55 protein-coding genes (1 of these 55 running past the window's edge) are annotated in these 57146 nt (G+C 65.6%); 28 read left to right on the forward strand and 27 right to left on the reverse strand.

Annotation, left to right across the window (positions count from 1 at the left end; translation table 11 throughout):
- Positions 1-50: 50 nt before the first annotated feature.
- From AC3WJD_RS03865 to AC3WJD_RS03885, 5 genes are all read right to left on the reverse strand, one after another.
- On the reverse strand, positions 51-1088 hold the full coding sequence (locus tag AC3WJD_RS03865) for a sigma-70 family RNA polymerase sigma factor (protein WP_492744690.1): 1038 nt from the start codon (positions 1086-1088) through the stop codon (positions 51-53).
- A 189-nt stretch (positions 1089-1277) separates the two neighbouring features.
- A complete protein-coding gene (locus tag AC3WJD_RS03870) occupies positions 1278-2273 on the reverse strand; it encodes a peptidoglycan-binding protein (RefSeq protein WP_492744692.1) in 996 nt (331 codons plus the stop codon).
- The gene (locus AC3WJD_RS03875) at positions 2270-2707 is read right to left on the reverse strand and encodes a hypothetical protein (RefSeq protein ID WP_492744694.1); all 438 of its coding nucleotides are present in this window, start codon (positions 2705-2707) and stop codon (positions 2270-2272) included. The genes AC3WJD_RS03870 and AC3WJD_RS03875 overlap by 4 nt, the downstream gene beginning before the upstream one ends.
- Positions 2691-4028, reverse strand: coding sequence for a flagellar protein export ATPase FliI (fliI, locus tag AC3WJD_RS03880; protein WP_492744696.1), 1338 nt, complete (start codon positions 4026-4028; stop codon positions 2691-2693). The genes AC3WJD_RS03875 and fliI overlap by 17 nt, the downstream gene beginning before the upstream one ends.
- Before the next feature lie 10 nt (positions 4029-4038).
- Positions 4039-4443, reverse strand: a complete 405-nt coding sequence (locus AC3WJD_RS03885; protein WP_492744698.1) for a flagellar biosynthesis repressor FlbT — start codon at positions 4441-4443, stop codon at positions 4039-4041.
- A 159-nt stretch (positions 4444-4602) separates the two neighbouring features.
- On the opposite strand from AC3WJD_RS03885, the gene flgE reads away from it, so the two are divergent.
- Genes flgE through AC3WJD_RS03900 form a run of 3 tightly spaced genes read left to right on the forward strand, consistent with a single transcriptional unit; the run spans position 4603 to position 8965 of the window.
- Entirely contained in the window at positions 4603-5904 is a 1302-nt protein-coding gene (gene flgE, locus AC3WJD_RS03890; RefSeq protein ID WP_492744700.1) for a flagellar hook protein FlgE, read from the forward strand.
- Positions 5905-5947: 43 nt separating this feature from the next.
- On the forward strand, positions 5948-8044 hold the full coding sequence (locus tag AC3WJD_RS03895) for a flagellar hook-associated protein FlgK (protein WP_492744701.1): 2097 nt from the start codon (positions 5948-5950) through the stop codon (positions 8042-8044).
- A 12-nt stretch (positions 8045-8056) separates the two neighbouring features.
- Positions 8057-8965, forward strand: a complete 909-nt coding sequence (locus AC3WJD_RS03900; protein ID WP_492744703.1) for a flagellin family protein — start codon at positions 8057-8059, stop codon at positions 8963-8965.
- Between the two features lie 66 nt (positions 8966-9031).
- On the opposite strand, the gene AC3WJD_RS03905 is transcribed toward AC3WJD_RS03900, so the two are convergent.
- Both AC3WJD_RS03905 and AC3WJD_RS03910 read right to left on the reverse strand, forming a co-directional pair.
- Complete coding sequence (locus AC3WJD_RS03905) at positions 9032-10852, reverse strand: hypothetical protein (protein WP_492744705.1); 1821 nt, start codon at positions 10850-10852, stop codon at positions 9032-9034.
- Positions 10852-11115 (reverse strand): hypothetical protein, encoded by a 264-nt coding sequence (locus tag AC3WJD_RS03910; protein ID WP_492744706.1) that lies wholly within the window; start codon positions 11113-11115, stop codon positions 10852-10854. The genes AC3WJD_RS03905 and AC3WJD_RS03910 overlap by 1 nt, the downstream gene beginning before the upstream one ends.
- 110 nt (positions 11116-11225) lie before the next feature.
- On the opposite strand from AC3WJD_RS03910, the gene AC3WJD_RS03915 reads away from it, so the two are divergent.
- Complete coding sequence (locus tag AC3WJD_RS03915; RefSeq protein WP_492744708.1) at positions 11226-11633, forward strand: hypothetical protein; 408 nt, start codon at positions 11226-11228, stop codon at positions 11631-11633.
- A gap of 44 nt (positions 11634-11677) precedes the next feature.
- On the opposite strand, the gene AC3WJD_RS03920 is transcribed toward AC3WJD_RS03915, so the two are convergent.
- The 4 genes from AC3WJD_RS03920 to AC3WJD_RS03935 are packed head-to-tail and all read right to left on the reverse strand — an operon-like array spanning position 11678 to position 14302.
- Complete coding sequence (locus AC3WJD_RS03920; RefSeq protein WP_492744710.1) at positions 11678-12376, reverse strand: MotE family protein; 699 nt, start codon at positions 12374-12376, stop codon at positions 11678-11680.
- A complete protein-coding gene (locus tag AC3WJD_RS03925; protein WP_492744712.1) occupies positions 12373-12804 on the reverse strand; it encodes a DUF6468 domain-containing protein in 432 nt (143 codons plus the stop codon). Before AC3WJD_RS03925 ends, AC3WJD_RS03920 begins: the two co-directional genes overlap by 4 nt.
- Positions 12801-13820, reverse strand: coding sequence for a flagellar motor switch protein FliM (gene fliM / locus AC3WJD_RS03930; RefSeq protein ID WP_492744714.1), 1020 nt, complete (start codon positions 13818-13820; stop codon positions 12801-12803). Before fliM ends, AC3WJD_RS03925 begins: the two co-directional genes overlap by 4 nt.
- Positions 13817-14302: a flagellar basal body-associated FliL family protein gene (locus AC3WJD_RS03935; RefSeq protein WP_492744716.1), complete on the reverse strand. Its 486-nt coding sequence runs from the start codon at positions 14300-14302 to the stop codon at positions 13817-13819. The genes fliM and AC3WJD_RS03935 overlap by 4 nt, the downstream gene beginning before the upstream one ends.
- Before the next feature lie 144 nt (positions 14303-14446).
- Between AC3WJD_RS03935 and AC3WJD_RS03940 the strand changes: the two genes are divergently transcribed.
- The 6 genes from AC3WJD_RS03940 to AC3WJD_RS03965 all read left to right on the forward strand — a co-directional run bounded on the left by AC3WJD_RS03940 (position 14447) and on the right by AC3WJD_RS03965 (position 19021).
- Positions 14447-15190 (forward strand): flagellar hook-basal body complex protein, encoded by a 744-nt coding sequence (locus AC3WJD_RS03940; RefSeq protein WP_492744718.1) that lies wholly within the window; start codon positions 14447-14449, stop codon positions 15188-15190.
- Between the two features lie 37 nt (positions 15191-15227).
- The gene (gene flgG / locus AC3WJD_RS03945; RefSeq protein WP_492744720.1) at positions 15228-16013 is read left to right on the forward strand and encodes a flagellar basal-body rod protein FlgG; all 786 of its coding nucleotides are present in this window, start codon (positions 15228-15230) and stop codon (positions 16011-16013) included.
- A 5-nt stretch (positions 16014-16018) separates the two neighbouring features.
- The gene (gene flgA, locus AC3WJD_RS03950; RefSeq protein WP_492744722.1) at positions 16019-16468 is read left to right on the forward strand and encodes a flagellar basal body P-ring formation chaperone FlgA; all 450 of its coding nucleotides are present in this window, start codon (positions 16019-16021) and stop codon (positions 16466-16468) included.
- A 10-nt stretch (positions 16469-16478) separates the two neighbouring features.
- The gene (flgH, locus tag AC3WJD_RS03955; RefSeq protein WP_492744724.1) at positions 16479-17231 is read left to right on the forward strand and encodes a flagellar basal body L-ring protein FlgH; all 753 of its coding nucleotides are present in this window, start codon (positions 16479-16481) and stop codon (positions 17229-17231) included.
- A 232-nt stretch (positions 17232-17463) separates the two neighbouring features.
- Entirely contained in the window at positions 17464-18309 is an 846-nt protein-coding gene (locus AC3WJD_RS03960; RefSeq protein WP_492744726.1) for a flagellin, read from the forward strand.
- Positions 18310-18598: 289 nt separating this feature from the next.
- Positions 18599-19021, forward strand: a complete 423-nt coding sequence (locus AC3WJD_RS03965; RefSeq protein ID WP_492744728.1) for a hypothetical protein — start codon at positions 18599-18601, stop codon at positions 19019-19021.
- 76 nt (positions 19022-19097) lie between these two features.
- Here AC3WJD_RS03965 and AC3WJD_RS03970 read toward each other — a convergent pair whose 3' ends face one another.
- From AC3WJD_RS03970 to fliG, 8 genes are all read right to left on the reverse strand, one after another.
- Entirely contained in the window at positions 19098-19760 is a 663-nt protein-coding gene (locus AC3WJD_RS03970) for a flagellar hook assembly protein FlgD (RefSeq protein ID WP_492744730.1), read from the reverse strand.
- Positions 19761-19772: 12 nt separating this feature from the next.
- Positions 19773-21152, reverse strand: coding sequence for a flagellar hook-length control protein FliK (locus tag AC3WJD_RS03975; protein ID WP_492744731.1), 1380 nt, complete (start codon positions 21150-21152; stop codon positions 19773-19775).
- Positions 21153-21228: 76 nt separating this feature from the next.
- Entirely contained in the window at positions 21229-23310 is a 2082-nt protein-coding gene (flhA, locus tag AC3WJD_RS03980) for a flagellar biosynthesis protein FlhA (RefSeq protein ID WP_492744733.1), read from the reverse strand.
- A 22-nt stretch (positions 23311-23332) separates the two neighbouring features.
- A complete protein-coding gene (locus AC3WJD_RS03985; RefSeq protein ID WP_492744735.1) occupies positions 23333-23602 on the reverse strand; it encodes a helix-turn-helix domain-containing protein in 270 nt (89 codons plus the stop codon).
- Positions 23603-23607: 5 nt separating this feature from the next.
- Positions 23608-23973, reverse strand: coding sequence for a flagellar motor switch protein FliN (gene fliN, locus AC3WJD_RS03990; RefSeq protein WP_492744846.1), 366 nt, complete (start codon positions 23971-23973; stop codon positions 23608-23610).
- Between the two features lie 11 nt (positions 23974-23984).
- Complete coding sequence (fliF, locus tag AC3WJD_RS03995; RefSeq protein WP_492744737.1) at positions 23985-25580, reverse strand: flagellar basal-body MS-ring/collar protein FliF; 1596 nt, start codon at positions 25578-25580, stop codon at positions 23985-23987.
- 115 nt (positions 25581-25695) lie between these two features.
- Positions 25696-26367: a FliH/SctL family protein gene (locus AC3WJD_RS04000; RefSeq protein ID WP_492744739.1), complete on the reverse strand. Its 672-nt coding sequence runs from the start codon at positions 26365-26367 to the stop codon at positions 25696-25698.
- 95 nt (positions 26368-26462) lie between these two features.
- Positions 26463-27497 carry a flagellar motor switch protein FliG gene (gene fliG / locus AC3WJD_RS04005; protein ID WP_492744741.1) on the reverse strand — a complete coding sequence of 345 codons (1035 nt, stop codon included), beginning with the start codon at positions 27495-27497 and terminating at the stop codon, positions 26463-26465.
- A gap of 102 nt (positions 27498-27599) precedes the next feature.
- Between fliG and AC3WJD_RS04010 the strand changes: the two genes are divergently transcribed.
- Positions 27600-30296 carry an NHL repeat-containing protein gene (locus tag AC3WJD_RS04010; RefSeq protein ID WP_492744743.1) on the forward strand — a complete coding sequence of 899 codons (2697 nt, stop codon included), beginning with the start codon at positions 27600-27602 and terminating at the stop codon, positions 30294-30296.
- An 11-nt stretch (positions 30297-30307) separates the two neighbouring features.
- Positions 30308-30736, forward strand: a complete 429-nt coding sequence (locus AC3WJD_RS04015) for a flagellar biosynthesis protein FlgB (protein ID WP_492744745.1) — start codon at positions 30308-30310, stop codon at positions 30734-30736.
- 3 nt (positions 30737-30739) lie between these two features.
- On the opposite strand, the gene AC3WJD_RS04020 is transcribed toward AC3WJD_RS04015, so the two are convergent.
- Positions 30740-31921 (reverse strand): amino acid aminotransferase, encoded by a 1182-nt coding sequence (locus AC3WJD_RS04020; RefSeq protein ID WP_492744746.1) that lies wholly within the window; start codon positions 31919-31921, stop codon positions 30740-30742.
- A 227-nt stretch (positions 31922-32148) separates the two neighbouring features.
- On the opposite strand from AC3WJD_RS04020, the gene AC3WJD_RS04025 reads away from it, so the two are divergent.
- Positions 32149-32712, forward strand: a complete 564-nt coding sequence (locus AC3WJD_RS04025) for a polysaccharide biosynthesis/export family protein (protein WP_492744748.1) — start codon at positions 32149-32151, stop codon at positions 32710-32712.
- On the opposite strand, the gene AC3WJD_RS04030 is transcribed toward AC3WJD_RS04025, so the two are convergent.
- On the reverse strand, positions 32709-33353 hold the full coding sequence (locus tag AC3WJD_RS04030; RefSeq protein ID WP_492744750.1) for a serine O-acetyltransferase: 645 nt from the start codon (positions 33351-33353) through the stop codon (positions 32709-32711). The genes AC3WJD_RS04025 and AC3WJD_RS04030 overlap by 4 nt on opposite strands.
- A gap of 365 nt (positions 33354-33718) precedes the next feature.
- Here AC3WJD_RS04030 and AC3WJD_RS04035 point away from each other — a divergent pair, with 365 nt between their 5' ends.
- The gene (locus AC3WJD_RS04035) at positions 33719-35110 is read left to right on the forward strand and encodes a sugar transferase (protein ID WP_492744752.1); all 1392 of its coding nucleotides are present in this window, start codon (positions 33719-33721) and stop codon (positions 35108-35110) included.
- 195 nt (positions 35111-35305) lie between these two features.
- Here AC3WJD_RS04035 and AC3WJD_RS04040 read toward each other — a convergent pair whose 3' ends face one another.
- Genes AC3WJD_RS04040 through AC3WJD_RS04055 form a run of 4 tightly spaced genes read right to left on the reverse strand, consistent with a single transcriptional unit; the run spans position 35306 to position 39668 of the window.
- Positions 35306-36394 (reverse strand): glycosyltransferase family 4 protein, encoded by a 1089-nt coding sequence (locus AC3WJD_RS04040; RefSeq protein ID WP_492744754.1) that lies wholly within the window; start codon positions 36392-36394, stop codon positions 35306-35308.
- Complete coding sequence (locus AC3WJD_RS04045; protein ID WP_492744756.1) at positions 36391-37404, reverse strand: polysaccharide pyruvyl transferase family protein; 1014 nt, start codon at positions 37402-37404, stop codon at positions 36391-36393. The genes AC3WJD_RS04040 and AC3WJD_RS04045 overlap by 4 nt, the downstream gene beginning before the upstream one ends.
- Positions 37401-38897 carry a lipopolysaccharide biosynthesis protein gene (locus AC3WJD_RS04050; protein ID WP_492744758.1) on the reverse strand — a complete coding sequence of 499 codons (1497 nt, stop codon included), beginning with the start codon at positions 38895-38897 and terminating at the stop codon, positions 37401-37403. The genes AC3WJD_RS04045 and AC3WJD_RS04050 overlap by 4 nt, the downstream gene beginning before the upstream one ends.
- A 15-nt stretch (positions 38898-38912) precedes the next feature.
- Positions 38913-39668 (reverse strand): glycosyltransferase family 25 protein, encoded by a 756-nt coding sequence (locus AC3WJD_RS04055; protein ID WP_492744760.1) that lies wholly within the window; start codon positions 39666-39668, stop codon positions 38913-38915.
- Positions 39669-39720: 52 nt separating this feature from the next.
- On the opposite strand from AC3WJD_RS04055, the gene AC3WJD_RS04060 reads away from it, so the two are divergent.
- From AC3WJD_RS04060 to AC3WJD_RS04100, 9 genes are all read left to right on the forward strand, one after another.
- Positions 39721-39903 (forward strand): hypothetical protein, encoded by a 183-nt coding sequence (locus tag AC3WJD_RS04060; protein ID WP_492744762.1) that lies wholly within the window; start codon positions 39721-39723, stop codon positions 39901-39903.
- Complete coding sequence (locus AC3WJD_RS04065; RefSeq protein WP_492744764.1) at positions 39900-40847, forward strand: glycosyltransferase family 2 protein; 948 nt, start codon at positions 39900-39902, stop codon at positions 40845-40847. The genes AC3WJD_RS04060 and AC3WJD_RS04065 overlap by 4 nt, the downstream gene beginning before the upstream one ends.
- 63 nt (positions 40848-40910) lie before the next feature.
- Positions 40911-43076 carry a GumC family protein gene (locus AC3WJD_RS04070; protein WP_492744766.1) on the forward strand — a complete coding sequence of 722 codons (2166 nt, stop codon included), beginning with the start codon at positions 40911-40913 and terminating at the stop codon, positions 43074-43076.
- Positions 43077-43101: 25 nt separating this feature from the next.
- A complete protein-coding gene (locus tag AC3WJD_RS04075) occupies positions 43102-44430 on the forward strand; it encodes a hypothetical protein (protein ID WP_492744768.1) in 1329 nt (442 codons plus the stop codon).
- A gap of 64 nt (positions 44431-44494) precedes the next feature.
- Positions 44495-44746, forward strand: coding sequence for a hypothetical protein (locus tag AC3WJD_RS04080; protein ID WP_492744769.1), 252 nt, complete (start codon positions 44495-44497; stop codon positions 44744-44746).
- A 117-nt stretch (positions 44747-44863) separates the two neighbouring features.
- Positions 44864-46012, forward strand: coding sequence for a glycosyltransferase (locus AC3WJD_RS04085; RefSeq protein WP_492744771.1), 1149 nt, complete (start codon positions 44864-44866; stop codon positions 46010-46012).
- 24 nt (positions 46013-46036) lie between these two features.
- Entirely contained in the window at positions 46037-47338 is a 1302-nt protein-coding gene (locus AC3WJD_RS04090) for a UDP-glucose dehydrogenase family protein (RefSeq protein ID WP_492744773.1), read from the forward strand.
- Between the two features lie 95 nt (positions 47339-47433).
- Positions 47434-48732: an outer membrane beta-barrel protein gene (locus AC3WJD_RS04095; RefSeq protein WP_492744775.1), complete on the forward strand. Its 1299-nt coding sequence runs from the start codon at positions 47434-47436 to the stop codon at positions 48730-48732.
- A gap of 2 nt (positions 48733-48734) precedes the next feature.
- The gene (locus AC3WJD_RS04100; RefSeq protein WP_492744777.1) at positions 48735-49706 is read left to right on the forward strand and encodes a hypothetical protein; all 972 of its coding nucleotides are present in this window, start codon (positions 48735-48737) and stop codon (positions 49704-49706) included.
- Between the two features lie 20 nt (positions 49707-49726).
- Here the strand turns inward: AC3WJD_RS04100 and AC3WJD_RS04105 are convergent, their stop codons facing one another.
- Positions 49727-51280 (reverse strand): M20/M25/M40 family metallo-hydrolase, encoded by a 1554-nt coding sequence (locus tag AC3WJD_RS04105; protein ID WP_492744779.1) that lies wholly within the window; start codon positions 51278-51280, stop codon positions 49727-49729.
- 165 nt (positions 51281-51445) lie between these two features.
- Positions 51446-52324, reverse strand: coding sequence for a UTP--glucose-1-phosphate uridylyltransferase GalU (gene galU / locus AC3WJD_RS04110; protein WP_492744781.1), 879 nt, complete (start codon positions 52322-52324; stop codon positions 51446-51448).
- Positions 52325-52654: 330 nt separating this feature from the next.
- Here galU and AC3WJD_RS04115 point away from each other — a divergent pair, with 330 nt between their 5' ends.
- The 5 genes from AC3WJD_RS04115 to AC3WJD_RS04135 all read left to right on the forward strand — a co-directional run.
- Complete coding sequence (locus AC3WJD_RS04115; protein ID WP_492744783.1) at positions 52655-53143, forward strand: MarR family winged helix-turn-helix transcriptional regulator; 489 nt, start codon at positions 52655-52657, stop codon at positions 53141-53143.
- A gap of 78 nt (positions 53144-53221) precedes the next feature.
- Positions 53222-53884, forward strand: coding sequence for a CerR family C-terminal domain-containing protein (locus AC3WJD_RS04120; RefSeq protein ID WP_492744785.1), 663 nt, complete (start codon positions 53222-53224; stop codon positions 53882-53884).
- Complete coding sequence (gene hlyD / locus AC3WJD_RS04125; protein WP_492744787.1) at positions 53881-54882, forward strand: secretion protein HlyD; 1002 nt, start codon at positions 53881-53883, stop codon at positions 54880-54882. Before AC3WJD_RS04120 ends, hlyD begins: the two co-directional genes overlap by 4 nt.
- Positions 54883-54886: 4 nt before the next feature.
- A complete protein-coding gene (locus AC3WJD_RS04130) occupies positions 54887-56614 on the forward strand; it encodes an ATP-binding cassette domain-containing protein (protein ID WP_492744788.1) in 1728 nt (575 codons plus the stop codon).
- 196 nt (positions 56615-56810) lie between these two features.
- Positions 56811-57146, forward strand: partial view of an ABC transporter permease gene (locus AC3WJD_RS04135; RefSeq protein WP_492744790.1) — the 5' portion only. It continues 786 nt past the right edge of the window; 336 of the gene's 1122 nt are visible here — the first part of the coding sequence; it begins with the start codon at positions 56811-56813; its stop codon lies beyond the right edge, outside the window.

Genomic DNA, 57146 nt, shown 5'->3' on the forward strand with positions numbered 1-57146 from the left:
CCCCCCCCCCCCCCCCCCCCGGGCCTGTATCCTTCCCATTATTCGGATGTTCAGTGCCGGCTCACCGAAAGCGCATCCAGCGCCACAGCATCGAGCATGAGGTGCTCGAGACCATCGGTTGCCGCCGCCGAGAGCTGCGGCAGTTCGCTATGCGGCTGGCTGGCTTCGGGGAGAATGGCGATGGGGGGGCACATCCGCGCCACTGCGCGATCAACCTTCGGCGTGGCCGCCTTTGCATGTACCCCATAGTCCGCCATCATCATGAACCGCGGGTCGCTGCCTGCCAATTCGGCGATAGTCTTGGCCGCACGCTTGGTGATCTGGCGTACGCGCTCCTTGGTCACACCCGCTTCGTCGGCGATCGCTTCGCCAGCGCCCATCCCGAACAAGCGATGCACGACGATCTCGCGGTTGCGCGTCAGCCGCTGCTCAAGCTTCTCGAGTTCTTCGGGGTCGATGCCATGCGTCCTGGAGCGGAGCATCGCACCGCCATCGGCGGCCCGCGCCAGCGCCCGCTTCTTGGGGCGTGCGCGGCGGCGGAGCTGATCGATCGCAGTGGTACGGAGATGATCGATATAGCTCTCGACCAGCGAGGCGGTCGCGGCCTCGGCGAGATAATCCGATGCGGCGGCTTCGGTGAGAGCAAGCGCATTCTCGTCCTCGATCACCGATTCCAGCGTGTTCTCTTCGCCCTCGGCGCCCTGCGCGATCGCATTAAGTGACACGGTAGTCGCTTCGACCTTCTTCGCCGAGGGGCGCTGATCAGCCATCAGCCGGAAGCGCAGGCTCTGCAATTCGCCGCGGATCTGCCAGTTCACGAAGGTCGTGAACTGCGCCTTTTCCGGAACATAGGCCTGGATCGCGCGATGCACCGCGATTGCACAGGCCTGCTCGGCATCGTCCCAGTGCGCCACCAGGCCATATTGGCGGATGAAATGACGGATGCGCGGCGCGATCAGCTTGAGGATGCGCGCAAATGCCTTGTCGACTTCGGCGCGCTGACGCGCCGTCGGCCTCGCATCGCCTTCGGGCGTACTTGCGATAACTGCGGCAACCGCCGCCTCCAGTGCAATCGTGGTTTTCGACATTTTGCCCTCCCGAGTGGGATGGACAACGCGCCAATCGCGTGCCCCCCCGGCCCGATCGGTTCTCGCGCAAAAAGGTTAACGACATATTAGTCCCATATTTATCGAGACCAATATTCCCATAATATAGCACCGAAATCGTCGGAAATGCGTTATTGATACGTATAAATACGGAATATAGGAATAAACGCCTTAGCTCGTCGCCAGGACGCGCCCGAAACGCTCGGGCCGCACATTGCGGTCGACATAGTCGAGCAGCCAGGCGCGATGCGCGCCCGTCGCACTTCCCGCGGCGGCGATTCGCTCGCTGGCGCGGGCAGTGCCCACCTGTGCGGCGAGCAGCGTGCGCGCCCGGCCGGAATCCAGCCCCCCTTTGAGGAACTTGACCGCGTCGCCCATGCCGAGATGGTGCCCCAGATAGGCGGCCTGCGCGATGCTTTCGACATCGTCTTCGATCCGGACGCCTTTGCGCGCGAGCATGTCGAGATTGGCACGCGCATAGTCGGCGATCGCCTGAATCGATGCATGAGGATCGTAGCGGAGCGCGAGCAGGTCGGCGCGCGCCTCTCCCTTCACCCGGCCCCGTTCGGTAAGCCAGCCCCGGTCACGCGCGAGCGCGTTGAGCCAGCTCCCGTCACGCTCGGCCTCCGCCTTCCACGTTCCGCTCAGGAACTGGCCAAGACCGGCGGCACTCGAGCGCGGATTGCGCGAATAGGCAAGCCAGCGCCCGTCAGGCGCCTTTGCTGCCTCGGCATTGACGATAGCGGCGAGCGCGGTGGCAGGTATTCCCGTGCGCGCGGCGGCGGCATTCAGCGCGGGCTGATATTGTGCATTGGCACCGAGACCCGGCGCAACGGAAGCATCCAGCGACGCTCCCCCCCGCTTGCCGCGCCCGTCACGCGCAGCGCGATCGTCGACCAGCGGCGCGGACGGCGGCGGGATCGACTGAAGCGGCCGTGCGGGAGCGATCGACGGCGGCGGGTGATCACTGGCGAGTGTCGCGAGCAACGCATCGAGGCTGAGTTCGGGGGCGCGCGTGGCCGAGCGCAACTCGCTGCCGCCATCGCCATCGCCCGTGCCCAGCGCCGCCTGCCACAGGCGGTTCGACAGGTCCGAACGTGCCTGCGCATAGATCAGCGCGGCACGCTGCTGCGCACCCAGCCGCGAAGGCTCGATCCGCGCGGTCATCGCAGCTGGGCACGCCGTGCCGCCTGGCGGACCTGAACCAAGCTTGCGGCCGAGAAATCATCGATCCCCGCCTGCTCGGCATTGGCCTGCATGCGCTCCGCATCTTCGCGGAAGCTGTCGGCAGCCGACTCGATCGCCTTGAACGCGCTGTACGCGCTCACGGCGCGGCTGCGAAGCTGGGTCAGTTGTGCATCCACGACCGACTGGTCGCCGGCAAGCCGCGCACGCTCGGCACGCATCCGCACGACATAGGCATGCGACGAAAAGCGCAGGTCGTCCGCCGCCGCCGCGGTCTCGCGCTCGATCGCGGCATTTACCGCGCCTTGCGCATTCTCGATCTGGATCAGCTGGTTGACCTGAATGTTGATCGCGACGCGGACATCGTCGATCTCCGACTGCTGGATGCGCATCGCTCCGTCATAGGGCGTCTTCATGCGTGTCCTCCAAAATCGCGGCGAGCGCAGCAAAGCTTTCGGCCGCATAGCCGCGCTCGCTCTTGCCCTGCTTGAGCAGCGCCTCGATCTGCGGCGCGAGCGCGACCGCGCGATCGACCTCGGCATTGGATCCGGTGCGATAGGCGCCCAGCCGCACCATCTCTTCCATGTCGCCATAGGTCGAAAGCACGCGCCGTCCGGCGAGCCGGACAAGGTTCTCCTCGTCGCTATGCGCATGGGGCAGCGTGCGGGACACCGATCTGAGGATGTCGATCGCGGGATAGCGCCCACGCTCGGCAATGCGCCGGGTGATGACGATATGGCCATCGAGGATGCCGCGCACCGCATCGGCGACGGGTTCGTTATGATCGTCGCCGTCGACCAGCACGGTGAAAAGGCCGGTGATCGTCCCCTGCCCGGGGAGGCCGGGACCCGCGCGTTCGAGCAGGCGCGGCAGTTCTGCAAAGACGGTAGGCGTATAGCCTTTGGTCGCGGGTGGCTCGCCGCTCGCCAGCCCGATCTCGCGCTGCGCCATCGCGAAGCGCGTCACCGAATCCATCAGGCACAGCACGTTCAGTCCCTGATCGCGGAAATGTTCTGCGACGGCGAGCGTTGTCCACGCCGCCTGGCGCCGCATCAGTGCGGGTTCGTCCGACGTGGCGACTACGACAACGCTGCGCGCGAGGCCCTCGGCACCCAGATCGTCCTCGACGAACTCCTGCACCTCGCGCCCGCGCTCGCCGATCAGGCCGATCACCGCCACGTCGCATTCGGTCCAGCGCGCGAGCATTGAGAGCAGCACCGACTTGCCAACACCCGAACCCGCGAACAGGCCCAGCCGCTGGCCACGACACAGTGGCGCGAAGATGTCGAGCGCACGGACGCCGGTCTCGACTTTGGCGCCAACGCGCGCGCGCGCCGAAGCCTGGGGCGGCATTGCCTTGATCGGACGTGAGGCTGCTCCGAAAAGCAGCGGCCCCTTGCCGTCGACGGGTCTGCCCAGGCCGTCGATCATCCGCCCCAGCCATGCCTCGGACGGCCGCAGCGAAAGCTGCCCTGCGGCGAGGTCTGCGCGGGCGCCCGATGCAATCCCCTGCGGATCGCTGAAGGGCAGGCAGTGTGCGATGCTGCGATCGAGCCCGGTGACCTCGGCATCGACCATGCAGCCGGGCGCGGCAATGCTGACGCGGGAGCCGATCTGCGCGGCGCCGACGAGCCCTTCGACCTCGATCAGCGCGCCGCGCACCGCGACGACGCGCCCATAGCGCCGGTCGGGCGAAAGCGCGCGCAGACCGGCCGCGGCAGATGCGAGCGTGAGCACATCCGACCTCTTATTCGGCCGCCACGGGCAGGCGCGCCATCGCTTCGGCCTCATAATTGATCAGCCAGCGGCAATCCGAAAGCGCGCGATAGAATTGTGCCGCCGCCGCCTTTTGTGCGAATTCGACGCATACCGCCTTGGCTTCGGGCGACTGCAGCGCGCCCATGAGCTCGCCGACCAGCGCGACGATCGCATTCTGGTGCCGGGGCAGATTGTCGGGGTCGATATAGGCCATCATGCACGCGAAATAGAGCCGCCGCGCGGGCGTGTTGGCCTCTTCAGGGCTCATCACATCGCGGCCCCGCAGGATCGCGGCGGTGTTTTCGACATGCAGCTGTGTGCGTCCCGTTGCGCGGAGTACCGCGCCGTTCACGATTACCTTCTCGCCATCACGCAGCGAAATGCGGAGCGTCATCTGATCCCCCTGGGCTGTTTCCGGTATTATAGGATGCAGCGATGCAAGCCGCGATTTTTGCTAGGAAAATTTTGCCTATATTTGTTCGGCCTCCGCATCATCCTAAAATGCATATGGACCTGGCCCAAACACGCCGGTCACCATGCATGGGAGAAGTTTGTGAGCCTCTATTCCGCTCTTTATGCCGGCGTTTCGGGCCTGAGTGCCCAGGCGAGCGCGATGGCGACCGTCGCCGACAACATCACCAACGTGAACACCGTCGGATACAAGGGCGTGTCGGCGGAATTCCGCACGCTCGTCACCGACGGCCGCGTGCGAAGCAGCTATTCGGCAGGTGGCGTCACGGCAGCGCCCCAGGCCATGATCTCCAAGCAGGGGCTGCTCCAGGCATCGAGCAGCCTGACGGATATCGGCATTGATGGCGCCGGCTTCTTCGTCGTGCGCTCGAGCGCCGATCCCAATGCCGAGGTTGCCTACACCCGCGCCGGTTCGTTCAAGACCGACCCCGCGGGCTATCTGCGCAACACCAGTGGCTATTATCTCCAAGGCTGGCCGCTCGATTCCCAGGGCAACTATGTCAACACGGGCAACCTCAACGCGCTTGAACCCATACGCCCCGGTGCGCTGACGGGCGCCGCGCTGCCGACCACCGAGATCGAGCTGCGCGCCAATCTCCAGTCGACCACCACGCCGATCGCTGGCCCCTATGTTGCTGGGCAGATGGCCTCGGGTGCCGTCACGCCGCAATTCTCGCGCTCGGTCGACGTCTATGACGGGCAGGGCAATGCGCACCGCGTCACCTTCGGCTTCGTCAAGACCGCCGCCAACACCTGGGTCGGTGAGGTTTATGCCGTGCCCGCGGGCGACGTCACCGCGCCCGGCGGCGTGCTCGCCAGCGGCACGATCGCGTTCAACGGCGACGGCAGCCTGAATGTCGCGGGGTCCAGCCCCGCCCTTTTCGGTGCGATCAATCCGACCTGGACCAACGGCGCGGCATCGAACCCGATCCAGCTTTCGCTGGGCAGCAATGGCGGTCTCAACGGCCTGACCCAGTTCAGCGGTGAATCGGCGCTGCTCTCGTCCAATGTCGACGGCGGCATGCTCGGCACGGTCGCTTCGGTCGAGATTTCGGAAAAGGGTGTGGTGAGCGCGATCTTCGAGGATGGCACCGCGCGCGCCATCTACCAGCTGCCGCTCGCAACCTTCCAGAATCCCGACGGTCTGACGCGCCTCAGCGGCAACGCCTATGCCATGTCGCAGGATTCGGGCAACGTCGCGATCAACGAACCCGGCTCGCTCGGCTCGGGCGCGATCGCCAAGAGCACACTGGAAGCTTCCAACGTCGATCTGGCGCAGGAGTTCACCAACATGATCCGCTTCCAGCGCGCCTATTCGTCATCGTCGAAGATCATCACGACGGTCGACGAGATGCTGCAGGAAGTCAGCAACCTGAAGCGCTGATCGTCCAACCCTCCCGACATTCGCGATGCAAGGGATATAGTCCGTGTCATTGAACGAGATCCTCGCTTCCGCCAGGTCCGGCCTCGCCGCGTCACAGGCGGGGATGCGATCCGTATCCAACAACATCGCGAATGTCGGCACCGCCGGTTACGCCCGCGAGCGCGTGACGCTCAGCACGGGCGTGACCAGCGGGCGCGTCAGCGGCGTCGTGATCGGTGAGCCCGAGCGCGTCGCCGACAAGTTCCTCGAAGGCGCGGTCTATCGGCGCGCGGGCGATATCGGCCGGGCGGAAGCAGCGGCCTCCTATCTCGACCGGCTCCAGTCGCTGCTTGGAGCGCCCGGTGCGGAATCGGGGCTCGCCGGCAGGCTGAACGCCATATCGACCTCGGCCGCACAGATGACGGGTCTTCAAGGATCGGCGCAGTCGATCGCGCGCTTTACGGGCAATGTCCAGGACACGATCACCCAGCTTAACCAGCTCAACCGCGACGTTTCGAGCCTGCGCGCCGATACCGAGACCGAGCTCAGCTATACGGTCGACCGGGCCAATGTCCTGCTGCGCCAGATTCACGATCTGAACGACGAGGTCGCGCGGCTCGAGGGCCTTGGCCGCAGCCCCGCGGGCGCCGCGGATCGCCGCATGATCGCGCTCGAGGAATTGAGCGGACTGATGAAGGTCAACATCCGCGAGCAACCCGACGGTCGCGTCACGATCGACAGCGCGTCGGGGCAGGTTCTGCTCGACCGGCGCCTGCGCCAGCTCAGCTATCCGGGGGGATCGGGCGCATCGCAGCCCACCTACCCGCCGATCGACATCCGCTTCGCCGACGCCAATGGAAATGCGGCGGCGTCGACGGGCGAGAAAATCGATTCGGCCGCGATCGGCGGCAAACTGGGCGGGCTGATCGATCTTCGCGATCGCGGGCTTCCTGAATTTTCGGAGAAACTGGGCGTGCTCTTCACCGGCCTCGCCGAATCGCTGAACGCGGTTTCCAATGCGGGGACCACCCTGCCCCCGCCCGCGTCGCTCGACGGCCGCCCGAGCGGCCTGGTCGGCACCGACCGGCTCGGATTTACCGGCGCCGCCACCTTTGCGGTGCTGGGCGCCGACGGCACGCTGGTCGCAAAGACCACCGTCGACTTCACCGCACTCGGGGCGGGCGCGACGGTCGACGATGCCATCAACGCGATCAACGCTGGCCTTGCGCCCAATGCCACCGCCACGATGACGAACGGCAGGCTGTCGATCACCGCCAATGGCGCGGGCAACGGCATTGCGATCGCGCAGGATCCGACCAACCCCAGCAGCCGCGCGGGCCTCGGCTTCTCGCAATTCTTCGGGCTCAACGACCTTGTCCGCAGCGATTCGAGCGCATTGGTGCCCTCAGGCCTCATCGGATCGGATCCCCATGGCTTCGGCGCGGGCGAAACCGCCGAGATCGTGCTGCGCGATGCCGCCGGCCGCGTTCTGACCAGCTACACGCTCACCGGCTCGGGCGGCCCGACCTATGGCGATCTCGTCACTGAGCTCAACGGCAGCCCGCTCGCGACCTTTGGCAGCTTTACCCTGGATCCCCGTGGCCGCATCCAGTTCCAGTCGACCGTCGCGGCTACGGGCGCCACGATCTCGATCCCCTCGGACGCGACCAATCGCTTTGGCACGGGCCGCTCCTTCTCGAACCTCTCGGGACTTACCGGGGATTCGAGCGGCCTGTCCGGGGCCGAGGTCCGGCCCGACATCCTCGCCAGCGCCGCCAAGCTGCCGCTCGCACGACTACAGCTCGGCGCGGCGGTGGGGCAGAAGGCCATTGGCGCGGGGGATGTCACCGGCGCCACCGCCTTTGTCGATCAGCTCGCGAAAGCCGTCGATCTGGGCAAGGACGGCAGCGTGACGATCGAACGTTTCTCGAGCCTTCTGCTTGGTCGCACCGGCACGCAGGCGGCGCAGGCGCAGACCGCATTTGAAGATGCCGCCGCGCGCATGGATGATGCGGTCAACCGGCGCGACAGCTTTGCGGGCGTCAACGTCGACGAGGAACTGGCGCAGATGGTCGTGCTCCAGAACAGCTATTCGGCCGCGGCGCGCGTCATGACGACCGCGACCGAGATGTACGACACCCTGATCGGGATGTTGAAGTAAGGAGTAAAAGCCATGACCCGCGTTGCCACCATTCCGCTTCAGCGCACGCTGTCGGGCGCGATCCAGCGCTCGCAGCAGGCATTGGCCACCAGCCAGATGCAGCTCAACACGGGCAAGAAGGCGCACGACTATGCGGGTCTCGGCACCGATGCGGTGCGCACCCTCTCCGCACGCGCCATGCTCGCACAGCAGCAGACGCACCAGTCGGTCGCGGGGCGCGTCGGGACGACGCTCGATCTCTATGGATCGCACCTCGATCAGGTCGAGAAGACGACGATGGATCTTCGCGAAAAGCTGCTGACCGTCGTCGGCACCGAGCGCGGTCCCGGCCTTCAGGAAGCGATCGAGGCAGCCTTCAACGATTTCCGCAACGCGATGAACGCTTCGGAGGGCGGGCTGCCGCTCTTTGCTGGCGCCCAGACCACTGCAAGGCCGCTGGTTCCCCAGACGCTGGCCGACACGGTCGGGCTCAACCCGGCCAACGCCTATGCCAACGACCAGCAGCGCCTGTCGGCGCGCGTGGGTGACGGGATCGACGTCGAATTCGGCATCGTCGCAAGCGACATGGGCCCCAACTTCATCCTGGCCTTCCGCACGCTGGCCGAAGCCGGCCCCATCGGAGACGTGCCGACCGCGGCGCAGATGGCCGCGCTGCAGCAGGCCGCCGATCAATTCGACGACGCGCTCGGCGATCTGCGCTCGGTCAATGGCGAGAACGGCCGCAAGCAGAACCAGGTCGAGACGCTCGGCACGCGCGCGGAAGACCGCGCGATCCTTCTCGAGGAAGTGATCGGCAAGGTCGAGAATGCCGATCTCGGCCAGGTCGCGATCGATCTCGCCCAGCGCAAATCGACGCTCGAGGCGTCCTATTCGGTCTTTTCCCAGCTATCCGGGCTTTCGCTGGCGAACTTCCTGAACTGATCCCCATAAGTTCCGGTTCCCGGCAGGGGCGCGTCGCGGTGCGGCGCGCCCCATTTTTTCGGGCGCTCAGCCGCGTGGTGGCGCGGGCCGAGGCCCGGCCTCCAGCAGTTCGGCAAGGTCGCCCGCGGGACTGACACTCGGGATCGAGGCCATGGCGCGCGACACCGCCGCGGGATCGACCGATCCGACTGTCGCGGTGAGCATATCGAACACCGGTGCGGTCGCCAGTCCGGCAAAGGATGCACCATAGCGTCCGCGCAGTTCGACCAGCGCGTCCTCGCGCCCAAGCATGGCAAGCGAAATTGCGTAACGCAGCACGACCGCCTGGTCGACCTCGCTGATCCGGCCCGCGGCGGGCAGTCGCGTCTCGCTCTCGATCGCCAGCCCCGCCCAGTCGCGCTGCTTCCAGAGGATCTCGGCGCGCAATACGCCCGCGTCGGGCACATCCTGGAGCACCGCAAAGGCCTCGTCGGTCTTGCCGAGCTGGCTCAGCGCGACCGCCTCGACGCGCTTGCGCGCGTTGATCATCTCGTCGGGATAGGCATTGCCCGCGGTCTTGCGCAGCGCGGCGAGCGCGCGATCGGGACGGCCGGCAAGGATGTGCAGCGTTGCGACGCGCGTCGAAAGCGGCCCCTGCGTCAGATCGCGCGCGCGCACGAACAGCTGATGCTCGAGCAGGTCGGCCGCGCGGCCATAAAGCCCGGCGATCTGCAGCCGCTCGGCAAGCTGGTTGACGAGGAAGTCGCCCGCCGCACCGCTCGGCGCGAGGTCGCGATAGTCCCAGTAGAGCCCCGCGGCCTGATCGAGCGGCAATTTGCTCGACGGATCGAGAGCGCTCGCCAGTCTTGCCTGAAGTCCTGAGACGAAATCGGGCCCCTGCCGCCCGGGCTCGAAGAAGCGGAACAACGTCGCACCCGCGCTCAGCGCGCCGCGCAGATCGCTGGCATCGGCGCTCAGCTGATAGCTCAGCCGCAGCGCGCGTTCCTCGATGTGATCGCCGCGCCATACATAGCGCAAAGCCTCGAGTTGCTTGAGCGCGGCCGCGGGCTGAATCGAACGATTGGCGACCTTCGCCTCGATCTGGCTCAGCCGTGCGTCCATGCGCTCGGCCATCGAGCCGCTCTGTTCGACGCGCGCGAAGCGCAGCCGTGCCTCCGCCAGTTGTCCCAGCGCGAGGCTCGCGCGACCGCGATAGAGGTTGGCACCGGGATCGCGATCAGGCAGTCGCGTCAGCCACTTGGCCGCAAGCTCGGGGCGGCCATTCTCGACCGCGGCACGCGCCATCGCGATGATGAAGGGGCGACGGTCGGCGCCCTTGCGCGCATTCACCGCGGGCAGCGCGCAATTGAAATGCGTCAGCGCCTGCTCGGCAAAGCCCGTCTGCGCAAGCGTCAGCATGCGCCACGCGCACGCCTCGGCATTGTTGACGAAACCCGGTCCCGACAGCTCGGCGAAGCCGTCCGCCGGGCGCGCCATCAATGCGAGCGCAGCACCACGCGCCAGCCGGAAACCGTCGACCATCAACAGATCGGGATCGTCCTGCCGCATCACCTCGAGCACGCCCCAGGCTTCGGGCCCGCGCCCGCGCCCGATCAGGCTACGCGCATAGTCCCAGCGCGCATGTTGCTTGCGCACGCCCTTTGCCCGCGCCAGCGCCTTCCACGCGGCGTCGTCGGGGATGACGCGCCAGGCCGAGGGCATGTTCAACTCGGCCTGCTGCGCAAGCGCCGCGGCGAAGCCAGGCAGACGCACCGAAGGCGGCGGGGGAGCCGTGACCACTGCGGACGAAACCGACGCAGTCGTATTGGTTTCGGATGCGCCGGGCGCATCGGATACCGCGGGAGCTGCGATGGCAGCAGCTCCGGCAAGCAGGATCGGAAGCTTCATCAGCGCGGTACCTCGAACAGCCCCAAGACGGTGATCAGCGCCCCGCCCATTCCGCAGCCCACAAGGAAGAGAATCGACAGTGCCAGCATCGAAAAGCTCTTGGGCGGCTCCGCCTCGACGACCGCCGGGGATGCCGGGGCAATGCGCGCGGCCCCGGTCTCCGGGTCCAGCGCTTCAAGGTCCCCCCTTCGTCTTTGCGGGGTTTCGGGCGGCTGATTGGAGTTGAAGACCCGCACTCTTCCGGGTCGCTGGTCGCGGCTCATTCTGGGTGCACCCCGCTAACTGGATTTTCATTCTATTATAGGAAGGAAAAGCGCTGCCGAGCGGTTCGCCCTGGCAATCGCGCGCATCGGCGCAGTTTTGGAGGAATGTAATGCGTAGCAGTTTGATCGCCGCGGCTTCGTCGCTGTCGGTACTGGCGATCAGCCCTTCGGCGGGCGCGGCAGAGTCGCTGACGCTGCTGCGCGACACGCCCCATTTCGTCGAGCTCGACCGGATCGCGACGCCGATCTTCGGGGCCAGCCGGATCGAGGGTGAATTTGACCTTTCAGTGGTGATCGAGGCGACCAGCGCCACATCCGCCGAAGCGATACGCCAGCGCATGCCCGATATGCGCGCCGCATCCCTCGCCGCCTCGCTCGAATTCGCACGGCTTCACGCCTCGGGATTTGCAGCGGTGAATGCCGAACAGTTGAGCGCGGATCTGACTGCTGCGCTGAAGCCCGTCCATCCGGGCGTGTCGCGCGTGCTGATCGTCAAGGTCTCTGCGCTTCCGGCCTGACGACATAAACCCGCCGCCCGAATGGCAGCGGGCTTTCTCCCATCCTATCTTGCGGCGGCGCGCGTACCTTCGGTGACCGGTGCCCTAGCCTGCTTTGCCGGAACCGGTTGCGGTCGCTGCGTCTGCGCCGCGCGGGCGGGCGCTGCCCCCGGTTGGGGCCTGCTCACCTTTTTGCCCGCCAATGCCATGCTAAGCTGGACCGCGGCCCCCGGGCTCATGCTCGACATGATGAGCGCGGTGGAGCGCTCACGCATCCGTTTCGCAACCTCGGTCTGGACCTCGATATCAAGCCGCTCGAAGATCAGCGCCGCCTTGGCGGGCTTCATCGTCTGATAGATCCGCGCAAGTTCTTCATAAGGCTCGGAAGCAGCGGCAGCCGCCGCATCCGCCGCCGCAGACGCGCCCGGGCCCTGCGGCGCGCCCTGGCGCGCCTGCATGTCGGCCTTGAGCCGCTCTTCGCTCGCACGCGCGGCCTGTTCGCGCAGATCGAGTGCGCGACGCTGGCGTGCCAGCGCCTGGTCGCGCTCACGCGCGCTTTGCTGGATCGAGGTGCCCATGGGCGTCGCGGGCGCCCGCTCTGGCGGCGCAGCAACCGCCACCGCATTGGCGATCGCCGAAATTCCGGCGGCCCCAGCGGTCAGCATCAGCAGCGAAGGTCGACCAAGCCTGGCGAACAATTCCGACGCCATCGGCAGGCGCTTGTGGAGATCACCCAACAGGGGCTGCGGCGCCGTGCCCATCATGCACGCCCCGCCGGAGCAGCCGCGCGCTGTGCGCCCCGTTTGCGCGGTGTCGTCTTGGCGGCGGGCTTTGCTGCCGCCCTGGCCTCCGCCTTCTGCTCCTCCTTCATGCGTTCACCGGCGTTGGCGGCGGCATCCATGATCCGCTCGGCGACCGCATTGCCGATCCCGACCATGACCGAAAGCTCGTCGCGCAGCGATTCGCCCGAAGCGATCGTCCGCGTCGTGGCGGCGCCGTCGGTGGCGAGGATCGTCTTGAGCTCGGCGAGCACGCCCCGCGCCTGCGCGGTCGCGCGATCGAGCTGCTTGACCGTCTCGCCCAGGTCGCCCGACTTGATGGCGTTGAAGCTCCGCATCATCCGCGCGCACTGAATTAGCACGGCGATACACAGCAGCATCAGGACGAGGTTTGTGAAGGTTGCGAACGTCATTTGGGAAACCCCTTTGAAATGTCGGTTACAAGCCGGATGGCGATGTTGTTGCAGCGCTGCCCGATATGGGCGTGGCCCAGCGGCACGCCGCCGCAATGCACCTCGAGCGGATCATCGGGCCCGCGGTTGAGCGCGATCGTCTGGCCGACCGCCATGTTCATCACGTCATGGACGCGCATGTGCTTCTCGCCCAGCACGACGTCGACGAGCACTTCGGTGTTGAAGATCTCCGACGCCATATGGGCTTCCCACATCCGGTCGCGGCCAAGCTTTTCGCCCATGAAGCGCTGGAGCAGTTTCTCGCGCACCGGCTCGATCGTCGCATAGGGCAGCACGATGGTGAACTTGCCCCCACGCCCCTCCATGTCGACGCGGAAGGTCGCCACCGCGGCGATATTGGTCGGCCCTGCAATCGCAGCGAAGCGCGGGCTGGTTTCGACGCGCTCAAGCGCCATTTCGACAGGCTCGATCGCCTCGAACGCCGTGGCGAAATCATCGAGCGCCAGCTGCACCATCTTGGAGACGAGCATCGTCTCGATAGTGGTGAAGGCGCGGCCGTCGATCCTGAGCGGACTGTTGCCCTTGCGGCCGCCGAGCAGCGCATCGACCACGGCGTAGATCAGGTTGGAATCGACGGTGACCACACCGAAATTCTCCCACTCACGCACCTTGAAGACGCCGAACATGGCGGGCAGCGAAACACGGTTCATGAACTCGCCGAAGCGATGCGAGGTGATCTCTTCCAGGCTCACGTCGATCGCGTCCGAGGTCAGGTTGCGCATGCTCGTTGCGAAGGTCCGCACCATGCGCTCGCAGACGACCTCCAGCATCGGCAGCCGTTCGTGGCTGATGACGTTGGATTCGATGACCGCCTTGAGGCCGCTTTTCTGCGGCGCGGACGCCGCCGCGTCGAAGCCGAACAGCGCGTCGATGCCCGCCTGGTCAAAGGTCGCGTCCGCGCTGGGCGCGAAGGCCGGCGGTTCGGGCAGCTCGAATTCCTCGAAATCGTCGCTCATTGCTGGACAAGGTCCTGGATCAGCACGTCGCGGACCGTCCCCGCGCCGAGCACCTGCGTGGCACGCGCCATCATTTCTTCCTTCACGCGAAACACCGCCGCGGACCCGTTGAGGTCCTCGGGACGCAGTTCGCGCAGGAAGGGCTGCAGCGCATCGAGGATGACGGGCAGCTTTTCCTTGATCTCGTCGGCGTTGCCCGGATCGGCGGCGACGATGATGAAGCGCAGCTTGAGGAAGCGCGCGGCGGTGTCGCTGCTGCGCAGGTTCACGATCAGCGGGGGCACCTCGATATAGGATGCAGACTGCACGCCCGCGCCCGCGGGCTTGTCCTCCCCCTCTCCCCCCATCAGCGCGAAACCTGCGCCCGCGCCGCCGAGCAGCACCACCGCACCGATCGCGGCGATGATCAGCTTGCGCTTCCCGGGCTTGGGAGCATTTGCTTGCTGCGCTGGCGCCTTGTCACTGATTGCATTGGTCGACACGCGTTCACCCCCTTGAGCCCCGACCGTCCCCGGTGAAATGCGGGGCACGCGTCCGTTCTGCCGTTTTCGCCTCTATTATAGGATGAGTGCTGGGCAAATTTTGCCTGGCGCGTGATTTTCGCCGATTTTTCTGAGGTGTGTCGAATGGACGTCTCAACCTATGTGCTGCTGAGCCATGAACAGGCGCTGCGCCGCCGCCTCGACGTGACCGCCAACAACATGGCCAACACCAGCACCGTGGGCTTCAAGCGCGAGCAGCCGCTGTTCCATGAATATGTCGAGCAGACCAAGGAGGCGCCTGTCGAGGACGCCCGCAAGACCTCCTATGTCCTCGACTATGGCGCAGTGCATGACACCGGCCAGGGTGCGTTCCAGGCGACGGGCAACCCGCTCGACGTGATGATCGACGGCCCCGGCTATCTCAACGTGGAGGCGCCCGGCGGCGGTGTCGCCTATACGCGCGCCGGCTTCATCAAGATACTCGAGACGGGCGAGCTCGCCACCTCGGGGGGACAGCGCATCCTGGGCGCCAACGGGCGTCCGATCGCCGTTCCCGCCGACCAGAAGGCCACGGTAACGATCGCCTCGGACGGGACCGTCATGACACGCGATGGCGAAATTGGCCGGATCGCGGTCACCAATTTCGCCAACGAGAATATGGTTTCACCGCGCGGCGACGGCATGATGACGGGCACCGGGGGGGCCGCGCTCACGCGCGCGCAGACCCGGTTGCGCATCGGCGGCGTGGAAGCGTCGAACGTCCAGCCGATCGTCGAGACCACCGCAATGGTCGAGATCCTGCGCGCATATCAGACCAGCCAGCATATGACCGAGAGCCTCAACGACATGCGCAAACGCGCCATCGACCGCCTTGGCCGCGTCAACTGACCTATAAGTATTCCTGTATCCATCTGAAAGGATTGTCATGCGTTCGCTTTCCATCGCCGCGACGGGCATGCTTGCCCAGCAGACCAATGTCGACGTGATCTCGAACAACATCGCCAACATGAACACCACCGCGTTCAAGCGGCAGCGCGCCGAGTTTCAGGATCTGCTCTATCAGCAGGTCTCACGCCCCGGCGCCGCCTCGAGCGCGGACGGGACGCGCATACCCTCGGGGATCCAGATCGGCGCAGGCGTGCGCACGGGCGGCGTCTATCGCATCACCGACCAGGGCGCGATGACCAACACGGGCAACCGCTGGGATGTTGCAGTTGACGGCCCGGGCTATTTCCAGATCACCCTGCCGACGGGCGAGATCGGCTATACGCGCGCGGGATCGTTCCAGCCCTCGGACCAGGGCGAGCTCGTCACCGCCGACGGCTATCGCGTCCAGCCCAATATCACCATTCCGCAGGGCGCGATCGACGTCATTATTTCGAAAACGGGCGAAGTCCAGGTCAAGATGTCCGGCCAGCCCGAACTGCAGACCGTTGGCCAGCTCGAGCTGGCGACCTTCGTCAACGAGGCAGGCCTCGAGGCGATCGGCGGCTCGATGTTCCTCGAGACCGCGGCCTCGGGCCAGCCCACCGTCGCGCTGCCCGCCTCCGAGGGCTTCGGTACCCTGATGCAGGGCTTTCTCGAGGCCTCGAACGTCAATCCCGTCTCCGAGGTGACCGCACTCATCACCGCGCAGCGCGCCTATGAGATGAACAGTCGCGTCGTGAAGACCGCGGATGAAATGCTCGCCACCAGCAGTCAGCTGCGTTGATCCCGATGCGCCTGCTGCTTTTCGTCACGGCGCTCGCGACCGCGGGCACCGCTGGTGCCCAGACCGCGCCCGTGATGGTGGACACGCCCGTGCTCGCGCGCGCTGTCGAAAAGGGCGAGCCGCTATCCGCGGCCGACTTTGCGGTCGAGCCGCGCCCCGTCAGCATTGCGCGCGGTACGATCGCGCCCGCCGCCGCGGCGGGATTGGAGGCCGCGCGGCGGCTTCCCCAAGGATCGCCCGTGCGCAGCACCGATCTCGTCAAGCCGCAGCTCGTGCGCCGCGGCGAGGCGGTGACGATCGCGCTGCGCTCGGGCGCGCTCTCCATCACCACCGCGGGCCGTGCGCTTTCGGGCGGCGGCCAGGGCGATCCGGTCCGTGTCGTCAGCCTGAGCACCAATCGCACGCTCGAAGCGGTCGTCGAGGGTTCGGCGCGCGTTCGCGTGATCGCGCAATAGGAGAATGACCATGAAACGCATCATGACGGTGCTGCTGCTGGCTTCCTGTGTGTCGGGCTGCGGCATTCCGGGTCGGCTCGCCAATGTCGGCCGCGCGCCCAAGATGACACCAATGCAGGATCCCGTGGCCCCGGCGATCGAGCCCTCGCTGGGTAACCAGGCGGCGGCGCATCGCGCGGGCCAGGCCGCGCCCGCCCCCGCGCCCAGCGCCTCGTTGTTCCGTGCCGGCGCCGGCGCCTTCCTGCGCGACCAGCGCGCATCGCGGGTCGGCGACATCGTCACGATCCGGATCAACATCGCCGACCGCGCGGTGGTCGACAATTCGACCACCCGCTCACGCACCGGTTCGGAAAATGCCGGCATTGCCGCGCTGCTCGGCCTGGAATCGCAGATCCCCAAGATTTTGCCCGGCAGTCCCGATCCCGCCAATCTGGTGGACACCAGTTCGGACTCCCAATCGGCGGGTGCAGGCAATACATCCCGCAGCGAGCAGATCAACATGACCGTCGCGGCGCTCGTCACCGACGTGCTGCCCAATGGCAATCTGCTCATCCGCGGGCGCCAGGAGGTGCGCGTCAATTTCGAGCTGCGCGAACTCATCGTCTCGGGTGTCATCCGCCCCGAAGACATCGCGCGCGACAACAGCATCCGCCACAGCCAGATCGCCGAGGCGCGGATCAGCTATGGCGGGCGTGGGCAGCTGACCGACGCGCAGCAGGCGCGCTGGGGCCAGCAGATCTACGACGCGCTCTTCCCCTTCTGAACTGTCGAAATTGCACCGAGAGCGTCGTCGGGTCCGTTCCCGGCGGCGCTTTTGCGTGCCCGGAGCAATGCGATTTAACACACTGTTATCTATAAATAATTTTTGACATCAGTTTGGAAGCACCCGAATTCCTTCCCAGAATGAAAGGCGAGCTGATGCGTTCAGATCGTCGAGGGCCAGCGAAACTGGCTCAGGCCGCAGAAGTCGGCCTCATATCCAGAAGGAATGAACAATGGCGTTTTCGGTTAACACCAACATCGGTGCAATGGCGGCTCTGCAGAGCCTCAATTCGACCAACCGCAGCATGGCGACCACGCAGAGCCGGATCAACACCGGCCTCAACGTCGCCTCGACCAAGGATGACTCGGCCAAGTACACGATCGCTCAGACGCTTCGCGGCGACCTGGGCGACCTGAAGGCGGTCAACTCCTCGCTCAGCAACGCGAAGAGCGTTACTGACGTGGCGGTTGCCGGTGTCGAGCAGATCTCCGACCTCGCGAACCAGATGAAGTCCAAGGCACTCGAAGCGTCTGACGCTGGCCTCGACCAGCCCAGCCGCGACGCGATCGCCAAGGACCTCACGGCTCTCAAGGAGCAGGTGAACACGATCATCACCTCGTCGGACTTCAACGGCACCAACCTGCTGCTCAGCACCGCCACCAGCGGCACCGTCTCGGCGCTGCAGTCGGTCTCGGCCGGCGCGACCCCGCTGACCGTTGCCAACCAGGGCATGGACACGGCGTTCGCGGCCGGCAGCGTCGGCGCTGCTGGTGCTGCGATCAACCTGGCCACCGCGGCTGCCGCGGGCACGCTGGCAACCGACGTCGAGACTTTCGCCACGGCCGTAAAGACCAGCCTCAGCACGCTGGGTTCGGCTTCGCGCAAGATTGACGGCCAGCTGCAGTTCAGCAGCAAGCTGTCGGACGTGGTCGAGAGCGGTATCGGTAACCTCGTCGACGCCGATCTGGCGAAGGAATCGGCGAAGCTTCAGGCCCTGCAGGTCCAGCAGCAGCTGGGTGTCCAGGCTCTGTCGATCGCCAACCAGGCGCCGCAGACGATCCTGTCGCTCTTCCGTTAAGGAAGGCGGCGCCCTGCTCTCCCGACAGGGTGGATCGCATTCAGGCCGGGATGGTTCGCCATCCCGGCCCTTTCTTTGTCGGGACAACAAGCCTTCGCCCTGCAACGTCGAAAGGCCGCCATCTCCGCGGATTCGTTTCGTACAACGGGCCTACGGAAAACTCCTTAGTTGGAGATTGCGCCGCCGTGACTCAAACCGGTCAACGATGTTGTGGAGGAAATGCCGCGCCATCCATCTGACGGGGGAAGGATGAGACCAGAATTTGTTGAGTTTGCAGATGAGGTCTTAGATGGATGTGCGCGTTGGTTCCGCCGCAGATGACGCGGCCGGAGAGGGCATCGAAACCAGGTCGGAATATGTTTTCACGCTGAAACTGGCCGTCGAGGACGCGACCGCGCTCTGGAGCATGGCCGCCGACCGATGCGTCGGCCTGACATCTGACGAGATCTCGGATACCATTGGTCCGCGCGAAGATCCCTCGATCGAGGACTGTCTCGCGATGGTCACGGTGCCCGACGCCATCGCAGGTTGCCGGATGATCGACGTCGGTCTCCGCAAGAGCCTTCGGTCCGAGGTGGGACCCATCGCGCGCACGGGCGATCGCATCACCCACAGCCTGCCGTTTTCGCTTCACCTCGACGCACAGCATCTCGGCGGTGCGTCCGGGCTTTCAGGCGATGACACCCAAACGGGCCTTGTCTGGCGAAGCTGACCGCTGTCCGCCAAAACCGGAACCCCGCGCCGGCTGACGCCGACGCGGGGCAAAAAAGCGTAACGGGACAGGCTGGTCAGGAAACGGCGGAGATCGCCACAAGCCCGCTCAGCGGCATGCGGATGCCGTTGACGCCAAGCATCACGTTGGAGCCGTCGGTGACCACGTCCTTGACGGTCGCGACCGAGTTGATCGTGACGGGGATGGCCTTGCCATCGGCGTCGAGCGCGGTCATCGACAAGGTATAGGCGCCCTCCGCAGCACGCGTCCCGTCCTTCTTGGTCCCGTCCCAGGAATATTTACCCTGTGCCTTCGGATCGATCTTGGTTTCGCTGACGACATTGCCGTTCGCGTCCTTCACCGTCGCGACGATCGACTTGGGTTCGCGCGCCGCAAAATAGGTCCATTTCGCAGGATCCGTGCCGAGCCCTGCGACCGGGGAATCGAAGCGCGCCTCGCGACCTATGAAGTTCGATGCCTGCGCCATGTCCTGCGAGGCGATCCGCGCCAGAATATCCTCGAGCTTGGCGGTCTGCTGGATCGACTGCTCGACCTGCGAATATTGCACGAGCTGCTGGGTATATTCGGACGAGTCCATTGGATCGAGCGGATCCTGGTTCTGCATCTGCGCGGTCAGCAGCTTGAGGAACATGTTGAAATCGGCCGCGATCGTCGTCTTGGGCGGCGGGGCCGCGGCATTGGCGCCCTGCGCGCCCTCGGTGCCGGTAATCGTCGTCATGATATCGAATCCTTATGCCATCAGGTCCACGCGGCCGCTCGTGCGGAGCGACTGGTAGGCGGGTTCGTCGGCAGCGCCATCGCGGCCATTCTGCGCAAGGCCGCCCTGTCCGCCGCGCGCATCGCCGCCTTGCTGGCCGCGGTGCCCCGACTGGCCCGCCTCGCCGCCGCGGCTGTCGAAGCGGAAGGACTGCGGATCGGCGCGCACGCCAGCATCGGCGAGCGCGCGTGATAGATCGCCCGCTTCGCGCCGCAGCATGTCGAGCGCCACGGGGCTATCCGCCACCATGACCGCGCGAAGGCTGCCCTCGCGATCGAACGACAGGCGGACGTCGATCCGCCCCATTTCGGCGGGATCGAGGCGAATGAGCACCTCTTCCTTACCCGCTGCAACCTGCCGCGCGATCTCCACGCCCATGTCACGCCCGATCTGGCCGGGTTGCGCTGTGATCACGGGCTGATGCGGTACATGCGGCGCCGCGGCTGGATACGGTTGTTCCACGGGCCGGGCTGCTTGGCTGGCCAGTGTCTGACTGAAAAGCGACGAGGGAAGCGCCTGCGACGGCCGCTCGCCGCCCATCGGTCCGGTGGCATCGGCGGCGTCGTGGGTGGCGGCCGCAACGGCGACTTCGGTTTTGGGCGCAGCCGGCTGCTCCGCGCCGTCGCTATCAACAGACGGCATGACCGCTTGGTCGAGCGGTGCGGGCGATGCTGCCATTGGCGTCGCCACCGGAGCAATCTGGGGCATAATCGCGTCCGGCCCGGCCTGGGCCGGACGCGCAGCTTCCGGGAGTGTTGGGACCGGAAGTTCGACATTCTGTTCTTCGCTGCCCGTACCGGGTGCGGGCGGCTGTTGCGACGCTTCCTCAGGCAGCGGCTTGATCGGCGCGGCGACAAGGTTGAGCGCAAGCTGATCTTCGCCCGTCGCGGGTGCGGGCATGCCGAGCTGTGTGGGCTTTGAGCCATGGCCCGAATCCGGATGCTCCGCCGGCGTCGGCATCTTGCCCTGCTCCGCGGGCAGGTCCGCGCGCGGACCACTTTCGAACAACGGCTGCGCTGCCGCGTCTGGCGCGCCATCCGGGGCTGGCGGCGTGGGCATTGCGGGAAGGGCCGCCGCCTCTGCAGCCAGCGCGGCCGTTTGGGGCGTGGCCACGGGCTGAGCTTGCAGCACCATTTCGCCTTCGGGCATCGCCGGTGCGCCGAGTCCGCTCGCCGCTGTCGCCAGCAGCGGTGCGGGCGCGCCCTGTCCGATCCCGCTTTCGGAAGCCCTCATCGTCGCGAAATCCGCGACCGCGCCATCGAGCAGGTCGCCGAAACCCGGCAAGGCCGTGGCCATCGGCATATCGGTCGGGCGCTGTGGCGCCGCAAAGGTCGGGATCATCGAGATGTTCATCAACCGGTTCTTTCCCCTCGACGCAGCGCGCCCTTTTCAATGTCATTATAGGACGAATGATCGCCGGGTGGCGTGATCAGCCGATTGTTCCGAGCGTCCGGATGCGCGCACGCGCATGAATCTCGTTCTGCGACAGCACCACCGTGGCGGGCCGGACGCGTTCGATGATCGAACGGACGAACGGCCGGATCGCCGGGCTCGTCAGCATGCAGGGAATCTCGCCCTCCGACGCCAGCTTGTCATATGTCTCGCGGACCGCGGCGATGAAGCCCTGCAGGCTCGACGGCGCCATGGCGAGGTGGCGGTCGTCGCCCTGCCCCATGATGCTCTCGGCGAACTCATTGTCCCAGCGCGGTGCCAGCGTGACGATCGGGATTGCGCCATCGTGCTGCTGCTGCGCCGATATCTGCCGGGCGAGCCGGCTGCGGACATGCTCGGTCATCTGCGTGAGGTTCTGGGTGAAGGCCGATGCCTCGGCGATGCCCTCGAGGATCGTCGGGACGTCGCGGATCGACACACCCTCGGTCAGCAGATTCTGCAGGATGCGCTGCACGCCGGAAATCGAGATCTTGGACGGGATGATGTCGCCGACGAGCTTTTCCGATTCCTTGTGCACTTCGGTCAGCAGCTTCTGCGTCTCGCTGTACGACAGAAGATCGGCAATATTGTCCTTCACGATCTCGGTGAGATGCGTGGTGATCACGGTGCCGCAATCGACCACGGTGAGCCCGCGGAACCCCGCCTCGTCGCGCAGGTCTCGATCGATCCACAGCGCGGGGAGGTTGAACACGGGCTCGCGCGTCTCTTCGCCGACCAGCCCGACATTGCCGCCCGCGGGATTGATGACGAGCAGCTTGTCGAGCCGGATCTCGCCGCGCGCGGTCTCGGTTTCCTTGACATAGACGACATATTCGTTGGCCTTGAGCGCCATGTTGTCGAGGATGCGCACCGCGGGCAGCACGAAGCCGAAGTCGATCGCCATCTGGCGGCGGAGCGCACGCACCTGGTCGTCGAGCCGCGGATCCGAACTCGTGTCATTGATCAACGGAAGCAGTGCATAGCCAAGCTCGATGCGGACCGCGTCGATCGACAGCGTGCGCGCGATCGGTTCCTCGGCCGGCCCCGCCTGCTGCTGCGCGATCGCCTCTTCGAGCCGCGCCTTCGCCTCCTCGGCCTCGGCGTTTTGCGACATCTTCCATGCCAGCCAGGCGCAGGCGCCGCCGAGTATCGCAAAGGGAAGGAAGGGCAGCCCCGGCACCAGCGCGAGCGCGATCAACAGGAATGCGACGATGCCGAAGGCCTTGGGATAGCGCCCGAGCTGCTCGCCGAGCGCCGCCCCGGTCTTGCCGGCAACGCCACCCTTGGAGACGAGCAGGCCCGCCGCGGTCGAGACGATCAGCGCGGGAATCTGGCTTACCAGCCCCTCCCCCACCGTCAGCATCGTATAGGTGTGGAACGCATCGCCAAAGGGCACGCCGTGGATGACGACCCCGACGATCAGCCCGACGACGATGTTGATGCCGGTGATCAGCAGCGCGGCGATCGCGTCGCCCTTCACGAATTTGGAGGCACCATCCATCGCGCCATAAAAGCCGCTTTCAGCCTCGATCTCGCTGCGACGCGCGCGCGCCTCGACCTCGGTGATCATCCCCGCCGAAAGATCGGCGTCGATCGCCATCTGCTTGCCCGGCATCGCGTCGAGGCTGAAACGCGCGCCGACCTCGGCGATACGCCCCGCGCCCTTGGTGATGACCACGAAGTTGATGACGATCAGGATCATGAAGACGGTGAGGCCGATCACGGTCTCGCCGCCGATCAGGAATTCGCCGAACGCCGCGATCACGCCACCCGCCGCATGATGCCCCTCATGCCCATGCCCCAGGATCAGCCGCGTCGAGGCGAGGTTGAGGCCGAGCCGCAGCATCGTCACGATCAGCAGGATCGTCGGAAAACTCGAAAGCTGGAGCGGCTTGTCGATGAACAGCGCGGTCATCAGGATCAGCACCGAAGCGGTGATCGACAAGGCAAGGCCGAGATCGAGCAACCAGCCCGGCATCGGCAGGATGAGCATCGCGATGATCGCGATCACACTCATCGCGAGCGCGAGGTCCCGCCCCGGCCCGAGCCTCTTCAGCAACTGGTCTAGCTGGGTTGGCATGGATTGCTCCGAATGTCTTCGGTTACAGTGCGGGCGAGACGGGGATGCCGTCCTCGATGAAGCTCCGCAGCTTGTTGCGCATCGTACGCACGGAGATGCCGAGCATGATCGAGGCCGATGTCCGGTTGCCCCGGCAATGGGCGAGTGTCTGGAGGATCAGCGCGCGCTCGACATCGGCGACGGTGCGCCCCACCAGTCCTTCAATCAGCCCGTCCAGTTGGGGGGCCGGCATGAGATCGCCCCGCAACCGCGCAAGGACCTCGGGGATGTTGATCGGGTCATGGAGGGACATCGCCGTCAACGATCCTGCCGCACGATTTCGGTGAGCGTGACGCCCAGCGCGCTGTCGATCAGCACGACCTCGCCGCGCGCGATCAGCCGGTTGTTCACGAAGATGTCGACGGGCTCGCCCACACGACGGTCGAGTTCGACGACATGGCCGGGCTTGAGCTTGAGCAGCTCCCCGATATCCATGCGCGACCGGCCGAGCACCGCCTGCACCTTGACGGGCACGTCGAAAACGGCGTTCAGATCGTCGGCGGTCGGCGGCGCCGACGGGCGATCGGACGTCCAGTTCGGCGTTTCGTTGAAATCCTCGGCATCGGAGTTCTCCGACGCAAAGTGCGTGGGCGCGAGCTGGCGCGGTTCGGCATCATTTGTCATCATGTCTTCTCTCATGCGTTCATCCATTGGCGGATCACCGAGGCGGACTCGGCGGGGCTGGTGGCAATCGCGTCACCGATGCGCTTGAGCGCGGACAGCTTGATGCGACCATCGACCTGGGCCAGCGCGATCTCCTGATCGAGCAGCGGGACGTCGCCTTCGCGCATCGCCTCGAGCTGCTTCATCGCCTCCTCGTCGCCATCGGCCGCGCGCTGGGCGAGCGACAGCATCTCGAGATCCTCGGCACTGGTGGCCGTGATCAGTTCGCCACCCTCAACCATGGGTTCGGGCAGCGCAGGCTTGGGACGCAGCATCCGCACCGCGAACAGTACGACACCGGCAAGCACGAGCAGCTTGAGCATGTCGAACAGCTGATCGGTGGTCAGGCCGAAGGGCAGCGCGCTGTCGCTGGTTGCGGCGTCGTCGGAAGCGGCGAAGGCCATGCTTTCGACGACCACGCTGTCGCCGCGTTCGGCGTCGAAGCCCACCGCATTTTCGACAAGGCGCGTCAGACGCTGGATCTGCGGCTGGGGCAATCCCTTTGCGCCGCCATCGACCATGACAGCGACGGTGAGCCGGTTGATCTTGCCCGGCGTCTGGACGCTGACGGTCTTCTTGCTGCTGTTCTGGAAAGTGATGTCTTCCGAGGATTCGTTGCGCGCGGAACGGCGCGTATCCCCGCCGATACCATTGATCGCGCGCTCATTCTCGGGAAGCTGCGCGCCGACGGTGACGCCGTCCGCGCCTGCGGCATTCTCGTCGCTCTGGTCGCTAGACTCGACCGTCACCTGATGCTGGATCACCTGCGTGTCGGGGTCGAAGACCTCGGCCTCTTCGCGCGTCTGGTCGCGATCAAGCACCGCCGACACCTCCGCGCGGACCTTGCCCGCGCCGACGATCGGCTCGACCAGCGCTTCGATCTGCTGGCGCAGCCGCCCCTCGACCGCCGCCTGGCGTTCCTCGATCTCCGACGAAACCGCACCGCCACCCTCGCCCGCACGCGCCAGCAATGCGCCCGACTGGTCGACGATCGACACGCTTTCGGGCGAGAGTTCGGGCACTGAGGACGACACCAGATAACGGATCGCCTGCACCGTCTCACCGGTCAGCCGGCCATTGGTCTTGACCGTCACCGCGGCGGTTGCCTTGCGCGGTTCCGCGGCAAACATCGCCCGCTCGGGCATAACGATATGGACGCGCGCTCTGGATACGCGCTCGAGGCTCTCGATCGAACGGGACAACTCGCCTTCGATCGCGCGCGTTTCGTTCATCTTCGCGCGGGACGAGGATATGCCGAAGGGCTCCTCGGCATCGAGCACATCATAGCCGATCTTGCCGCCCAGACGCTCCGACGCCATCGCCATGCGCAGTTCCGCCAGCTTTTCGGTTGGCGCCATGATCGAGGTGCCATCGCTCGAAAGCTGGAAGGGTACGCCCTGCGCGCTCAGCTTCTCGGTGATCGACTGCGCCTGCGCTGGATCGAGCTCGGTGTAGAGAAATCCCATCTCAGATGATGGGCTTCTGAGCGCGAGTACGCCGATCCCGACGAGCAGGGCCAGCGCGACGCCGCCCATGATCATCAGTCGGCGCGGCCCGAGCTGCGTCATCAAATTCCGCAATCCGTTCAAGGCAAGCCTCGTGAACCTGACAACAAGGGCCCCCTGCCCTTGCTGTTTCATTATAGGATGATCGGGCTAGGCAACTCTTGCCGGGTCGAAGTTTTTATGCGTCGCGTACGTCGCGAAGGAGCGCGCCAAGTTCGGCAAGCACCGCAGAGCGGCGCGCGGCGGCGTCGACGGCCAGGCCGCCTTCGTCCCAGAAGATCACGGCATCGCCGACCGCGACCGCCTCGTCGGCGACAACGGTCATGTGCAATGTGCGCCGTTCCTGCCGCGCGCGTGCCGCAACCAGCCGTTCGATATCGCCCGCCAATGCGGGGTTGGCGCGTATGCTGAGCCGGGCGCCGCGCCCGACCTGATCGAGAACCCGGCCGAGCGCCTCGTCGATCGCGCGCCCCGGCGCCTTGTCGACCGCGAATCCGGCGAGCACATCCGCTGCGGCAAGCGCGATCTCGGCGGCATCGCGCACCATCGAGTCCGCGTTTGCCGAAAGACGCGCATCGATATCGTCGAGCGAGGCGTGCAGCGCATCGGCCGCCGCAAGCAATGCCGCGTCGCGCTCGCTTCGCGCCTGCACCAGCCCCGCCTCGAAGCCATCGGCACGCGCCCTGGCGAGCTCTGCCTGTTGTGTCGCGGACAGCTGGTCCAGCTCGGTCTGCAATGCCGTGATCTGCTTGAGCAGTTCGGCATTGTTCGCGGCGACCGGCTCGCTCGATGCGAACCGGAAAACGCGATCGAACCCGAATGGCTTTACGTGGATGGCGGCCTCCATCATCGACCTTTCAATTCCGGCGGCGCATTGCCGCCTAGAGTCAATATTTTGGTCACTTCCCGATCGAAAAACCGGTTCCCACTTTTTCGGGAAGTGCCCTAGTAAATCATCGCATCATCGCTCTTTGGATCGACGAGCATGATCTCGCCGCGATCGCCGAGCGACTTGGCGAGACGCACAAGATTGGTCTGCGCCTCTTCGCACTCGCGCGCGCGCACCGGCCCCATCGCCGCCATGTCGTCGCGCATCAGCTTGGCGGCACGCTCGGTCATCCCTGCGAAGAAGATCTGCTTCATCTCCTCGGGGGCGCCCTTGAGCGCCAGTGCGAGTTCGCGCTTGTTGCAGTTTCGGACGATCGTCTGGATCGCGACAGGCAGCAGGTTGGCCAGATCCTCGAAGGTAAACATCAGCGCGCGGATCCGCTCGGCCGATTCCGGCGCGCGCACATCAAGAGCGGTCAGCATCGCCTCCTCGGTCGACCGGTCGAGCGCGTTGAAGACCTCGGCCATCGCCTCGTGCGGATCGCGGCGCTGCGCACGCGCAAGGTTGGTCATGAACTCGCTCTTCAGCGTCTGCTCGACCTGCAGGATCACGTCCTTCTGCACCGTGTCCATGCGCAGCATCCGCATCACGACATCGGTCGCGAGTTCCTGCGGCAGTTCGGCGAGCACGCGCGCGGCATGGTCCGAACGCAGCTTGTGCAGGATCACCGCCACGGTCTGGGGATATTCGTTCTTGAGATAGCCCGCGAGCACGCTCTCGCTGACATTGGAGAGCTTGTCCCACATGGTCCGGCCCGAAGGACCGCGGATATCCTCCATGATCTCCTTGACGCGATCGGCCGGCAATATGCCCTCGAGCAGCCTCTCGGTCGTTTCGAACGAGCCGTGGAGCGACGACATGCTCGATACCTCGCCCGAGAACTGGATGAGCAGATGCTCGACCACGGTCGCGGAAATGCGCCCGAGACCGGCAATACACGACGACAGTTCCTTGATCTCGTCGGTGGAGAGCTGGTCCCAGATCGGCGCACCGTGCTCGCGTCCCAGCGCGAGCATCAGCGCCGCGGCGCGCTGCACCCCCGAATATTTCTTCAGTTCCGGCGGCTCGCCCACCGGCGTCATTACGCTCATGCACCGTTCCCCAAAATATTAGCGCATTCGGGCCCGTGGGGGCCGCATTCCCTCTATCTTATAGGAGAAGACCGGGCGGACCGGCGCGTGGAGGCGAGTTTGGTGACAAATTTATCGACCGGCCTGATCGGCCTGAGCATGTTGTCGGGCAGCAACAGCTATCTTGGCCTTTTCTCGAGCGCCAACCTCGACAGCGCCGCGGTCATCCTGGCCAAGAAGGCCTTTACGACGCCGCCCACCACCCCGCCCTGGCAACAGCCGCCGCCACGCGCGCCCATGTCGTCACAGATCGCGGCGATCAAGAACATGCGCTCGATCATAGACAAGCAGCAAAGCCAGTCGCTGGAATCGCTGAACGATGTGCAGACCGCGTTCACCGCATACAAGGCGCTCGACCGGCTGCGGCTGCTTGCCGACAGCGCCGCCAAGTCGGGCACCTCAGCCGCCGAGCGCAAATCGCTGGAGGCCGCGTTCGCCAAGGGCATGGCGGACCTGCAGGGCTATCTGGGCCAGGCGGACGGCGACCTGCTCAATCTCGCCTTTGGCCAACCGTCGCGCGGCGTGAAGTCCGTACCGCTCAATCCCGCCGACAATGGCACGACCATCGGCAAGGGCGTATTGCAGACGCGTGGCAACGCAATTCCGGGCCTGACGGGCAACGAGGTCTTCAAGATCGACCTGGCGCGCAATGGCGGCGTTTCGGACAGCATCACCGTTGATCTGTCGACCACGCCCCAGCCGCCCACGCTCGATTCGGTCGCGGCGGCGATCAACAGCGCGATCGCCGCGGTGCCGATGCGCGATGCCAACGGCGATCCGGTGACCGACGGCAGCGGCAACCCGATACCGCGCTGGCAGTCGCGCGTCTCGGTGGAAAAGAACGGCGACAGCTGGGGCTTCGTCATCAGCACGCCGGGAAGCGAACGCCTCTCGATGGACCAGGTCGGCGCGAAGGATGCCCTGATGGTCGTGAGCGGTCTCACCGGCCTCGATGCGCCGACCTCGGCGCAGATGTTCCGCATCGACGACCCTGCGGGCGGCAGCACGCGCGTGACGCTGAGCACGATCAACGCCATCGACCGCGCCGCGACCGAGAAGGCGGGGCAGGCCAAACCCGGCGGCAAGGACAGCAAGGGGACTCCCCCGACAGTATTTGCCGCCACCAACGCCCGCGCGATCGCGACCGACGCGCAGGGGTTCAGCTATGTCGTCGGCACCACCGCGGGCGATCTGGGCACTAATCTCTCCGACGGCGGCAACGACCTTTTTCTCACCAAGGTCGACAGCGAGGGCCGGGTCGTCTGGCAGCGCACGCTGGGCGTGGCGGGTGAGGCGGAGGGTGCCGCGGTCAGCATCGCCCCCAATGGCGAGGTCGTCGTCGCGGGCACGGTAAAGGGCCCGTTCAACGGTAGCCTCGGCAGCGACAAGGACATGCTGGTCGCGCGCTTCGACGCCGATGGCGATGAAATGTTCGCGACCACGGTACGCGGCCTTGGCGACGACACCGCGACCGCCGTGACCGTCGGCAGTGACGGCGCGATCTATGTCGGCGGCAAATCGGCGAGCGGCGGGGGCGACGCGTTCGTCGCGCGGCTCGACACCACCGGCAAGCTGCAGCAGCGCCGTGCGATCGACAGCGGGGGCGCGGACGGCGTGACCGCGCTCGCGGTCGACGGATCGGGCGAACTGCTCGCGCTTACCAAGGAGAACGGTACCGCCAAATTGCGCCGGCTCGACAGCGGCGCGCTTGCCACCGACCTTGGCCAGCTGAGCCTCGGCAATGCGGATGCCCGCGCGATCGCGGTATCCGCCTCGGGCGAAATCGCGGTCGTCGGCGCGACCACGACCGCGCTGGGCGGAACCCAGGTCAATGCAATCAGCGGCGGGCGCGACGGCTTCGTCACACGTATCGACGCGGGGCTTTCGGGCATGAGCACGACCTATGTCGGATCGGCCGACGACGACCAGCTCGACAGCGTCACCTTCATGAACGGCGAGCTCTATGTCGGCGGCCGTACGACGGGCGCGCTCGACGGCGCGCGGACGGGCGCGGTCGACGGCTTTGTCGGCCGAATCGACACCGCGACCGGCGCGATCGAGGATATCAACCAGTTCGGCCGCGCTTCGCACCGCGCCGAACCGGTGCGGATCGCGGCGGCGAGCGGGGGAAGCACCGCGCTCGGCGCGCTCGGTCTCCACCGCGGGCAGATCAATGCGAACAGTTCGGTCAGCCTTGCCGCGCAGACGACGCTGCGCGCGGGTGACGAATTCAGCATCCGGATCGGCGACGGCAAGGAAAAGAAGATCACGATCGCCGCCGACGACACGCTCGCCACGCTCGCCGAGAAGATTCGCAAGATCGCCGGCAAGAACGTGACGGTCACCGCGCCCAAGGTCGACGGCAAGGTGACGCTGCAGATCACGGCCAGGCAGGGCTATCCGGTCGAACTCATTGCCGGCGCCAAGGGCAAGGATGCGCTGGGCAAGCTCGGACTTACCGCCACCAAGCTAAATGTCCCGCCGCTCCCCGGCCCCGACGATCCCAAGGTCCGTCCCGGCGGCAATTACGGGCTCGGGCTTTCGACCGCGCTCAACCTGAACAGCGCCCCCGACGCCGCGGCCGCGCTGGGCAAGATCAAGGAGGCGCTCTCGATGACCCAGACCGCGTACCGATCGCTCTATTGGGACCCGACCAAGGAAGCGCTCGTCAACGGGACGGTCGGCGGCAAGGGATCGCCTTATCAGCAGGCCCAGCTCGCCAATTATCAGGCCGCGCTCGACCGCCTCGGCGGCGCGTAAGGAGATACAAGATGACGACGACCACCCCTCTGATGCAGGGCATCCACCTGCAGATGAAGCATCTGGCGCAGCGCCAGCGCGTCATCGCCGAGAACATCGCCAATGGCGAGACGCCGAAATTCAAGGCGAAAGAGGTTGAGGCCCCCGATTTCTCCGCCTTGCTTGAGGCCCAGGCCACCCGTGAGGGCAAGCCCCGTGTCGGCCGGCCGCGCATCCAAATTACCAGCGGCATGGCCGCGCTCGGCGCAACGCCGCCACAAGGGGGCAGCGGCATCGTCCTCGACAACGACACCAGCGAGACCAAGCCCGACGGCAACAATGTCACGATCGAGGACCAGTTGCTCAAGATGGGCCAGGTCCAGGCGGATTTCGCGGCGATGACCAACCTCTATCGCAAGCAGCACGCGCTGCTGAAGACCGCGATCGGGCGCGGGGTCTAAGCGTCAGAGTCCCGCGACGTCGCCGAGCGCCGCCGCGAAGCGGTCGCAGTCACGCTCGGCAAGCCCCGCGATGTTGATGCGGCCGGTGCCTGCCATATAGACGCCGTGGCGCTCGCGCAGCGCCGCAATCGCCGCAGGCGAGAGCGGCAGCGTGCCGAACATGCCGCGCTGCCCGCCAAGCGGCGCGAGGTCGACGTCACCCGCCCTGCCACACGCCGCGAGGCGTTGGCGAATCTGCCCCAGCCGCGCCTGCATGTGCTGAAGCTCGGCGTGCCACTGCGCCTTGAGTGCGGTGTCGGTCAGGATGATCCGCGCCACCGCCGCGCCGTGATCGGGCGGCATCGACCAATTGTTGCGCGCGATCGTCGCGAGGTTGGACCCCGTGACCTCGGCTCCGGCTGCATCGGCCGCGATCGCGAAGACCGCGCCGGTGCGCTCCCGATAGACGCCGAAATTCTTGTCGCAGCTATAGGCGACCAGCGCCTCGGGCACCGCCGCCAGCAGATGACGCGCACCCGCCGCGTCCGCGTCGAGGCTCTCCCCCAGCCCGTGATAGGCAAGGTCGACCAGCGGCACGCCGCCATTGGCGGACAGGATCCCGGCCAACGCCTGCCAATGCTCGAACCCGAGATCCGCGCCCGTCGGATTGTGGCAGCAGCCATGAAGCAGGAAGATGTCGCCCTTCCCCGCCTCGCGCGCAGCCGACAGCAGCGCATCGGCGTTGAGCGCCTGGCGCTTCACGTCGAAATGCTCGTAGCTGCGCACCCTGGCGCCGAGCCCGTTCAGGATCGACATATGGACGGGCCAGGTCGGCGTGCCGACCCAGAAGGTCGTCTCGGGCAGGTTGCGCACGACGAGTTCGATCGCGAGCCGGAGCGCACCCGTGCCGCCGGGCGTCTGCAGCCCCGCGACGCGATCGGCCGCAACCGCACCGTCCAGCGCCAGCTCGCGTACGGCTGCAACGAAGCCGACATCGCCCTCGGGCCCCAGATAGGCCTTGCTGTTCTGCTCCTCAATCAGCTTGCGCTCGGCCGCCTTGACCGCCGCGAAAACGGGCGTGCCGCCGGTCTCGTCGCGATAGACGCCAACCCCGAGATCGATTTTGGTCGCGCGCGGATCGGCATTGTAGAGCTTGATCAGCGACAACAGGGAGTCGGCGGGCTGCGGCTTCAACTGTTCGAACATCGATGCGCTTTCCTGACGGTGCATGGAGCGGGTCGCGCAACCCGTTGCCGCGATGGGCGGCCTCGCGCAAGGGCCAATGGCGAAGCGGCGGCCCTATCGCTCCCAAATCATGCGCTTCATCGCGATCTTTGGCGGTATCGCCACGCCCGATGGAACCCGATCGCCGCCGCGGCATTTTTGCGCCTGCCGGGGGCGCTGCGTCCCCGCGCCCGTTTGAGGAGTGTTTGATGTCGTTGCGTATTCGCGTTCTTGGCTATGGGGCAGCGATCGCCCTTCCCCTGGCGGCCGCCACGGCGCAGCAACCCGCCCCCCCGACCACCGACAAGTCGGTGCCGGCCTACGCGCTGAGCCCGGGTGAGGCGCTCAGGATCACCACCTTTGGCGAGCCGACGCTGACCGGCGAATTCGCGATCGGTGCCGATGGCAGCCTCTCCTTCCCGCTGATCGGTGCGATACCCGCCGCGGGCAGCACCGCGCAGCAGCTCGAAACGGCGATCCAGACCAGGCTTTCCGACGGCTTTCTGGTCAACCCGCGCGTGACCGTTGAGGTGAAGGCCTACAAGCCCGTTTATGTCCTGGGCGAGGTCAACAAGCCCGGCGAATATACCTATGTCCCCGGCATGACCGCGCTCGCCGTCATCGCCAAGGCCGAGGGCTTCACCTATCGCGCGCAGCAGAAGAAGCTCTTCCTCAAGCGCGCGGGCGAAAGCGCCGAGCGCGAACTCAGGCTCAACGGATCGGTGCCCGTAATGCCCGGCGACACGATCCGCATCGCCGAGCGCTACTTCTAGGCCGAGGCCGGGCGAAAGCCCTTGCTGATATCGGGATCGACGCGGCGGTTGATGTAGCCTTCCGAGCCGTTGGTTGAGAGCAGCTTGGCGGGGATCCCGCCGACGACGCCATCGTCGGGCACGTCCTTGGTCACCACCGCATTGGCGCCGACCGCCGACCGGTCGCCCAGATGGATGCGCCCGATCACCTTGCACCCCGCGGCGAGGAAGACCTCGTCGCCCAGTATCGGCGATCCCGCTTTGGGGCCCCGGTTCATCTGCCCGAGCATCGCGCCATGCGTGATATTGCAATTGGCGCCGATCACCGCGTCGCCATTGACCATGATGTTACCGAAACGGTTGATGAAAAAGCCCGGCCCGATCCGCGTATATTCGGGGATCGCAATCCCGTATTTGTAACGGTAGCGCAGCAGCAGCAGCTTGAAGGGCGGATAGAGCGTCCATTTGAGCGGCTTGTGCTGCTTCAGATAGCCGCACAGCCGCATCACCGTCGTATATTTGAATCCGGGCGTGAAAAAATAGTGGCGCAGAAAGGCCTTGGTGCCCGTCCTTCCCGCATAACGATACAGGTCCGAGGCGATCAGCGCACGGATCTGGCGGAAGCGGTTGGGACGTGGTCGTTCAACATTATCGTTGGTCAAGCGGGTCTCCCTTAGCCGCGATGCTGCAGCGCGTCAGGAAATGCTCGTGACGGCTAACAGTTCCTTGAACGAAAATGCAATTTCGGCCCGGGAGAAGTGTCTGATCGCACCGGATGCACATTCTGCCTCTTGCCGGCGGAACCCTTAGGGACAGGCGGGGTTCTCGACGGGTTGCAAATTGGCGAGGGCTGGGGCGGATACGGGAAAAAGGGCGAGTTGAAAGTGATTTGCATCAATTCCTCCCAAAAAGAATTCCGTGCGTCGCGCCGTAGTTGCGTTGCAGCATAAATAGGCAAGTCTTGATCGGGTCTGGGAGAGGATCGGTCATAACCGCCTTAACGGTGTAGTTAGCGTTAGGAGCTGTAATGAACGCCCCAGTCGGCTCGGTACAGGGCAAACCCTTTGTTGCGCCAGCATTGCTGACGCCGGCGCCGTTCACCCTTACGAAAAAATCGCGCAGGATGGGCATTTATGCCTCGATGGTGCTGTTCGATGCGGGTGCGGTGCTGCTCGGCTTCCTTGCCGCCAATCTCTTCATTCTCGACAATCCGCTCGCTTCGCCCGGTCTCAAGCTCGCCGGGCTCGTTCTCCCCGTCTTCACCGGGATCGCGCTCAACAACCGCGCCTATGTGCTCGACGCGCTGACCGACCGCCTGCGCGGCACGATGCGCGCAATCATGTCACTGCTGGCCGCCTCCGCGCTGATCGTGTTCATGCTGTACGGCCTTTCGCTGCTACGCGAGCATCACCCCGCCTTCATCACCACCGCGCTCGGTACGGGCGCGCTGTTGCTCGTCGGCGCGCGCGCGATCTCCGACCGGATCGCGCGGCGCGTGCTCGACGACAATCCGGTGAGCGAACTGACGATCGTCGACGGGGTGCCGCACATCCCGACCCCCGGCCAGGCGACGCTGCGCGCCGAGGAATTCGGTATCCGGCCCGACATCTCCGATCCGTTGATGCTCGACCGGCTGGGCACGCTGCTGCGCAGCGTCGATCGCGTCACCGTCGCCTGCCCGCCCGAGCGCGAGCACGACTGGACGCTGGTGCTGAAAGGCGCCGCGGTGGCGGGCGAGGTTCGCACCGATATCGACGCGCTGCTGCGGGGGAATCTCGGCGCCACGGTCGATCCCGATCATATCCGGCCGCTCAGCATGTTCGACCTGACGCTGAAGCGGCTGCTCGACCTCATGATCGTCATTCCGGCGCTGCTCTTCCTGATGCCGCTGCTTGTGTTCGTCGCGCTCGCAATCCGGTTCGAGAGCCCCGGCCCTGTCCTGTTCGTCCAACAGCGCCTCGGCCACGGCAACCGGTTGTTCCGCATGTACAAGTTCCGTTCGATGCGCGCCGAGCTGACCGACGCAACGGGCAAGACCTCGGCCAGCCGCGACGACGATCGCATCACGCGCGTCGGCCGCTTCATACGCGCGACCAGCATCGACGAACTGCCCCAGCTGTTCAACGTGCTGATCGGCAATATGAGCCTGGTCGGGCCGCGGCCGCACGCGCTGGGATCGACCGCGAGCAGCAAGCTGTTCTGGGACATCGACCGCAATTACTGGCTGCGCCACGCCTGTCTGCCGGGCCTGACGGGGCTCGCCCAGGTGCGCGGCTTTCGCGGCGCGACGCTGCACACCAGCGACCTCGAGAACCGGCTCGCCGCCGACCTCGAATATGTCCGCGACTGGTCGCTATGGCTCGACATCGCGATCCTGGTCCGCACCTTCGGCGTAGTAGTCCACAAGAACGCGTTCTGACACCGCTGGCGGGCGACTAGATACGGCGAACGGCGGCCGATGGGGTGGTGCCGTCCAGATCCTCCCCGGTACGGGGAGGGGAACCACGCGAAGCGTGGTGGAGGGGCTGGCGCGACACCCGCCAATTCAGTGCAGCCCCTCTGTCAGCCCTACGGGCAGCCACCTCCCCGGACCGGGGAGGATTGAACGTCAGCATCACGCCGCAGCGGCGCGATAGATTTCCGAGGTGCTGAGCGCGATCGCATCCCAGTCGAAGCGTTCGCGGAAGCTCGCGGCGTCGACCGCGAAATGGTTCGACGGGCGGGCGAGCGCCGCGGCGAGCGCATCGACATCACCCACCGGGAAATAATGCGCCTCGCCCAGGCCCAGATCGCGGTTGGGCTGGATGTCGCTCAATAGCATCGGCGTTGCGCAGGAGGCAGCCTCGAGTGCGGCGATGGGGAGCCCCTCGTGATAGGAGGGCATCACGAACAGCGCGGCATTTTCATAGAGCACGCGCAGGTTGGCGCGATCCTGGAGCCCCGCGAAGATCACGCGGTCGCTCGCGCGTTCGAGCAGCGCGCGCGAATAGGGGCTGGCATGATCCGCGCCGCCTGCGATCACCAGCTTGCGCCGATCGCCGGCGCGCGCATGCGCGTCGATCAGGTCGTGCAGTCCCTTTTCGGGCACAAGCCGGCCGACCGCGAGCAGATAGTCCTGCGGCGCTACGCCCAGCCGCGCGAGCGTGCCCGTCGCGCCCGAGGGCAATTCGGGGGCGCCATTGGGGATATAGGCGATGCGCTGCGCGGCGGCGGGATATTTGCGGCGCAGCCGCTCGGCCAGCGAGGGTGAGACAGCGATCACGCGGTTCGCCCAGCCCGTCCCCCAGCGTTCGCCGAGCCTCAGCATGATGCGCGCGAACCGCCCCCATTTGGCGCGGTTGTAATCCTCGCCATGATGCGTGACGACGACGCGCAGGCCCAGCAGCCGCGCCATCGGTGCGAGCAGCGCGGGGCCGATCGCGTGGATATGGATCACATCCACACCCGCGCGCCGGGCGGCGAGGATCGCGTTGAAGGTCGAGACGATCGCTTCGAGCGAAACCGACCTGGGTGACGCCACCGCGATCACCTCGACCCCGCGAAAGGCATAACGCGGCTCGGAAACATAGGGCGCGCGCGCGAACACGGTGATCTCGGCATCGGGCGCGATATGCTTCACGCGCGGCAGCATCTCCTCGCAATGCGTCTCGACGCCGCCCATCACGCCGGGGATCCCGCGGAGGCCGGTCACCGCGATCTTCATCGGCCGGTGCGCCGGATCAGTTCGTCGGCGAGCGCGGCGGCCTCGTCCAGCGCCTGCGAGGTGCGCAGCCGCGCGAAGCCGATGGTCCAGGCGTCGATGAAATTGCCGAGCTTGCGATAGCTGTTGTCGAGCGCGACGTGCGGCACGTCGAGCAGCGTCGACATGATGTGCCCGTGCAGACGGTCGGTCACCACCACGCGTCCCGAGGAGAGCATGTCGATGCCGCGGTCGAGCCGCGTGCGCGCCAGCCGTTCATAGGTCTTGACGCGCGCCGTGCGCGGATTGTCGGCCAGCGTCAGCAGCTTCGACGCGGCCAGCGACAAGCGGATCGGCATGCGATCCTCGGCCAGCCAGTCGGCGACCGCGATCGAGCGACCGCCCGAGCGCACCTGCCCCGCCACCGCCTTTTCGAGATCGGTGCGCATCAGGTAGAAGATGTCGTGCGTGGGCGGCCCGCGATCGAGCGCGCCCATGTAGAAGGCCATGTCGGGCGCGAGCAGCACCTCGCACTGGAAATGCCGGCGCGCGAGTTCGAGCGAAGGGACGTCGCGCACCATCAGCGTGAAGCGGCCATGCGCCTCGATCGCGCGCGCGGTTTCCTCGATCGACTCCTCGGACGCGAAGTGGATCGATTGCGGCAGCTGGACGACCGGGTTGTCGGGAAAGCGCCGCATGATCTCTATCCGGAAATCCTGGTGCGCCTTCCAGATCGTGCCAAAATTACCGCCACCGTGCAGGAAGATCGTGCCCCCCCCGATCGCCTCCGCCATCTCGTCGGACGCGTGGTTCTTGAGCGTGCTGGCATAGGCGGGCTGGCGGCCATGTTTCCCGAAAAAGGCGGTTTCACCCAGCCAGATCGCCGAATCCCCGACATTGCTGTGGTCGGGATAGTCGATCAGCGCAAAGGGCCGCTCGTCGAGCAGCGGCAGCAGCTGCGCATCGATGCTGCGCTTCAGGTCGGCGATCAGCGCGTCGCGCGTTGCGGGCCGGGCGGTCAGCGTTTGGGTCATGGTTGGACGAGCCTTTTTCGGGTGAGCAGCTTCATGGCGAGCTGGCGGTGGAAGGGAGACAGCAGCGCAAGCGCGCCGAGATAGAAGAGCCCGCCGAGCGGCACCGCTGCGGCGATCGCGATCCAGCCGTGCGTCTGCACCATGGCGAGCCCGCCCCAGAGCAGCACGCCCATCGCGCTCGATGCGATGAAGGGCGCACGCACCGCGGCGACGGTATCGCGCAGCCGGATCGGCGTGGACTGCGTCAGGAAGCGGATCTGGAGCGGCAGCGTCAGATAGGACCGCACGACATAGGCGATGGCGACCGCCATCAGGCCGAAGGGGAGCGCAAGCCATGTCAGCAGGATCGTCGCGAGCAGCTGGACCACCGCGAGCGTGCGCTGGCGGCGGCTGTTGCCCATCGCGGTCAGCAGCGGCGAGGCAAAATAGTTGAGTGTATAGGGCACCGCGATCACCGCGAAGACCTGCGCCAGATGGCCCGCCTGCGCCCATTTCGCGCCGAACACGAGCGGCACGACCTCGGGCGCGAGGACGCCGAAGCCGACCAGCGCGGGGAAGGAGATCGCCGAACAGATGCCGAGCATCGAGCGATAGGCCTGGCGCAGCCCGTCGGCATCGTGCTGCAACTGCGAATAGGTCTGCAACCCGACCGAGGCGAAGGGCTGGATCGCGCCATTGGCGAAGATCTCGTTGGAACGCCAGGCAATGCGATAGGTGCCCACCGCCGCCGCGCCGAGATTGGCGCCGATCAGCAGGTCCTGCACGCGCACCATCATCAGGAAGATGAGCTGCGCGATCGTCAGATTGCCGCCAAAACCAAGATTGTGCTTCGCCTGTTTCCAGCTGAAGGCACGGCCGGGCATCCAGCGATAGGATGCCCAGGCGAGCACGGTGCTGATCGTCTCGGTCAGCGCGCGCTGGATCACGAGCGCCCATATCCCCGCCCCGGCAAAGGCCGCCGCGACCGCAGCACCGCCACCGATCAGCCCCGCGAAAAGCGACCTCAATGCGATCGTCTTGTGCCCGAATTCGCGCAGGCGCAGCGCCATGTGCGTTCCGCCCAGCGCGTTGATCGGCAGGACGAAGGCCAGCGCGCGCAGTGGATCGACAAGGCCGGGCTGTTCGATCCAGCCCGCGATCCAGGGCGCCGCGATCCAGACGAGCGCGACATAGACAATCGCGATCGCCATGTTGCTCCAGAAGATCGTGTCCTTGAGTTTTGCGTCCACCGCCTGTGCGCGCGCGATGATCTGCATCAGCCCGCCCGTCGCAATGATCCGGCCGACCTCCGCAAAGACATAGGCCATGGCGAAGATGCCGACAGCTTCCTTGCTGAGCAGCCGGGCGAGCATCACGAAAACGAGGAAGGAAAAGATCTGGTCGCTCACCTGTCGCGCGATCGTCCAGCCGATCGAGCTTGAGGTCTTCTTGCGCAGTTCGGCACCGAAGCCGCGCGCGGTCTCGACACCGATCTGGGGGTCGCGTTCAGCCATTTTTGCCTACGTCCCTCAGCGCTGGAAGCGAAAGCGGCGGCGGCCAAACAGCTGATAGCCCGCACGCTCGCGCGTCCGCGCGACGAAGCGCTGCAGCTTCAGCCGCCGCGGCACCGGGAAGCCCTCGAAGCGCTGCAGGCCGATGCCGCTCTCCACCTTGCGCTCCATCAGCGGAAAGGGAAACACCGCGAGATTAGGTACGCCATGCACCCAGCTGCGATCCATCTCGTCGTCGATTGGTCGGCGCACCGTCGCGCAATGTGCGGCGAGCCGTGCCGCCCCTGCCTTCGTCACCAGATAACCCTGCGTACCGAAGCAATAGCCCGACACCTCGGTCAGCCAGGTCGCGCGGCAGATGAAGTCCTTCTGCATCACGCGGCTGGGCGCGGGCTTCTTGTAATAGAGCCGGATATAGTCATGTCCCGCAGCGCGATGATCGGCTGCGGCAAAGCGCGCCAGATAATCCCAGTCGACGATCACATCGTCCTCGAGGACGATATATTGATCGGCGCCATCGTCGCCGAGCAGCTGCTGCCAGAGCGCGTAATGGCTCGAATAGCAACCGATCTCGCCTTTCCTGAGCGGTCGCCCCTTGGCGACGATCGCTTCGTCCTCCAGATAGGAGAGCCCGGGATGCAGCCGGTCCCACGCATCAAAGAACTGCCATTCCACGCCCGCGCCGGCGGCGCCCGCGGCAAACACGCGCCTGCGTTCGGCGGCATCGGCCATGCTGACGACGAGGATCCGCGTGCGAACGGGTCGGGGCGTCATTCATTATCCTTCTACGCTTTTTACACATCGCCCCCTGGCGCTGTACGAAGCGATGAAACTCAATCCGCGTCAGGTCGTTCCACAGGACGGACAGGCGGCTTCATGCTGCGTTGCACACAAAATAGGCAAGGCCGTATTAAATCGCGGAAAAGCGACTGTTTCCGAACGAAAATTTCAACTCGTCGGCGATTTCCAACGGATCGCCTTCGCCATTGCAAAAAATGGGGTAAAATGACCGAACCGCGCTTCTCCGTAATCATCCCGGTCCACAACAAGGCGCGTCATGTCGCCGACAGCGTCGCCAGCGCGCTCACCCAGACGCGCTCCCCGCACGAGGTGATCCTGATCGACGATGCCTCTACCGACGGCAGCGCGGAGATCATCGCCGCAATCCGCGATCCACGCGTACGGCTTCTTTCGCGCGATACGCCGGGACCGGGTGGCTATGCGGCACGCAACCTCGGGATCGAGGAGGCCAGGGGTGACTGGATCGCCTTTCTCGACGCCGACGATATCTGGGCGCCGACGCATCTCGCCGATATCGCCGCGGCGATCGCGCAATTGCCCGAGGTGGGCTGTGTGTCGACGCGCTACGAGCATGTCTATGCGGATCGCCGCGAACCCTCCAACATGCCCGCGCTGCTCGCGGCCTCGGAAGGGCGCAGCGCGTCGCTCGCCGACTTCATCCGGCTCTGGCTCGACACGCGCGACTGCCCGATCTGGACCGGCGCATCGGCCTTTCGCCGCGACGTGCTGATGCGCGCCGGGCTGTTTCCCGCGGGCAAGGGTGTGCGCGGCGGCGACAAGGACCTCTGGTTGCGCGCGGTGGCGATCGCGCCCTTCACCTATGTTGCGCGCCCATCCGCCGAGTTCCACCGCGACTCTGACAACAAGGTGAGCAAAAAGACGAATCCTGATACTCTGCCGATCGTGGTCGAGACCGCGCGCGCGATGATGCGTGGGGCAAATGCGGCGGAACGCGCCTTGCTGCGCCGTCTCATAAACCAGCAAATCGGCCTGTATGCACGCTTTTCGTTCAAGGGAGACCGGATACCACCAACTTTTGCACGGAACCTTTACCTGCCCGAGGGTGTTGGGCTGTACCTCTTGATCGAGGGACTGCGGCTGATGCCGACGCGACTGCGTCACGGCATCTACCGCTCGGTGAAAAGGGTCTGATAGCTTGGTGTTCTCACGCGTTTTCCGCATTGTTTCCTCGCGCACGCAGTTGGGAGCTCAGCAATGAACCGTCTCGTTCCCGTCCCCAGCGAAGGCCGGATCGTTCCCGTACGCGACGATAGCGGGGAGCTGCTCGACCTGCGCGCGATGGGTCGCGCGATACGCAAGCAGATCATACCGATCGCGATCGTCACGCTGATATCGTTCGCGCTTACCGCTTTGCTCTATATCATCTCCGACCCGCGCTATGTCGCGACCGCGACGATGGTCGTCGAGCGTCAATCGCAGGAACTGATCCCGACGGGCAACGCTGCCGAGCCGCTCGCGACCGACTCCCCTTCGGTCGATACCGCGGTGCAGGTGTTGCAATCGCCTGCGATCGCGGGGCGCGTGGTGGATGCGCTGAAGCTCACGCAGAACGAGGAATTCAATCCCGACGGCCAGCCCGCGCAGACGGTCGCGACGCGCGATCGCGCGATCCGCATCCTCAATTCGCAGCTGGAGGTGAAGCGCGAGGGGGTCTCCTATGCGATCGCCGTTACCTATGCTTCCAGCGATCCCCGGATGGCCGCCAATGTCGCGAATGCCGTCATCGACCAATACATCCAGGCCAATCTCGACGAGGAATCGGGGGCATCAAAGCGCGCCGCGACGCTGCTCGCCTCGCGGCTCGAGCAGCTGCGCGGGCAGGTTCTCGGCGCTGAGGCCGCGGTCGCCCAGTATCGCGCATCGAACGGCCTGTTCGCCGCGTCGGATGTCAGCTCGGTGACGCAGCAGGAACTTTCGACGCTTAACACGCAGCTTTCAGAGGCGCGCGCGCAACAGGCGGCCGCGCAGGCGCGGCTCAACACCGCGCAGTCACAGATCGCGCGTGGCGGCGGCGGAGACACGTTGGGCGAGGCGCTCAACTCGCAGGTCGTGTCGGCCCTGCGCGCCCAGCGCGCGCAGATCAGCACCGAAGTCGCCAATCTTTCGACCAAATACGGCCCCAGACACCCCGACCTGATCAAGGCGCAAAGCCAGCTCAAGGATATCGACAACCAGATCCAGGGCGAGGTTGACCGCGTCGTCGCGAGCCTCACCACCGAAGCGCGCGTGGCGAGCCAGCGCACCTCGTCGATCGCGGGTTCGATCGGCGGTGTCGAGGGGCGGCTCGCATCCGATACCAGGGCTGCGGTCCGGCTGAGCGAGCTCGAACGCAATGCCGAATCCGCACGTGTGCTCTATCGCGCCTTCCTCGACCGCTACAAGGAAGCGGTGGCGCGCCAGGGCACCGAGACCAGCGGAGCGCAGCAGGTCTCGCGCGCGCAGGTGCCCGTGATACCGATGTCGCCCAACCCGCTTATCTTCCTCGGCATCGCCGTGGTCGGCGCGATCGCGGGCTCAATCGCGATCACGCTCCTCATGCAGTACTTCGAAAGCGGGCTGCGCACCGCCGACGCGGTCGAAAAGCGGCTCGAGGTGCCCGCGCTCGGCTCGATTCCCGAACTGGATACGCTCCCCGAGGCGCGCAAGCTGCGCGGTGCCACGCGCTGGCCGCCGCAGTTCGTGCTTGACCATCCGCGATCGGCCTTTGCCGAGGCGTTCCGCGCACTCAAGACTTCGCTGCTCTTCGCCCCCGCCGCGCGCGAGGTGAAGATCGTCGCAATCACTTCGGCACTCCCCGGCGAAGGCAAGACCAGCGCCGCGATCTGCCTTGCGCGCACGGCCGCGCTTTCGGGCTCGCGCACGGTGCTGGTCGATTGTGACTCCCGCCGCCGCGCCACATCCAAGCTGATGTCGGATGCGATCCCCGCGGGCCTTGCCGATGTCGTCGAAGGCCGCGCGTCGCTCGACGAGGCGCTGATCCGCGACGAGGCCTCGGGTGCCTGGTGCATCGCGCAGCGCCCCGGCAGCGAGGTGCCGTTCGACATGCTTGGCTCGGATGCGATGCGCCGCGTGCTCGAGGAGCTTCGCCACCGCTTCGACTTTGTCGTGCTCGATACCGCGCCGGTGCTGCCCGTCGCCGAAGGCCGCGTGCTTTCGTCGCTCGCCGATACGGTGCTGATGCTCGTTCAGTGGCGCAAGACGCCCGCCAAGGCGGCCGAGATCGCGCTCAAGAATCTCGAGGCGGTCGGGGCGCACGTCGCGGGCGTCGCACTCAGTCGCGTCGATGTTCGCGAGCAGGCGCGCTCAGGCTTCGGTGATGCTGGCCTCTATTTCGGGCAGTACAAGGAATATTATTCCTGAGGTGCTCGATAAAGGCTGACGGTTGATGGGTGGCGCTCCCTCCTTCCCCGTTCCGATCCTGCTCGCCGTCACCGCGCTGCTCGGCGCCGCGCTGCTCGCGGCGCTGCGCCGCGTCGACGGGCGCGCCGCGCGCTTCGTGATCGCCGCCGTCTGGGCGCGCTATATCCTCAGCGTCTTCCACACGATCACCTATGACCCGATCGTAGCGGGACTGAGCGGCAACGCGATCGGATCGATCGCGATCACCGCTGCCGGGTTTCTCGTGATCCAGCCACGCCACCTGATGCTCAGGGCACTGATGCCCGTCTATGCGATCATCATACTGGTGCTGGTCAGTGCGTCGCTCAATGCCGGTCCACACACCGCGATCGATACCGTCGTCAAATATGGTTATTTCATCGTCGTGATGGTCGCCATCTATGAGGCGCTGCGGGTGAACGGGCCAGAGCGCTTCTTCACGCCTTTCCTGTGGGCCTTTGCCCCTTTGCTCGTCTTCCAGCTGCTCTCGATCGCGACGGGCACGGTGAAGGCATCCGAACTCGACGGGTCGGTCAGCTATATCGGCGGCTATAATCACGAGGCCGCCTTTTCGGTCGCGCTCGCCAGTTTCTTCGTTGTCGCCTGCTTCACCGACACGCTGCGCAAGCCGATCAAGTTCGCGCTGCTTGCGGTCCTGATCGTCGGCATCGCGCTGGCCAATTACCGCACGACGATCCTGGCGCTGTTGCCGCTCGCAGCGCTGCAGGCCGTCAGCGGTACCGTGCTGTCCTTCCGCCGCGATCAGCGGATCCTGCTGTTTCTCGCGATGTTCGTGGTGGCGTTTGTCGCGATCGCGCTGCTGGCGCTGCAGGCGTCGGACCGCTTCGGCGATCTCGCGCTGTTCCTCACCGAGCCCGGCCAGTTCATCAAGCCGCAGCACGAATTCTCGTTCGAGGAACGCCGGCTGCTCTCGGGGCGCGCCTATATCTGGTCAGGCTATATCTACACCTGGCTCGACGCCTCGACGCTGCGCCACATCTTCGGCTTCGGTCCGGACAGCTGGGAGGGCTTCTTCAAGGTCTATCCGCATAATACCCTCGTCGCCTTCCTGTTCGAACTGGGCGTGATGGGACTCGCCACCTTGCTGTTCTTCTGGACGGTGATGCTGGGCACAGCGCTGCGATCGCGCGGCGCGGTGCGCTACGACCTTCTCTTCGCGCATTTCTCGTTCATTCTCATGAACCTGGCCACCATGGCCCTGTGGCAGATCGAGGGCATAATTCTCTATGCCATTATCTGCGGCTATTCGCTATTCTGTGCGGTGGAGGCGGGGGCCCCCAGCACGAAAGTCGGGAGCAAACGCGTCAGCGTCTAGAATTTTAAGCATCGGGAAACCGTCGGTGGACAATAAGCAGCTCGAAGCCCAACGGAGTCCCGACATGAACGCCCCCGGTGCCGTCCGCATGGACGCCTCCCCGATTACCATCGTTACGGCCAGCGCCCGCACAGCGCACGCGGCCGAACCTACTCCCGCCGCAGAGGTGTTCGAAGCGCTTTCGCGCGAAGGGTTCAGGAGCATGGATACCGCCGAACGCGTACGCGCGCTGCCACGCAAGAGCTGGACGATCGTTGCCGCTGGGCTCCTCGCCTGGGCGGTCATTGCGATCCCGGCCTGGCTGATTTTCGGCTGATCCCCCAAAGCGTGCGGATGGCCGCATAACCGCGCGTTTGCGCGGCTGTTGTGCTTTGCAGCATCGGGCTGATCGTCCATTGGGGGCGCCAGTGAATCAGCCCGGAAATCAACCGTTTTGCGCCGCAAGATCCTCTTCATCATCAACTCGCTGACGGGCGGTGGCGCCGAACGCGTGATGGCGACCCTGCTGCGCCATTCGGAGGACTGGCGCGAGCGGTTCGAGATCGAGCTCGCGCTGCTCGACGAGGAAGCGCAGGCCTATGCCCTGCCCGACTGGGTGACGGTGCATAGACTCGACTGCAGCTTCAGTCTCGTGCGGAGCGCAATACGGCTGCGCGCGCTGGCAAGCCGCATCCGCCCCGATGCGACGCTGAGCTTTCTGACGCGCGCAAACCTCGCCAATGGCTACGCGATGCGCGGACGCGGCAAACCCTGGATCATCAGTGAACGCGTCAACACGAGCGCGCATTTCGGGGGGGGCGCCGCGGGCAAGCTCAGCCGCCGGCTCGTCCGGTTCACCTATCCTCGCGCCAGCGCGGTGATCGCGGTGTCGCACGGCGTCGCCAACGATCTGATCCGCAATTTCGATGTTCCCGCCGCGCGCATCACCGCGATCGCCAACCCCGTCGATGTCGATTTCATCGCACGCCGCGCCGCGGAACCCGCATCGCTCGCGATCGATGGTCCCTATGTCGCTGCGATGGGGCGGCTGGTCGAGAACAAGAATTTTGCGTTGCTCATCGACGCTTTTGCCGCATCGGGTATTCCCGGCAAGCTCGTCATCGGTGGCGAAGGCCCCTTGCGCCCGGCCCTTGAAGCGCAGATCGAGCGGCTCGGGCTCAGGGACCGCGTGATCCTTGCCGGTTTCCTCCAAAACCCCTTTCCGCTCGTCGCGGGCGCGCGCTATTTCGTGCTACCCTCAAATGCCGAAGGGTTCCCCAACGGGCTAGTCGAGGCGATGTCGACGGGCGTCGCGGTGATCTCGACCAACTGTCTTTCGGGCCCTTCGGAGATACTCGCAGAAGCATCACCCGAAGACATATCTGGCGTAACGCACGCAAAACATGGCATTTTGACGCCATGCAACGATCCGATGGCGATGGCGCAGGCTTTGCGCGATCTTCAGGACGAGGCTTTGCGCGATCGCTATGCGACGCTGGCCTACGCACGCACGCGCGACTTTACGCCCGACAGCGCCGCCCGGCGCTATTGGCGCGTGATCGAGCAGGCGCTAGATGGACCCCGAGCGGGATCTGCCAATTAAATCCACAGCAACTTTGGAGATTTCATGCGTATCACGATGATCGGTTCCGGCTATGTCGGCCTCGTTTCGGGTGCCTGCTTTGCCGATTTCGGACACGACGTGATCTGCGTCGACAAGGACCAGAAAAAGATCGACGCGCTGCACGACAACCGCATGCCGATCTACGAGCCCGGGCTCGACGCGCTGGTCGCGTCGAACGTCAAGGGCGGGCGGCTGTCCTTCACGACCGACCTGACCGAAGCGGTCGCCGACGCCGATGTCGTGTTCATCGCGGTGGGAACGCCCTCACGACGCGGTGATGGCCATGCCGACCTCAGCTATGTTCACGCCGCCGCCGCCGAAATCGCGAAGGCGATCAAGGGCTATACCGTCATCGTCACCAAATCGACCGTGCCCGTCGGCACCGGCGACGATGTCGAGCGCATCATCCGGGAAACCAATCCGCAAGCCGATTTCGCGGTCGTCTCCAACCCTGAATTCCTGCGCGAAGGCGCGGCGATCGGCGACTTCAAGCGTCCCGACCGGATCGTCGTCGGCACCGAGGATCCGCGCGCGGAAGGCGTGATGCGCGAGGTCTATCGCCCGCTCTTCATCAACAAGTCGCCGATCCTGTTCATGAGCCGGCGCACCGCCGAGCTCACCAAATACGCAGCCAACGCCTTCCTCGCGACCAAGATCACCTTCATCAACGAGATCGCTGACCTCTGCGAAAAGGTCGGCGCCGACGTACAGGGCGTTTCGCGCGGCATCGGGCTCGACAACCGCATTGGCGCGAAGTTCCTTCATGCGGGCCCCGGTTATGGCGGTTCGTGCTTTCCCAAGGATACGTTGGCGCTGCTGAAGACCGCGCAGGATTCGGGGGTGGCGCAGCGCATCGTCGAATCGGTCGTCGCGGTCAACGACACGCGCAAGCGCGCGATGGGCCGCAAGGTGATTGACGCGCTGGGCGGCGAGGTCCGCAAGAAGACGATCGCGGTGCTCGGCCTGACCTTCAAACCCAATACCGACGACATGCGTGACAGCCCCGCGATCGACGTGATCCGCGTGCTGCAGGACAATGGTGCAATCATCCGCGCGACCGACCCGGAAGGCGAGGAGCAGGCCAGGCTGGTGCTCGAAAATGTGGAATATTGCAGCGGCGCCTATGACGCGATGGAAGGCGCCGACGCGGCGGTGATCGTCACCGAATGGGATGCCTATCGTGCGCTTGACTTTGCGCGGGCCAAGTCGATCATGAAGTCACCTGTCCTCGTCGACCTGCGCAACATCTATCCGCGGGATCAAGTTGAAAACGCAGGATTTTCCTACACGGCGGTCGGCCGCTGAAACTGGAGCGCGCGGTTCATCCCGTCCGATGAACCGCGCGTCCTGCGGATTGTTGCTGCGACGCAACCAAACCACGTTTCGGGCACTGACCCGTCATGTTTGTGTTGCGTTTGCATCCGGCCCTCGGGGTCGCCTTCATCCTCGGAACCGCGCTTCCCGCCTCGGCCCAGCAGGCCGATGTGCTGGAGGATTTCCGGAACGATACCCTCCAGTTCAGGCGTGAGGGGGCGATCGCGGTGCGCGACCGGTCCCAGCCGCTGTACGATCCGGTCCCCTATCGGGTGGATGGCGTGGAGGTTATGCCCCGGGTGAGCGCCGATGCCACCTATGACAGCAACATCTTCGCTACGCCCGAGGCGACCGACGATCTGATATTGCGCGTCCGTCCACGGATCAGCGCATCCGCGCTGCTCGGCAGCTTATCGCTGGACAGCGCGGTCGAGATCGACCGACGGCAATATCTGTCCCACGGCAGCCAGAGCACGACCGATGTCACCTTTGGCCTCGGAGGGCGCTATGATATCAGCCGTGACACACAGATCTATGCGGGCACGCGCAATGGCCGCCGCACCGAGGATCGCGCCGATCCCGCATCCCCGCTCAACCTCAGCGAACCCGTCCAATATGACTATGTGTCAGGCTATCTGGGTGCGGCGCGCAGCTTCAACCGGCTCCGCATTGCGGGGCGTGTCGGTGTGGAAGATCGCGACTATCAGGACGGCCGCGACGGCTTCGACACGCCCGTCGACCAGGATTTCCGCAACCGCACGCTGCTGACGGGAGATGTTGCGACCGAATTTGCCTTCAGTCCCGACACCTCTGCCTTCGTCAGCCTGTCGCTCAACCAGCGCGACTATGCCGCGCAGCCCCCGCTCGAACCCTCGCGCGATTCAAAAGGCTATCGCATTACCGCGGGCGCCAATTTCGAGTTGAGCAAGCTGCTGCGCGGCGAGATCGGTCTCGGCTATTTCCGGCAGGATTTCACGAGCGCCGCCTATAACACGGTCAAGGGCCTCGCGGCGCGCGCAAAGCTCGAATATTTCATGACGCCGCTGGTCACCTGGACGCTCAACGCCAATCGCGGCGTCGAGGAAGCCGCGACGATCGGTACCGGCGCCTATGTCGCGACCGCGGTCTCGCTTCAGGGCGACTACGAACTGTTCCGCAATCTCATCGTCAGCGCAGGCGCGAGCTACGAGCATGATGATTTCCAGGACATCGACCGGCGCTATGACGTCTTGGGTACAACGCTCGCCGCCGACTACAGGCTGGCACCGCGCTATGCGCTGCGCATGCAATATGACTTCCGCGACCAGGAAGCGGCTGGTAGCTTTCCCGGGCGCCAATTCACACGGCACCGGCTGATGGCCGGCATCACCGTTCAAGGAATGTGACGATGGGCGAGATCGAATTCACGCGCAGGATGATTCTGACGACCGCGGCGATGCTGCCGCTGGCGGGGTTCGCGCCGCCGGGAAGCGACCGACCCGCCGGGAAGCGCGCGCGATCGGGGCAGCGAATCAGCGGCGCCCGCTTCACCAATCTTGGCAATGGCGCAATCGTCATCGACCAGCCCGTCAACGGGCTTATCGTCGAAGATGTGAAGGCCGAGCATCTCTACCGCTTCCTCGAAAACACCGCGGCCAAAGGCGCCCCGCCCGCACCTCTCAGCCGCTTCGTGCTTCGCAGGATCACCGCACGCGACCTCGAGCGCGGGATGACGCGGATCCGGCACGGATCGCATGATGGGCTGATCGAGGACGTTGCCGCCTATGGCGGCTCCAACGGCGCTAATTACAGCGTCGGCTTTGCGCTCGACGACGAGGCGCACGACATCATCTATCGCCGCGTCCAGGCGATCGGCTTTGTCGAGAGCGCGCGGCCGCGCGACAAATACTGGAATGGCGACGGCTTTACCGACGAGCGCGGCAATCGCGCGATCCGCTATCTCGACTGCGTTGCGAGCGGGTGCAGCGATGGCGGCTTTGATCTCAAATCGAGCGACGTGCTCATGATCGGCTGCACGTCGCGCGACAACAAGCGCAACTTTCGACTGTGGGGCAATGGCCGACTGGAACGCTGCCGGAGCGAGAATCCCAGATGGCGCGGCGGCGTCGGCGGCCCTGCGCATTTCTCGTTCCACGGGCCCGAGGCGCGCTATGTGATCGACAGCCCCGTGGTGCGCGCCGACCCATCCAACAAGGCGCCGGTCTTCCTGTTTGACACCAAGGCACCGGCAGTATTGGAGATCCGCAATGCCGATATCGACGCGCCCGGGGCGCCGCTGATGATCGCGGGCGGCAAGCAGATCCCCAAGATCAAATGGGTCCCCGAACGCTCGGCGCAGAAGATCCGGACGGCGAAATAGCCAGCTTTACGCCACGGGCATCACACGCGGATCGCCGCCTGGTTGGCGATTTCGTAGAGCAGCTCGACATAGGCCTTGCTGGCCTCCGCCATCCCCATGATCTTGGGGTTGGCGCTCTTGATCAGGAAATATTCGTCGGGACCATGTGCGCCGCTGCCATGCCCCATGCCCCATTGCGCGGCGGGCAGGTTGAGCGGCGGTCCCGAGAACATCACGCCGGGCCAGGAGCCGGCACTGCGCGGGATGATCGTGTAGGGGACCCCCAGCCTTTCCATCACCGCCTTTTCAGCGCGGACGAGCGCGCTGTCCTCCTGGGTGCTGGTCGGGCCATAGCCGCCCGTCACCTTGACCTCGAGATCCTCAAAGCCATGCTTCTTCAGATGCGCGTTGAATTTGGCAATCGCTTCTTCCTTGGTCATTGCAGGCGTCAGGCGAAATTCCATCTTCGCCACCGCGCGATGCGGCAGGATCGTCTTGCCGCCGGGGCCGGTATAGCCTGCGACGAGACCCTGGATGTTGATCGTGGGTTGCGAGGCGAGACGTTCGAGCGCCTGCTGCCAGGGTTCGTCGTTGATCCACCGGCTGACCCCGAGTTGCTTCTTCACCTCGGCCTCGCTGGTCCGCTTCGCGGTTTCGGCGATCAGCGCCTTCTCGCGCGGGGACAGCGGCTGGACATTGTCGTACCAGCCCTCGACCGCGATCGTATGGCCATCGGGCTTCATCAGCGTGTCGAGCGCCTGCACCAGCCGCCATGCGGGGCTGTCGACGCGCGCGAAGTTGCTCGAGTGGATGTCCTTGGTCGGGCCCCGGCCCCAGCGTTCGCCGCTCGAGATCAGCTCGAGCTCGACTGCCCCCTTCGCGCCGAGCGAGATCGTGCTGTTCCCCTCGAGGGACTGGGTGGCAGAGGGGATGAACACCCCCACGCAGCGCTTGAGCGTCGGCAGCACCTCGGGATGGCTGATCGCTTTCGAGAAGTTGGGAGAGGCGATTTCCTCCTCGCCCTCGGCGATCAGGGCGATGTTGACCGGCAGCTTCTTGCCGCTTTCCCTGAAGGCGCGGACGGCGGAGAGGAATGCCATTTCGGGCCCCTTCTGGTTCACCGCGCCGCGGCCGACCATCACCTGCCCGAGCCCGGGCCGGTCGACGAGCCGCGCCTCAAGCGGCGGCGAGGACCATTCGGCTGGATCGAACTGCTTGACGTCATACATGAAATAGACGCCCACCCAATGTTTCGCGCCGGCGTCGAGCGTCGCGAAAACCGAAGGCACCCCGCCGGTGGGAATGGCTTTGGCCGTCTGGAAGCCGGCATCGCGGGCGAGCGCGATCATGTGCGCCACGCCTTCGTCGATGTTGCGCTGTTCGGCTGCGATCGAAGGGAGTTTGATCCAGTCGGCGAGCCGCTGCACCGATGCCGCCTGGCCAGCGTCGATCGCGCCCAGCACAGCCGCGCTATCGGCATTGGCGGGGGCCGCCTGCGCCAGCCCGGGCGTGAACAGCGCGACCGCCGCGCCACCGGCCTTCATCATTGTGCGCCGATCGATCGAATCCTTCGTGTCACGCCCCTGATCCGCCACTGGAGTCCTCCCTTTGTCGTTCGCCTTCAGCATATTATGCTGACAGGTTAACGGGGTGGGCGAGGGCTGAACAGGGGGTGCGCACCGACGCGCGCCTGCGGGACGCGCTTCGCACATCGGTCCAAGGTCACGGCTGTCCGATAGGGCCAGCCGTGACCATGCACCTCAGGCCGCGATGCGCGTTTCCACGATCGACGCCGCAAACTCGCGCACGGTGGCAGCAAGGTCGGGCCGCGCGAGCGCCATCGCCATCGTCGCCTCGACATAGCCCGCCTTGTCGCCGCAATCATAGCGCCGCCCCTGGAAGGTATAGCCATGGAAGGGCTGGTCGCGCATCACCTTCTCCATCGCGTCGGTGAGCTGGATCTCGCCGCCCGATCCCCGCTGGTGATCGGCAAGCGCCTCCATCACTGCGGGCTGGAGGATATAGCGTCCGACGATCGCGAGGTTGGAGGGCGCCTCGGCCGGCGCGGGCTTCTCGACCATGCCCCTTACCTCGGTCAGCGCGCCGTCGCGCGTGCCGGGCGTCAGGATGCCGTAGCTCGCCGTCCGCGCGGGATCGACCTCCTCCGCACAGATGATGTTGCCGCCGACACGCGCATGCGCGGCGACCATCTGCGCAAGGCAGCCGGGCTGCCCGACCATGAAATCGTCGGGCAGGATCACTGCAAAAGGTTCATCACCGATGATGTGGCGCGCGCACCAGACTGCGTGGCCGAGCCCAAGCGGCTCCTGCTGGCGCACATAGGTGATCGCGCCGGGCGCGAGCCGCGTGCCCTCGACCAGATCCATCGCCTTGCCGCGCGAACGCATCGTTGTCTCAAGCTCGAAAGCCATGTCGAAATGATCCTCGAGCGCGCTCTTGCCGCGTCCGGTGACGAAGATCATCTGCTCGATCCCGGCCTCTATGGCCTCTTCGACGGCATACTGGATCAGCGGCTTGTCGACGACGGGGAGCATTTCCTTGGGCGTCGCCTTGGTGGCGGGCAGAAAGCGCGTGCCGAGGCCAGCGACGGGGAAAACGGCTTTGCGGATCAGGGACATGGAATACTCCGTTACGCTACGATGTTGCGGCGCAGCATTACCCGACGCCACCGGCGCAAACATCTGGGACATTGGGATGATCCGGGGTTTCCGTCGCTTCGCGATGGATGCTGCATTGTCTGCGTCGGGCCGCGGCAGCGGCCATGGCCTGAATTGCGATCTCATTCCGATCCGGCCATAGCGCGCCCGACAAGCGCTTTTCTTTGTCTGGAGGCTTGTGCGCCTCCCTTTTTTGTGAAGTGTTGGGACCAACGATCCGGAGAGGAGATTGCGCGACAAGCGCAACGTTCACGGAGCGAACTGCGCAAATCTGTTGGGGGAACAGACACGGTGACTTTTTTGGATGAGGGAAATACTGCGCTTGCGGCCAAAGCGGACAAGGTGAAGCTCGGGCTGCTTTCGGACAATCTGGCATTCTACCTGCGGCGGGCGCAGGACGTTTCGTTTCAGGCCTTTGCGCGGCGGGTCGATCGTACCGATCTGTGCGCAGGGCATTTCACGATCCTTACAATCATCGGTGAGAATCCGGGGCTGAACCAGACCGCGCTCAGCTGCGCCACGGGGCGCGACAAATCGACGCTGACCCCCGCGCTCAAGGCGCTGGAACAACAGGGACTGGTCACGCGAACGCGATCCGAGGCCGATCGACGCTCTTTTCTGCTCGAGCTGACGCCCGAGGGCGAAACCTATCTCGAGCAGCTTTCGGCGCATGCCCGCGAACATGGCAAGGCGCTCGACGAAGTGGTGGGAGCGTTCAACAAGCCGCTCCTCATCCACCTGCTCGAGCGCATCTCCGAAGAGCTGCTCACACCGCCCTGAGGCACCGTTTCGGCATGCTTCCCAGTGGCATATCGGTTGGCGATTGCGATGTTCGTTCGAACGAACTAAAATTGGGACATGAGCAAGCGACTCGACAGGCCAGCGATCGACGATCGCCTTCTCGACACCGCGATCGAACAGTTCGGTCGGCAGGGTTTCGACGCGGCGAGCACACGCGCGATCGCGGCCGCCGCGGGCACCGCGATGTCCTCGATCACCTATCATTACGGCGGCAAGGAGGGGCTCTATCTCGCCGCCGCACGGCATATCGCCAGGCAAGTGCAGGAAGGCACCGACGCGGCGCGCGGCGCGGCCGAGGCGCTCTTGCGCGACAAGCCGGGGATCGAGGGCGCGATCGAGGCAGTGGCGCTGATCCTCGACGGCTTCGTGATGCTGATGACCAGCGAGCGCAGCACGCCCTGGGCGCGCTTCATCGTGCGCGAGCAGATGAACCCCGGCCCCGCCTTCGAGATCCTCTACAGCGAATTCATGAAGGATCGCGCGCAGTTCGTGACCGGTCTGATCCACCGGATCGGTGCTGGTGATTTCGACGAAGCCGAGGCACGCGTGAAGGCGCTCGCGCTGATGGGCCAGGTACTGATCTTTCGCGTCGCGCGCGCGACGGTACTGCGTGTCACCGGCTGGGACGAAGTCACGCCCGCCGAGGCCGAGCAGATTCGTCGCACCATTCGTGCCCACACGCTTGCCATCCTGAACAGCATCCGCGGAGACCGAGCATGAACCGCCGTCGCCTGATCCCGATCGTCCTCGTCGTCGCGCTGGTGCTGGCGGCGATCCTGACCAGGGGCTTCGGCCTGTTCGATCGCGACGACGGCGAACTGACGCTCAACGGCAATGTCGACATCCGCTCGGTCGATCTCGGATTTCGCGTCGGGGGAAGGATTGCAGAGATGCCCGTCGAAGAGGGCAGCAAGGTCGAGGCGGGCACGGTCCTCGCCCGCCTCGATACCCGCCCGCTCGACGACGCACTCAGCGCCGCCGAGGCGCAGATCGGCGTCGCCAGCGCCGAACTCGACAAGCGCGTGACGGGCAACCGCCCGCAGGACATCGCGCAGGCGGCAGCGCAGGTCGCCGCGGCGAGGGCCACGCTCGCCAAGGCGCAGGAGGATTACCAGCGCCGTTCCGACCTCGTGAAGACGGGCGCGGTCAGCCAAGCGCTGTTCGACGCCAGCCGCGCCGAATATCGCTCGGCGCAGGCCCAGCTCCGCGCCGCCGAACAGGCGCTCTCGCTCCAGCGCGCCGGCGCGCGGCGTGAGGATATCGATGCCGCCCGGGCGCAACGTGCGGCCGCTGTGGCGCAGCACGACAAGGCCAAGACCGACCTTTCCGATGCGACGATCAGCGCGCCCTCTGCGGGCACGATCCTGACGCGGGCACGCGAACCGGGTGCGATCGTCCAGCCGGGCGAGAGCGTCTTCACACTGACGATCGACCGGCCGATGCGCGTGCGCGCCTATGTCCCCGAGCCCGATCTCGGCCGCATCTCGCCGGGCATGAAGGTGCTCGTCACCACCGACGGCAGTCCCAGGACCTATCAGGGAACGATCGGCTATATCTCGCCCACCGCCGAGTTCACGCCCAAATCGGTCCAGACCGAGGACCTGCGCACCGACCTCGTCTATCGCCTGCGCATCATCGTGACCAATCCCGACGACGCGCTGCGCCAGGGCCAGCCCGTCACCGTGAAAGTGCCCAACGCGCGCCCCGCAAAGGACTGAGGCGATGGACGCGGTCGCCACAGCACGCGGCGTCGTCAAGCGCTTCTCCCCCGGCGCGGCACCTGCGCTCGACGGCGTCGACATCGACATCGTCTCGGGGAAGATGACCGGCCTGGTCGGTCCCGATGGCGCGGGCAAGACGACGCTGATTCGGCTGCTCGCGGGGCTGCTCGATCCCGATGCGGGCGAGGTGACCGCGCTCGGCCATCCGGCGACCGCCACCGACCGCGCGATGATTGGCTACATGCCCCAGCGTTTCGGTCTCTATGAGGATCTGAGCGTCATCGAGAATTTGACGCTCTACGCCGATCTCCGCGGCCTGCCGCATGACGAACGCGAGGAGAATTTCCGCCGGTTGCTCGACTTCACCGACCTCGAGCGGTTCCGCAGCCGCCTTGCGGGCAAGCTTTCAGGGGGCATGAAGCAGAAGCTCGGCCTTGCCTGCGCGCTGATCCGCGCGCCCAGGCTGCTCCTGCTCGACGAGCCTGGCGTCGGCGTCGATCCCGTCTCGCGCCGCGAACTCTGGGCGATGGTCAAGGAACTGACGGGCGAGGGCATGGGTGTGCTCTGGTCGACCGCCTATCTCGACGAGGCCGAGAAGTGCGATACCGTCTTCCTGCTGAGCGAGGGCAAGCTGCTCTATCACGGCCCGCCCGACAACCTTACCGACAAGGTCGCAGGCCGCACCTTCCGCCTGTTCACCGGCGCCGAGGGACGACGCCAGCTGCTCGAGCGCGCGCTCGATCGCGACGACGTCACCGATGGCACGATCCAGGGCGCCTCGCTCCGCCTCGTGATGAAGGCGGGCGCCGCGCCGCCTGCCCCCGCCAAACTCGGCGCGCACGCCGACACACGAGTCGATCCCGCGCCCCCGCGTTTCGAGGACAGCTTCGTCGACATTCTCGGTGGCGGACCACCGGGGACAAGCACGCTCGCGCAGGCCTATCGACCCATCCCCGAAACCGACGAACCCGCGATCGTCGCCGACGGGCTCACCAAGCGCTTCGGCGACTTCACCGCCTCCAACGACATCACCTTCTCGATCCCGCGCGGCCAGATCTTCGGCCTGCTCGGTCCCAATGGCGCGGGCAAGTCGACGACCTTCAAAATGCTGTGCGGATTGCTGACCCCCAGTTCGGGCAACGGTCAGGTCGCGGGCTATGACCTCAGGACCGCGCGCGCCGACGCGCGCCAGCAGCTTGGCTATATGGCACAGAAATTCTCGCTCTATGGTGATCTCAGCGTCCGCCAGAACCTCGATTTCTTCTCGGGCGTCTACGGCCTGACCGGCAGCGTTCAGGCCGAGGCGATCGAGCGCGTCACCGAGATATTCCATCTCGGCGCCTATCTGGGCGTCAACAGCGGGACGATGCCGCTCGGCTTCAAGCAACGGCTCGCGCTCGCCTGCGCGGTCATGCACCAGCCGCCCGTGCTGTTCCTCGACGAGCCGACATCGGGCGTCGATCCCATCGTCCGCCGGGAATTCTGGACGCATATCAACGGCCTCGTCGAACGTGGCGTCACCGTGCTCGTCACCACGCATTTCATGGACGAGGCCGAATATTGCGACCGCATCGCGCTGATCTACCGCGCCGAGGAGATTGCGATCGGCACGCCCGACGGGCTCAAGGCGCGCGTTGCCGCCGAAGCGGGGATCGAGGATCCGACGATGGAGGACGCCTTCATCGCACTGATCGAGCAATCCGACCGACTGCGCGAGGAGGCGGCATGATGGGCTGGCGCCTCCCCCCTTCTCCCTTGATGGGAGAAGGATACGCAGCCTTGCAAGCGAAGCGAGTTAGGCGGAGTTGGATGAGGGTGGCCGCGGCGTTGCATTCCCCGCATCACCCTCATCCAGCTGCGACTAGGCGGCAAAGCCGCCAAGTCTTCGCATCCTTCTCCCATCAAGGGAGAAGGGGGGCAACGCCATGAACCCCCGCCGCTTTCGCGCGATGCTGACCAAGGAATCGCTCCAGATCCTGCGCGATCCCTCGACCTTCCTGATTGCCTTCGTGCTGCCGCTGCTGCTGCTCTTCCTGTTCGGCTATGGCGTCTCGCTCGATACTACGCGCACGCGCATCGGGCTCGCGCTGCAGGACTCAAGCGCACCCGCGCTCAGCCTCGCCTCGGCCTATCGTAGTTCGCCGTGGTTCGAGGTCACCGAAGCACGTGATGTCCGGACGCTGAAGGACGACCTCGTCGCGGGCCGGGTGCGCGGCATCGTCGTCATCCCGCCCGATTTCGGCGAGAAGGCCGCGCGCGCG

This window comes from Sphingobium sp. FW306-1B-F04DB, assembly GCF_058781925.1.

Coding starts and splice junctions, on each gene's coding strand:
- AC3WJD_RS03865 (WP_492744690.1), bottom strand. CDS start 1,088: ATGTCGAAAACCACGATTGCACTGGAGGCGGCGGTTGCCGCAGTTATC.
- AC3WJD_RS03870 (WP_492744692.1), bottom strand. CDS start 2,273: ATGACCGCGCGGATCGAGCCTTCGCGGCTGGGTGCGCAGCAGCGTGCC.
- AC3WJD_RS03875 (WP_492744694.1), bottom strand. CDS start 2,707: ATGAAGACGCCCTATGACGGAGCGATGCGCATCCAGCAGTCGGAGATC.
- AC3WJD_RS03885 (WP_492744698.1), bottom strand. CDS start 4,443: ATGACGCTCCGCATTTCGCTGCGTGATGGCGAGAAGGTAATCGTGAAC.
- AC3WJD_RS03900 (WP_492744703.1), top strand. CDS start 8,057: ATGACCCGCGTTGCCACCATTCCGCTTCAGCGCACGCTGTCGGGCGCG.
- AC3WJD_RS03905 (WP_492744705.1), bottom strand. CDS start 10,852: ATGAAGCTTCCGATCCTGCTTGCCGGAGCTGCTGCCATCGCAGCTCCC.
- AC3WJD_RS03910 (WP_492744706.1), bottom strand. CDS start 11,115: ATGAGCCGCGACCAGCGACCCGGAAGAGTGCGGGTCTTCAACTCCAAT.
- AC3WJD_RS03915 (WP_492744708.1), top strand. CDS start 11,226: ATGCGTAGCAGTTTGATCGCCGCGGCTTCGTCGCTGTCGGTACTGGCG.
- AC3WJD_RS03920 (WP_492744710.1), bottom strand. CDS start 12,376: ATGATGGGCACGGCGCCGCAGCCCCTGTTGGGTGATCTCCACAAGCGC.
- AC3WJD_RS03925 (WP_492744712.1), bottom strand. CDS start 12,804: ATGACGTTCGCAACCTTCACAAACCTCGTCCTGATGCTGCTGTGTATC.
- fliM (WP_492744714.1), bottom strand. CDS start 13,820: ATGAGCGACGATTTCGAGGAATTCGAGCTGCCCGAACCGCCGGCCTTC.
- AC3WJD_RS03940 (WP_492744718.1), top strand. CDS start 14,447: ATGGACGTCTCAACCTATGTGCTGCTGAGCCATGAACAGGCGCTGCGC.
- flgG (WP_492744720.1), top strand. CDS start 15,228: ATGCGTTCGCTTTCCATCGCCGCGACGGGCATGCTTGCCCAGCAGACC.
- flgA (WP_492744722.1), top strand. CDS start 16,019: ATGCGCCTGCTGCTTTTCGTCACGGCGCTCGCGACCGCGGGCACCGCT.
- flgH (WP_492744724.1), top strand. CDS start 16,479: ATGAAACGCATCATGACGGTGCTGCTGCTGGCTTCCTGTGTGTCGGGC.
- AC3WJD_RS03960 (WP_492744726.1), top strand. CDS start 17,464: ATGGCGTTTTCGGTTAACACCAACATCGGTGCAATGGCGGCTCTGCAG.
- AC3WJD_RS03965 (WP_492744728.1), top strand. CDS start 18,599: ATGGATGTGCGCGTTGGTTCCGCCGCAGATGACGCGGCCGGAGAGGGC.
- AC3WJD_RS03970 (WP_492744730.1), bottom strand. CDS start 19,760: ATGACGACGATTACCGGCACCGAGGGCGCGCAGGGCGCCAATGCCGCG.
- AC3WJD_RS03975 (WP_492744731.1), bottom strand. CDS start 21,152: ATGAACATCTCGATGATCCCGACCTTTGCGGCGCCACAGCGCCCGACC.
- flhA (WP_492744733.1), bottom strand. CDS start 23,310: ATGCCAACCCAGCTAGACCAGTTGCTGAAGAGGCTCGGGCCGGGGCGG.
- AC3WJD_RS03985 (WP_492744735.1), bottom strand. CDS start 23,602: ATGTCCCTCCATGACCCGATCAACATCCCCGAGGTCCTTGCGCGGTTG.
- fliN (WP_492744846.1), bottom strand. CDS start 23,973: ATGACAAATGATGCCGAACCGCGCCAGCTCGCGCCCACGCACTTTGCG.
- fliF (WP_492744737.1), bottom strand. CDS start 25,580: ATGACGCAGCTCGGGCCGCGCCGACTGATGATCATGGGCGGCGTCGCG.
- AC3WJD_RS04000 (WP_492744739.1), bottom strand. CDS start 26,367: ATGATGGAGGCCGCCATCCACGTAAAGCCATTCGGGTTCGATCGCGTT.
- fliG (WP_492744741.1), bottom strand. CDS start 27,497: ATGAGCGTAATGACGCCGGTGGGCGAGCCGCCGGAACTGAAGAAATAT.
- AC3WJD_RS04015 (WP_492744745.1), top strand. CDS start 30,308: ATGACGACGACCACCCCTCTGATGCAGGGCATCCACCTGCAGATGAAG.
- AC3WJD_RS04020 (WP_492744746.1), bottom strand. CDS start 31,921: ATGTTCGAACAGTTGAAGCCGCAGCCCGCCGACTCCCTGTTGTCGCTG.
- AC3WJD_RS04025 (WP_492744748.1), top strand. CDS start 32,149: ATGTCGTTGCGTATTCGCGTTCTTGGCTATGGGGCAGCGATCGCCCTT.
- AC3WJD_RS04035 (WP_492744752.1), top strand. CDS start 33,719: ATGAACGCCCCAGTCGGCTCGGTACAGGGCAAACCCTTTGTTGCGCCA.
- AC3WJD_RS04040 (WP_492744754.1), bottom strand. CDS start 36,394: ATGAAGATCGCGGTGACCGGCCTCCGCGGGATCCCCGGCGTGATGGGC.
- AC3WJD_RS04045 (WP_492744756.1), bottom strand. CDS start 37,404: ATGACCCAAACGCTGACCGCCCGGCCCGCAACGCGCGACGCGCTGATC.
- AC3WJD_RS04050 (WP_492744758.1), bottom strand. CDS start 38,897: ATGGCTGAACGCGACCCCCAGATCGGTGTCGAGACCGCGCGCGGCTTC.
- AC3WJD_RS04055 (WP_492744760.1), bottom strand. CDS start 39,668: ATGACGCCCCGACCCGTTCGCACGCGGATCCTCGTCGTCAGCATGGCC.
- AC3WJD_RS04060 (WP_492744762.1), top strand. CDS start 39,721: ATGAAACTCAATCCGCGTCAGGTCGTTCCACAGGACGGACAGGCGGCT.
- AC3WJD_RS04065 (WP_492744764.1), top strand. CDS start 39,900: ATGACCGAACCGCGCTTCTCCGTAATCATCCCGGTCCACAACAAGGCG.
- AC3WJD_RS04070 (WP_492744766.1), top strand. CDS start 40,911: ATGAACCGTCTCGTTCCCGTCCCCAGCGAAGGCCGGATCGTTCCCGTA.
- AC3WJD_RS04075 (WP_492744768.1), top strand. CDS start 43,102: ATGGGTGGCGCTCCCTCCTTCCCCGTTCCGATCCTGCTCGCCGTCACC.
- AC3WJD_RS04080 (WP_492744769.1), top strand. CDS start 44,495: ATGAACGCCCCCGGTGCCGTCCGCATGGACGCCTCCCCGATTACCATC.
- AC3WJD_RS04090 (WP_492744773.1), top strand. CDS start 46,037: ATGCGTATCACGATGATCGGTTCCGGCTATGTCGGCCTCGTTTCGGGT.
- AC3WJD_RS04095 (WP_492744775.1), top strand. CDS start 47,434: ATGTTTGTGTTGCGTTTGCATCCGGCCCTCGGGGTCGCCTTCATCCTC.
- AC3WJD_RS04100 (WP_492744777.1), top strand. CDS start 48,735: ATGGGCGAGATCGAATTCACGCGCAGGATGATTCTGACGACCGCGGCG.
- galU (WP_492744781.1), bottom strand. CDS start 52,324: ATGTCCCTGATCCGCAAAGCCGTTTTCCCCGTCGCTGGCCTCGGCACG.
- AC3WJD_RS04120 (WP_492744785.1), top strand. CDS start 53,222: ATGAGCAAGCGACTCGACAGGCCAGCGATCGACGATCGCCTTCTCGAC.
- hlyD (WP_492744787.1), top strand. CDS start 53,881: ATGAACCGCCGTCGCCTGATCCCGATCGTCCTCGTCGTCGCGCTGGTG.
- AC3WJD_RS04130 (WP_492744788.1), top strand. CDS start 54,887: ATGGACGCGGTCGCCACAGCACGCGGCGTCGTCAAGCGCTTCTCCCCC.